Source organism: Pseudoalteromonas sp. NFXS39, from assembly GCF_040148775.1.
GTDB classification, from domain to species: domain Bacteria; phylum Pseudomonadota; class Gammaproteobacteria; order Enterobacterales; family Alteromonadaceae; genus Pseudoalteromonas; species Pseudoalteromonas apostichopi.
The window spans coordinates 403700-461370 of record NZ_JAGDEC010000002.1 but is presented as its reverse complement, the minus strand read 5'-3'; the positions used below and the strand labels follow the sequence as shown (position 1 = coordinate 461370).

The 57671-nt window shown below is 40.1% G+C and carries 53 protein-coding genes (1 of these 53 cut by a window edge); 22 read left to right on the top strand and 31 right to left on the bottom strand.

Translation table 11 applies throughout. The annotated features are described in order from the left end of the window. From ligA to J3455_RS05580, 7 genes are all read right to left on the bottom strand, one after another. On the bottom strand, positions 1 to 135 hold the 5' end (the start) of the coding sequence (ligA, locus tag J3455_RS05610; RefSeq protein ID WP_256854709.1) for an NAD-dependent DNA ligase LigA. Its footprint begins 1887 nt before the window's first position; only the first 135 of its 2022 coding nucleotides appear in the window; the start codon lies at positions 133 to 135; its stop codon lies off the left edge, out of view. A gap of 83 nt (positions 136 to 218) precedes the next feature. Next, positions 219 to 947, bottom strand: coding sequence for a cell division protein ZipA (gene zipA, locus J3455_RS05605; protein ID WP_130051867.1), 729 nt, complete (start codon positions 945 to 947; stop codon positions 219 to 221). 37 nt (positions 948 to 984) lie between these two features. Further along, the gene (locus tag J3455_RS05600; RefSeq protein WP_167658501.1) at positions 985 to 4386 is read right to left on the bottom strand and encodes a chromosome segregation SMC family protein; all 3402 of its coding nucleotides are present in this window, start codon (positions 4384 to 4386) and stop codon (positions 985 to 987) included. 60 nt (positions 4387 to 4446) lie between these two features. Next, complete coding sequence (locus J3455_RS05595) at positions 4447 to 5178, bottom strand: TrmH family RNA methyltransferase (RefSeq protein ID WP_349561312.1); 732 nt, start codon at positions 5176 to 5178, stop codon at positions 4447 to 4449. Positions 5179 to 5289: 111 nt separating this feature from the next. After that, positions 5290 to 5736, bottom strand: coding sequence for a flavodoxin (locus J3455_RS05590; RefSeq protein WP_130051870.1), 447 nt, complete (start codon positions 5734 to 5736; stop codon positions 5290 to 5292). Continuing rightward, positions 5723 to 6496 carry a tRNA pseudouridine(65) synthase TruC gene (gene truC, locus J3455_RS05585; protein WP_130051871.1) on the bottom strand — a complete coding sequence of 258 codons (774 nt, stop codon included), beginning with the start codon at positions 6494 to 6496 and terminating at the stop codon, positions 5723 to 5725. The genes J3455_RS05590 and truC overlap by 14 nt, the downstream gene beginning before the upstream one ends. 1 nt (position 6497) lies before the next feature. After that, positions 6498 to 6812 carry a YqcC family protein gene (locus J3455_RS05580; RefSeq protein WP_130051872.1) on the bottom strand — a complete coding sequence of 105 codons (315 nt, stop codon included), beginning with the start codon at positions 6810 to 6812 and terminating at the stop codon, positions 6498 to 6500. Between the two features lie 126 nt (positions 6813 to 6938). Here J3455_RS05580 and J3455_RS05575 point away from each other — a divergent pair, with 126 nt between their 5' ends. Both J3455_RS05575 and J3455_RS05570 read left to right on the top strand, forming a co-directional pair. Then, the gene (locus J3455_RS05575; RefSeq protein ID WP_256854712.1) at positions 6939 to 7967 is read left to right on the top strand and encodes a DUF3549 family protein; all 1029 of its coding nucleotides are present in this window, start codon (positions 6939 to 6941) and stop codon (positions 7965 to 7967) included. Beyond that, positions 7968 to 8267: a DUF3301 domain-containing protein gene (locus tag J3455_RS05570; protein ID WP_178926790.1), complete on the top strand. Its 300-nt coding sequence runs from the start codon at positions 7968 to 7970 to the stop codon at positions 8265 to 8267. It abuts the gene before it with no gap. A gap of 711 nt (positions 8268 to 8978) precedes the next feature. Here the strand turns inward: J3455_RS05570 and J3455_RS05565 are convergent. Next, positions 8979 to 9626 (bottom strand): GNAT family N-acetyltransferase, encoded by a 648-nt coding sequence (locus tag J3455_RS05565; RefSeq protein ID WP_167658497.1) that lies wholly within the window; start codon positions 9624 to 9626, stop codon positions 8979 to 8981. A gap of 147 nt (positions 9627 to 9773) precedes the next feature. On the opposite strand from J3455_RS05565, the gene J3455_RS05560 reads away from it, so the two are divergent. The 3 genes from J3455_RS05560 (at position 9774) to J3455_RS05550 (ending at position 11198) form a co-directional block, all read left to right on the top strand. Next, positions 9774 to 10004: a DUF2789 domain-containing protein gene (locus J3455_RS05560; RefSeq protein WP_036969581.1), complete on the top strand. Its 231-nt coding sequence runs from the start codon at positions 9774 to 9776 to the stop codon at positions 10002 to 10004. A gap of 154 nt (positions 10005 to 10158) precedes the next feature. Then, on the top strand, positions 10159 to 10425 hold the full coding sequence (locus tag J3455_RS05555) for a hypothetical protein (RefSeq protein ID WP_130051876.1): 267 nt from the start codon (positions 10159 to 10161) through the stop codon (positions 10423 to 10425). Further along, positions 10425 to 11198 (top strand): Zn-ribbon-containing protein, encoded by a 774-nt coding sequence (locus J3455_RS05550; RefSeq protein WP_130051877.1) that lies wholly within the window; start codon positions 10425 to 10427, stop codon positions 11196 to 11198. The genes J3455_RS05555 and J3455_RS05550 overlap by 1 nt, the downstream gene beginning before the upstream one ends. Positions 11199 to 11248: 50 nt before the next feature. On the opposite strand, the gene syd is transcribed toward J3455_RS05550, so the two are convergent. Beyond that, on the bottom strand, positions 11249 to 11788 hold the full coding sequence (gene syd, locus J3455_RS05545) for a SecY-interacting protein (RefSeq protein WP_349561307.1): 540 nt from the start codon (positions 11786 to 11788) through the stop codon (positions 11249 to 11251). Positions 11789 to 11847: 59 nt separating this feature from the next. On the opposite strand from syd, the gene queF reads away from it, so the two are divergent. Next, a complete protein-coding gene (gene queF, locus J3455_RS05540) occupies positions 11848 to 12693 on the top strand; it encodes an NADPH-dependent 7-cyano-7-deazaguanine reductase QueF (protein ID WP_130051879.1) in 846 nt (281 codons plus the stop codon). A gap of 68 nt (positions 12694 to 12761) precedes the next feature. On the opposite strand, the gene J3455_RS05535 is transcribed toward queF, so the two are convergent. Both J3455_RS05535 and J3455_RS05530 read right to left on the bottom strand, forming a co-directional pair. Continuing rightward, positions 12762 to 13796 (bottom strand): isoaspartyl peptidase/L-asparaginase family protein, encoded by a 1035-nt coding sequence (locus J3455_RS05535; protein WP_130051880.1) that lies wholly within the window; start codon positions 13794 to 13796, stop codon positions 12762 to 12764. 125 nt (positions 13797 to 13921) lie between these two features. Continuing rightward, positions 13922 to 14626, bottom strand: a complete 705-nt coding sequence (locus J3455_RS05530; RefSeq protein WP_130051881.1) for a SapC family protein — start codon at positions 14624 to 14626, stop codon at positions 13922 to 13924. Positions 14627 to 14856: 230 nt separating this feature from the next. Here J3455_RS05530 and J3455_RS05525 point away from each other — a divergent pair, with 230 nt between their 5' ends. Next, positions 14857 to 15579, top strand: a complete 723-nt coding sequence (locus J3455_RS05525; protein WP_178926786.1) for a DUF6445 family protein — start codon at positions 14857 to 14859, stop codon at positions 15577 to 15579. 38 nt (positions 15580 to 15617) lie between these two features. On the opposite strand, the gene J3455_RS05520 is transcribed toward J3455_RS05525, so the two are convergent. The 5 genes from J3455_RS05520 to pgi form a co-directional block, all read right to left on the bottom strand. Then, positions 15618 to 17129 (bottom strand): tryptophan halogenase family protein, encoded by a 1512-nt coding sequence (locus J3455_RS05520; protein ID WP_130051883.1) that lies wholly within the window; start codon positions 17127 to 17129, stop codon positions 15618 to 15620. 239 nt (positions 17130 to 17368) lie between these two features. Next, on the bottom strand, positions 17369 to 19909 hold the full coding sequence (locus tag J3455_RS05515) for a TonB-dependent receptor (RefSeq protein WP_130052307.1): 2541 nt from the start codon (positions 19907 to 19909) through the stop codon (positions 17369 to 17371). Positions 19910 to 20616: 707 nt separating this feature from the next. Then, complete coding sequence (pgl, locus tag J3455_RS05510) at positions 20617 to 21327, bottom strand: 6-phosphogluconolactonase (RefSeq protein ID WP_130051884.1); 711 nt, start codon at positions 21325 to 21327, stop codon at positions 20617 to 20619. 5 nt (positions 21328 to 21332) lie between these two features. Next, positions 21333 to 22805: a glucose-6-phosphate dehydrogenase gene (zwf, locus tag J3455_RS05505; RefSeq protein ID WP_130051885.1), complete on the bottom strand. Its 1473-nt coding sequence runs from the start codon at positions 22803 to 22805 to the stop codon at positions 21333 to 21335. Positions 22806 to 23073: 268 nt separating this feature from the next. Then, the gene (pgi, locus tag J3455_RS05500) at positions 23074 to 24720 is read right to left on the bottom strand and encodes a glucose-6-phosphate isomerase (protein ID WP_130051886.1); all 1647 of its coding nucleotides are present in this window, start codon (positions 24718 to 24720) and stop codon (positions 23074 to 23076) included. A 348-nt stretch (positions 24721 to 25068) separates the two neighbouring features. Between pgi and J3455_RS05495 the strand changes: the two genes are divergently transcribed. Continuing rightward, positions 25069 to 26100, top strand: a complete 1032-nt coding sequence (locus J3455_RS05495; RefSeq protein ID WP_130051887.1) for a LacI family DNA-binding transcriptional regulator — start codon at positions 25069 to 25071, stop codon at positions 26098 to 26100. 64 nt (positions 26101 to 26164) lie between these two features. Here J3455_RS05495 and J3455_RS05490 read toward each other — a convergent pair whose 3' ends face one another. Next, positions 26165 to 28420, bottom strand: a complete 2256-nt coding sequence (locus J3455_RS05490; protein WP_130051888.1) for an aminotransferase class V-fold PLP-dependent enzyme — start codon at positions 28418 to 28420, stop codon at positions 26165 to 26167. A gap of 118 nt (positions 28421 to 28538) precedes the next feature. Beyond that, entirely contained in the window at positions 28539 to 29606 is a 1068-nt protein-coding gene (locus J3455_RS05485; RefSeq protein ID WP_130051889.1) for an AI-2E family transporter, read from the bottom strand. Between the two features lie 366 nt (positions 29607 to 29972). Here J3455_RS05485 and J3455_RS05480 point away from each other — a divergent pair, with 366 nt between their 5' ends. The 5 genes from J3455_RS05480 to J3455_RS05460 are packed head-to-tail and all read left to right on the top strand — an operon-like array spanning position 29973 to position 33508. Next, positions 29973 to 30638: a hypothetical protein gene (locus J3455_RS05480; protein ID WP_130052308.1), complete on the top strand. Its 666-nt coding sequence runs from the start codon at positions 29973 to 29975 to the stop codon at positions 30636 to 30638. Position 30639: 1 nt separating this feature from the next. After that, the gene (gene bepA, locus J3455_RS05475) at positions 30640 to 32100 is read left to right on the top strand and encodes a beta-barrel assembly-enhancing protease (RefSeq protein WP_130051891.1); all 1461 of its coding nucleotides are present in this window, start codon (positions 30640 to 30642) and stop codon (positions 32098 to 32100) included. 54 nt (positions 32101 to 32154) lie between these two features. Beyond that, entirely contained in the window at positions 32155 to 32502 is a 348-nt protein-coding gene (gene arsC, locus J3455_RS05470) for an arsenate reductase (glutaredoxin) (protein WP_130051892.1), read from the top strand. Continuing rightward, on the top strand, positions 32502 to 33056 hold the full coding sequence (gene wrbA, locus J3455_RS05465; protein WP_130051893.1) for an NAD(P)H:quinone oxidoreductase: 555 nt from the start codon (positions 32502 to 32504) through the stop codon (positions 33054 to 33056). The genes arsC and wrbA overlap by 1 nt, the downstream gene beginning before the upstream one ends. Next, positions 33053 to 33508 (top strand): DUF2069 domain-containing protein, encoded by a 456-nt coding sequence (locus tag J3455_RS05460; protein ID WP_349561302.1) that lies wholly within the window; start codon positions 33053 to 33055, stop codon positions 33506 to 33508. Before wrbA ends, J3455_RS05460 begins: the two co-directional genes overlap by 4 nt. 82 nt (positions 33509 to 33590) lie before the next feature. Here the strand turns inward: J3455_RS05460 and J3455_RS05455 are convergent, their stop codons facing one another. Beyond that, positions 33591 to 34928 (bottom strand): ankyrin repeat domain-containing protein, encoded by a 1338-nt coding sequence (locus tag J3455_RS05455; RefSeq protein ID WP_130051895.1) that lies wholly within the window; start codon positions 34926 to 34928, stop codon positions 33591 to 33593. A 300-nt stretch (positions 34929 to 35228) separates the two neighbouring features. Next, positions 35229 to 35822: an MlaC/ttg2D family ABC transporter substrate-binding protein gene (locus tag J3455_RS05450; RefSeq protein ID WP_130051896.1), complete on the bottom strand. Its 594-nt coding sequence runs from the start codon at positions 35820 to 35822 to the stop codon at positions 35229 to 35231. A gap of 235 nt (positions 35823 to 36057) precedes the next feature. Here J3455_RS05450 and J3455_RS05445 point away from each other — a divergent pair, with 235 nt between their 5' ends. Both J3455_RS05445 and J3455_RS05440 read left to right on the top strand, forming a co-directional pair. Beyond that, positions 36058 to 36594, top strand: coding sequence for an acyloxyacyl hydrolase (locus J3455_RS05445; protein WP_175580443.1), 537 nt, complete (start codon positions 36058 to 36060; stop codon positions 36592 to 36594). A gap of 39 nt (positions 36595 to 36633) precedes the next feature. Next, positions 36634 to 36780, top strand: a complete 147-nt coding sequence (locus J3455_RS05440) for a DUF2897 family protein (RefSeq protein ID WP_130051897.1) — start codon at positions 36634 to 36636, stop codon at positions 36778 to 36780. Between the two features lie 33 nt (positions 36781 to 36813). Here J3455_RS05440 and J3455_RS05435 read toward each other — a convergent pair whose 3' ends face one another. Beyond that, a complete protein-coding gene (locus J3455_RS05435) occupies positions 36814 to 38181 on the bottom strand; it encodes a YjiH family protein (protein ID WP_130051898.1) in 1368 nt (455 codons plus the stop codon). 71 nt (positions 38182 to 38252) lie between these two features. Further along, on the bottom strand, positions 38253 to 39314 hold the full coding sequence (bamC, locus tag J3455_RS05430) for an NlpB/DapX family lipoprotein (protein ID WP_130051899.1): 1062 nt from the start codon (positions 39312 to 39314) through the stop codon (positions 38253 to 38255). 368 nt (positions 39315 to 39682) lie between these two features. On the opposite strand from bamC, the gene J3455_RS05425 reads away from it, so the two are divergent. Together J3455_RS05425 and bcp are read left to right on the top strand one after the other, a co-directional pair. Further along, a complete protein-coding gene (locus J3455_RS05425; RefSeq protein WP_130051900.1) occupies positions 39683 to 40216 on the top strand; it encodes a glycine cleavage system transcriptional repressor in 534 nt (177 codons plus the stop codon). Positions 40217 to 40226: 10 nt separating this feature from the next. Then, complete coding sequence (gene bcp, locus J3455_RS05420) at positions 40227 to 40706, top strand: thioredoxin-dependent thiol peroxidase (protein ID WP_130051901.1); 480 nt, start codon at positions 40227 to 40229, stop codon at positions 40704 to 40706. A gap of 122 nt (positions 40707 to 40828) precedes the next feature. On the opposite strand, the gene queE is transcribed toward bcp, so the two are convergent. Next, positions 40829 to 41494, bottom strand: a complete 666-nt coding sequence (gene queE, locus J3455_RS05415) for a 7-carboxy-7-deazaguanine synthase QueE (RefSeq protein WP_130051902.1) — start codon at positions 41492 to 41494, stop codon at positions 40829 to 40831. A 121-nt stretch (positions 41495 to 41615) separates the two neighbouring features. Between queE and queC the strand changes: the two genes are divergently transcribed. Further along, the gene (gene queC, locus J3455_RS05410; RefSeq protein ID WP_267894589.1) at positions 41616 to 42296 is read left to right on the top strand and encodes a 7-cyano-7-deazaguanine synthase QueC; all 681 of its coding nucleotides are present in this window, start codon (positions 41616 to 41618) and stop codon (positions 42294 to 42296) included. 87 nt (positions 42297 to 42383) lie between these two features. Here the strand turns inward: queC and J3455_RS05405 are convergent, their stop codons facing one another. Together J3455_RS05405 and gshA are read right to left on the bottom strand one after the other, a co-directional pair. Then, positions 42384 to 42992 (bottom strand): transglycosylase SLT domain-containing protein, encoded by a 609-nt coding sequence (locus tag J3455_RS05405; RefSeq protein WP_130051903.1) that lies wholly within the window; start codon positions 42990 to 42992, stop codon positions 42384 to 42386. Positions 42993 to 43128: 136 nt separating this feature from the next. Continuing rightward, entirely contained in the window at positions 43129 to 44703 is a 1575-nt protein-coding gene (gene gshA, locus J3455_RS05400; RefSeq protein ID WP_349561300.1) for a glutamate--cysteine ligase, read from the bottom strand. A 392-nt stretch (positions 44704 to 45095) separates the two neighbouring features. On the opposite strand from gshA, the gene J3455_RS05395 reads away from it, so the two are divergent. Further along, positions 45096 to 46643, top strand: coding sequence for a methyl-accepting chemotaxis protein (locus J3455_RS05395; RefSeq protein WP_167658485.1), 1548 nt, complete (start codon positions 45096 to 45098; stop codon positions 46641 to 46643). 58 nt (positions 46644 to 46701) lie between these two features. Here J3455_RS05395 and clpB read toward each other — a convergent pair whose 3' ends face one another. The 3 genes from clpB to rluD all read right to left on the bottom strand — a co-directional run bounded on the left by clpB (position 46702) and on the right by rluD (position 51082). After that, a complete protein-coding gene (clpB, locus tag J3455_RS05390; RefSeq protein ID WP_130051906.1) occupies positions 46702 to 49278 on the bottom strand; it encodes an ATP-dependent chaperone ClpB in 2577 nt (858 codons plus the stop codon). A gap of 98 nt (positions 49279 to 49376) precedes the next feature. Beyond that, positions 49377 to 50105: a peptidoglycan editing factor PgeF gene (gene pgeF / locus J3455_RS05385; protein WP_502508253.1), complete on the bottom strand. Its 729-nt coding sequence runs from the start codon at positions 50103 to 50105 to the stop codon at positions 49377 to 49379. Further along, positions 50105 to 51082 (bottom strand): 23S rRNA pseudouridine(1911/1915/1917) synthase RluD, encoded by a 978-nt coding sequence (gene rluD / locus J3455_RS05380; RefSeq protein WP_130051907.1) that lies wholly within the window; start codon positions 51080 to 51082, stop codon positions 50105 to 50107. Before rluD ends, pgeF begins: the two co-directional genes overlap by 1 nt. Positions 51083 to 51211: 129 nt before the next feature. On the opposite strand from rluD, the gene J3455_RS05375 reads away from it, so the two are divergent. Continuing rightward, positions 51212 to 51970: an outer membrane protein assembly factor BamD gene (locus J3455_RS05375; RefSeq protein ID WP_130051908.1), complete on the top strand. Its 759-nt coding sequence runs from the start codon at positions 51212 to 51214 to the stop codon at positions 51968 to 51970. 68 nt (positions 51971 to 52038) lie between these two features. Here the strand turns inward: J3455_RS05375 and J3455_RS05370 are convergent, their stop codons facing one another. After that, a complete protein-coding gene (locus J3455_RS05370; RefSeq protein ID WP_054551748.1) occupies positions 52039 to 52377 on the bottom strand; it encodes a P-II family nitrogen regulator in 339 nt (112 codons plus the stop codon). A 139-nt stretch (positions 52378 to 52516) separates the two neighbouring features. On the opposite strand from J3455_RS05370, the gene J3455_RS05365 reads away from it, so the two are divergent. Next, on the top strand, positions 52517 to 53065 hold the full coding sequence (locus J3455_RS05365; RefSeq protein WP_130051909.1) for a GspH/FimT family pseudopilin: 549 nt from the start codon (positions 52517 to 52519) through the stop codon (positions 53063 to 53065). A 71-nt stretch (positions 53066 to 53136) separates the two neighbouring features. Further along, positions 53137 to 53664 (top strand): GspH/FimT family pseudopilin, encoded by a 528-nt coding sequence (locus J3455_RS05360; protein WP_167658483.1) that lies wholly within the window; start codon positions 53137 to 53139, stop codon positions 53662 to 53664. 3 nt (positions 53665 to 53667) lie between these two features. Here the strand turns inward: J3455_RS05360 and J3455_RS05355 are convergent, their stop codons facing one another. Beyond that, a complete protein-coding gene (locus J3455_RS05355; RefSeq protein ID WP_130051911.1) occupies positions 53668 to 54093 on the bottom strand; it encodes a type IV pilin protein in 426 nt (141 codons plus the stop codon). Between the two features lie 159 nt (positions 54094 to 54252). Continuing rightward, positions 54253 to 57447 carry a pilus assembly protein gene (locus tag J3455_RS05350; RefSeq protein WP_502935088.1) on the bottom strand — a complete coding sequence of 1065 codons (3195 nt, stop codon included), beginning with the start codon at positions 57445 to 57447 and terminating at the stop codon, positions 54253 to 54255. Between the last annotated feature and the right edge of the window lie 224 nt (positions 57448 to 57671).

Here is a 57671-nt window from a genome sequence, read left to right as displayed (position 1 = left end):
CGCACTTAACTCACGCATTAGACGGTCATATTCAGCATCAGGAATGCTTGGTGCATCCAGCACATAGTAATTATGGTTATGCTCTTCTAACTGGGCACGTAGTTGGCTAATTTGCTCAAAGATAGGGCTGGACATGAAAACCTCAAAAATCTACATAAAAAAAGCCACTTAGACGACTTAACGCCAAGTGGCCTAATACTTATCATCTGTGCGTGCGATTAAGCTGAAAAGCTGCGAACTTTCTCAACATACTCACGAACGCTTTCAACCGTCATTTCTTCACGGTTGCTATCTAAAATAGTTGCGCCAAATTCATCGGCTAACTTTTTAGCTGCACTGTGCAACATATTAAATGCACTTAGACCATCACCATCACATGGAAGGGTCATAAATAAGCTAATTCCCGCAGTGCTAAATTGTTCCATATTATCAATATCGAACGTGCCAGGGTTATACATATTCACTAAACGGAATAAAACAGGACCAGTGCCTGCTGGGTCTAAATGACGGTTAAAGAAACCTTCTTCAGAGTACTTAAAACCTAACATATTAACAGCTGGTAATAGTTGGCTGCCAGCCATAGTTAAGCCTTCTGGCATTTGTAAATGCACAATAATGAAATCACTTGGTCCTTGAGCATCTGCTTGCTCTTGATCTGTTTCTTCTTGCTGAATCTCAGTTTCTTCAACCACTTCTTCTGAAACAACCGGTTCATCGTGACTTTCTGCTGAAAAGCTTAAATCACCAAACTCTGGTTCATCACGCTCTTGTGACATTGCTTTCGTTGGTTCTTGAACTTCACTGGTTGTTTCAGTTGGTTCAACCCGTTCCACTGAAGGCGCATCTGGACTGTCCTTTTTTCGCACCGACCATAAGCCGTGAATTAATAAACCACCAATGACAAATACACTGATTACGATTAAAGCCCATCTTAATTCTTCGGCCATCCCCTCACCTTTATTATTTGATATGCCTAATTAAATTTTATGCTTGTGCCATTTGCACAGCTTGTTCTATATCTACAGCCACCATACGAGATACGCCTGGCTCAGCCATAGTTACACCAGTCAACCTGCCTGCCATTTCCATAGCAATTTTGTTATGACTAATATAAATAAATTGTACTGATTGTGACATCTCTTCTACCAAACGGCAAAAACGACCCACGTTCGCATCATCCAATGGTGCATCCACTTCATCTAGCATACAGAATGGAGCTGGATTGAGCCTGAATATTGAAAACACCAATGATAATGCGGTCAGCGCTTTTTCTCCACCACTAAGCAGGTGAATTGTCGAATTTTTCTTTCCAGGTGGTCTAGCCATGATGCTCACCCCACTTTCAAGTAGATCATCACTGGTCAATTCGAGGTAAGCACTGCCACCACCAAATACTTTCGGGAATAATTCCCCAAAGTCTGTATTTACTTGTTCAAACGTCGCCTTAAAACGGTTTTTTGTTTCTCGGTCTATTTTTTGAATCGCCCCTTCCAGGGTATTTAGCGCTTGCGTTAAATCATCAAGTTGCTGATTTAAATAATCGCTGCGTTGTTTAGCCTGCTCAAACTCATCAATTGCCGCTAAATTCACAGCGCCGAGCTCATTTAAAGCTTGTGTGGTTTTTGTCAGCCTAGTTTGCATGCTATTTAAATTGGCATTGTCAGGCAATTCTTCAAGTACTGTTTTTAAATTTTGTTCCAGTTCTGCAAGTGGCTCTAAAGCCGCTTGAGCTTTAACGATTAAACTTTGCTCATCCAGTGCTAATGCTTGCAACTGCTCTTGTAGCGTAACTAGCTCAGATTGCGATGATTTCAACGCTGTTTGCTTATCAGCAAGCTCCTTTTTAGCTTGACTCAAGGCCGCTTGCAAGTTTTTCAGCTCAACATCACTTTGTTGATGCTTTTCAAGCAGTAGCATAATTTGCTCTGTCACCTCTTCAAGCGGGATCACTAATTCTTCTAGCTGCTCGTTGAGCTCTAATACCGCTTCACTCGCAGCATTTTGCGCTGCATTGGCGTGTTGCAATTTAGTTTCGCTAAGTTGACACTCACTGCGAGCTTTTTGCTCAGCCAAGTTTGCTTGATGCGCCTGAGTTTTATATTGCTCAAGCTGAGAAGCAACTTGGCGATAACGGTTATTTGCCTCAGTTTGCTGGTGTTTTGCTTGCTCTAACTCAATTTCAAGTTCTAATTGCTGCTCTAGCAATTGTTCAAGTAAACACTGCTGAGTTTGTTGCTGCTCATCAGCATTTTGCTTTTGCTCAGCCAATAAAGTTTGACGCTGCTGTAACTTTACAAGCTGGTTTTGCCACTGCGTTTGCTGCTCTAGCAACATGTCACGTCGCGTGCTGGCCGATGCTATCTGCTGAGCCGCTTGGTGAATTCGCTCTCTGTATTGCTCTTTGTCAGCGATAAGCGTTTTCTTATGTGCTAGATGCTCATTTAGCAATTGCTGCTTTGTTTCTAATTGCTCGTTGAGTTCTTCATCTAACTGCTGTGCATCACTGAGCTGGGCATGCTTTAAAAGCAATGAATTATCGGCGTCTTTATTGGCATTAGAGTGAAAGTTACGCCCATGAATATGGCCTTCTTCATCAATAACAGCTAACCAAAAAGGATCCGCTAAAATAGCTTCATCAAAATGGGGTTGAAAAGCAAACCGTGCTAATAAATCAGGGTAAACACCCGTTTCGATATAATTAGCTAATGACCCTTTTGGTAACGCAGCACTATCAGTCGCAGGCCAAACACTGTTAGCCTCTTTATGTTGATTCACCTTTAGATGCTCTAGACCTAGCAGAGCTTGCTCAACTAAAGGCTCAAAGCCAGAAGTAACTTTTAACTGCGCTAATAAAGAGACACTCCCGCTGTCAGTTTGCTCTACTAGCAAGGAATTAAGCGCAGCAATGCTGGCTCTATTTTCATTACTGTGCTGTTGAACCCGTCTAAAATCCTGTTCTAAGTGCTGTTGCTCTTTATCAGCTTGTTCTAGATTCTGAGTTAGCTTATTCAGCGCACTTTGCTGCTGCGCAAGTTCTTTTGTCAATGTTTGAATATGCTGTTGCTGCTCAGCAATTTGTGCTGCAACTGGGGTGGCTTCAAGCTCACTAATTTCAGCGGCGAGTTGTGCCTGCTGAGATTCAAGTTGTGCAAGTGTCTGTGCAAAATGCCTTAGCTGACTTTTTGCGACAGTAATATCACTGCTATGAGCTTGATTTTTCTGTAATACGCTTTGATATTGCTCATTAGCACTTTGCGTGCTTTGCTGTTGCAAAGCAACTTGTTCTTCAACCTCTGCTACTTGCTCAGCGCACAACAAACTTTGCTCAATCGCTTCTTGTAGCTGCTCTTGTAAAATGGCGGCTGAGGCGTGTTGCTCTTCTTGCAGCTCTTTATTTTGTAACTGCAGTTGTTGCTGTTTGATAAGGTTTTGGCTAAGTGTTTGCTGTTGCTGCTTTAAGCTGATCTGTTGCTGCTCTTTGCGCGTCAAATCAGTGTGTGTTTGATGCTGAGCCTGCTGTGCGTCTTGCAGTTTTTGCTGCTCAAGCTGCACCTGATTTTCAAGACTTGCTAAAACATCATCATGGCCAGAATGCGCTTCTTTAAAGAACTTGATTTGCTCTTTAAGTTTATTAATTTGCTCAGCTTTCTCGATTTGTTGTTGGTGTAACTTCTGCCACTTTAAAACCGCAATTTGCCCTTTTAAGGTGCGCTCAGTGGCTTTTAGCTCTCGGTATTTTTTAGCATCGACTGATTGCACCGCAAGCTTATCAAGCTGTGTTTGTAATTCCTGTCTTACATCAAGTAAACGTTCAAGGTTTTCGCGGGTACTTTTAATGCGGGTTTGCGTTTCACGACGACGCTCTTTGTACTTTGAAACCCCCGCGGCTTCCTCTAAAAAAACTCGTAAATCAGCCGGTTTGCTCTCAATTAAACGCGAGATCATGCCCTGCTCAATAATCGCATAGCTGCGCGGGCCAAGACCAGTGCCTAAAAAGATATCGGTAATATCACGCTTACGGCATTTACTGCCATTTAGGAAATAAATTGACTGGCCATCTCGCGTCACTAAACGCTTAATCGCTACTTGGTTTCGATCAGCAAAGGTATTTGGAAGGTGACCACTAGTGTTATCAAATACTAATTCAACAGAGGCTTGCGAAATAGGTTTTCGATTAGTTGAGCCATTAAAAATAACATCGGTCATGGCATCGCCACGTAAGTTTTTAGCTGAACTTTCACCTAACACCCAACGCACTGCATCGATGACATTTGATTTGCCACAGCCGTTCGGGCCGACAACACACGTCATCTGATCAGGAAATGGGATCTTAGTGGGTTCAACAAACGATTTGAAACCCGCTAATTTTATGGTGCTTAAGCGCATCTAATTGTTTTACCGATTTTTATTGTTATTCTTCAATTTAACCCATTTTAGGGTAAAAGGTTAAGCGTGGCGCTTAAAATTATCTAAAATAATACCTGTTGCCATAGCTACATTGAGCGATTCTGCTTGGCCATATGCCGGAATAGTTATTTTATCAGTAACTAAGCTTTCGCAATCAGTACGTATACCATGAGATTCACTGCCCATTAGTAATACGGCATCTTGCTTTAGAGCGGTTTTGTGGATGTTCTCACCTTCTAAAAATGCACCATACACAGGAAGGTTTAAACTAGACAAGTAATTGCTTAAGTCAGTTTGCGAGACACACACGCGAGCAAATGAACCCATGGTTGCGCTAATAGTTTTCGGGTTATAAGCATCCGCACTGTCTGCGCTTGTAACAATATGCTTAATACCATACCAATCAGCAACACGAATAATCGTGCCCAAATTACCCGGATCCGACACACCATCAAGGGCTAAAATTAATCCCGATTTTGGTAACGATTGCTGACTTGGCATATCAACAACAGCAATTGCGGCGTTGTTACTAACGAGCGTACTGGCTTTAGTTAGGCTGTCTTCGTCTGCTTCAATGACTTGATGGGCTGCAAGCGCAGATTGGTGCGCAGAAATAAATGCAGGGGTCGCAAAAATATGGGCAACACTTAAACCACTGTTTAGTAATTCAAGTACATTTTTTTCGCCTTGAACAAGGTACTGGTTATATTGCTTTCGGTATTTCTTTTGACCTAATGCACGAATTAGTTTCAGTTGGTTTTTTGAAATCATAACAGCCTCATAAAATGATGGTCTAGTATATCACCAAGGTCACAGATTCTGTACTCGAAAAACCAAGGGGAAAGTGCCAATTGCTTATTCAATCAGCACTTTTAAGAGACACTAGCTAATTTTTGTCAGCCATTCATTTAACCATGGCTCAGTAACAGGCCAAGGCTCAAAATCTTCACAGGCATCAATTTCTAAACGATGACCAACAGGTTTTGCCTGTAAATCACGAAACAGCTCATCAAAACTGCGACCTGCGCCACAAAACGTATCGCCATAGCTACGGTCACCCATAGCAATAATGCCGTATTGCTTGCCTGTTAACATAGGGAATTGATCATTCAGTTGGCTGTATAAAGCGACTAAGTTATCAGGAATATCCCCCTGACCCGTCGTTGAAGTGATCACTAAAATATGTGACGCAGCCAGCATGTCATCGACCGTGCCATTTTCAACTAATTGCGCTTGATGCTCTGACTTTTCAATGACTTCAATAACTTGTTCGCTTAAGCGCTCGGCACCGCCGTAAACACTGCCGACAAAAATACTAATGGTTGCCATAATAATCCTTTTCTTCTGTTGGCCAGCCAAGTTGCTGGCAAATCGTTAACATTGCATCGCCTAATGGCGCTTTAATTGTTATTGGTTGCTTGCTATAAGGGTGCACAAACTTTAATTCAGAGGCAAATAACATTAAACGACGAAGCTGAAAATGTTCTCTAAAAAATTGATTATGCTGATTATCACCATGATTTACATCACCAATAATTGGCAATGATAAATGCTTTAAATGACGACGAATTTGATGCTTGCGACCAGTTTTTGGAAAACACTCCACCAGCGAGTAACGAACTGTTGGGTACTTACCTATTGGAATAGGTAAGCTTGCTTGGTGCAGGCAATGGAATTGCGTTTGTGCTTCTTGCGGTGCTTTATCTTGATCAGCAAACTTATCGGCAATTTTATCAAGCTCTTCTTTTAAAGGTTTATCTAAGAAGATTGATTCGTTTAAAAAGCCTCTGACTAAAGCTAAGTAACGTTTTTCAATTTGCCCATCAATAAATAACTGGTTCATGTCACGGGCTGCTTCTGAACTTAACGCAAACAGCAATACGCCGGACGTTGGTCTATCTAAACGATGTACAGGAAACACGTGTTGACCAATTTGGTCACGCAGCATTTGCATAGCAAATTGGGTTTCGTGTTTATCTAAAAACGAACGGTGAACCAATAAACCTGACGGTTTATCAATCGCAATGTAATTTTCATCGCGGTACAAAATCGTTAACTCGTCAAATTGTGGCTTAACAATCTCTTGCATGTTAGTTATCACTTAAAAGTTGATCGAGTTTTTGTAAAACGGTAATCACATCATTTCCGCCACTGTGTTGTGCCAGCATCATTTCAGCCATAGGTGCAATTGCAAAATTACGGGGTAAAGGCTGAGCATGTGCGATTAAGGTATGCATTTTTTCAAGAAAAACAAATTGCAGCCATTGCTCAAAGGCCATAGTGTCGTGGCAAAACGGTACACTTGAATTGAGCGCACTTGGGTCAATGGCTGTTGTTTGCCAAAATGAATGGCGTTGTAATGTGGATTCTAATTCGCGCAGCAGCGCCAAAGTCTGTTGATGCATTGTAAAACTCTTAATACCTTTTTACTTAGGGAAGGTAAACAGACCCTAGTATACCCTGTTCCAAGGCGCCATGGTATGGCGTATAATTCACGACTGATATAGATTAATAACGGTAATTGAGATTTTATGACTGAGCAGATCGCCACTTTAGGGCAACTTCTGGATGCAGCAGGTACCACTTGGCGTGCCTTCGATATTGGCAGACACATCACTAAATTAGACAAAAAACAATTTCTTGCCATTGAAGAGACAAAAATCCCTTACCCATACCCGCTTGCTGGTCATGCTTGGCTTGCTATTCAATTTTGGGATGTAAAAGCGTCTAAAGAACCTTATGTATGGTTTTTAAAATTCCCACTAGATGAGCAAAGCCGCCTAGTAAGCGCAAGCCGCGACCACTTCGCGAATATGGTAATTGAAGCACTCGGCACTGAAATTACCAGTGAAAATGCCGAAGGCAAACTAGATAACAATCCGTATGTATTTACGCCAAACGCGAACAAGCTAGCAGCATTTAATGCGCAGGTTAAATGTTTACTTAAACAAAGTGCCTCACAGTATTACGAATATGCTCAGCTTTATTTTTCAGGCAAGCTTGGTTTTGATAATTGGCAAAGTGTTGCAGTACAAGGTATTGCTGATTTTGCAATGCGTTTAGATAACGACAACAACTTAGCGAACCTACAAGCAGCTTGGGGGCAATTACCTGTAGAAGTATTACAGCCGCTTAGTGCCATGCTTGAACATGTTGCAATCGAACCCGTGTTTGCAGAGCAATTGTTAGCCTATGGTTTAAATGCCATAGAGCATAAAGACGACATCGCCCTTGTCGCAGCTCTTAGAAGTTTATCAAAAACACCGGCGCAAGGTTTAACTGCACAACTTGTTGATGCTGTATTACGCTCGGATATGAACAGCCACTCTGATGTACTATTAACGATTGCAGGGCGTTGTTTTAGCACGCTAGAAGACCCTGACCGCTTACATGTGTTTATGGATTGCTGTGCGCACCATACTGAGATTGAGCAGCTGTTTGTGAGTATTTTCACCGATTTAGTTGCAATTCCTAGTATTCGCCCTCACCTACTTGGTTTATTAAGACAAGAAAATCGTAGCGAAACACTCGCTCGAGCAATTGGAAGGTTATTTTCGTAAATGGCAGGTTTGTGGACACTCATCATCATTGGCAGCATCATCTATTTTTTTTGGTTAAACAGAAAAGTAGCCGAAGCTGCTAACCTTCATGCGCAGAGACAAATTGAGCAATTGAATGTGCAATTGATGAGTGTTGCTTGTAACAAACGCAGAATTGGCATTTTAAAAAGCGGTAAACCAGGCATTAAAAGCGAGTTTATTTTTGAGTTTTCAAGTGATGGACAAAGCGTGTATCAAGGTGTTTTGATCATGGAAAATGAACTGCTTAAAAGTGTAGTAATACCGCCCCATAAGATTTAAGTTGCGAGTTGCGAGTTGCGAGTTGCGAGTTGCGAGTTGCGAGTTGCGAGTTGCGAGTTGCGAGTTTTACAAATTAACTGTTACTGCGAAAAATGCAAACCCTATAAAGAACTAAGGCGTAGCTATTAGCCACGCCCCAATCTTGCTACTTCCATGATTAAGTATCCTTACTTACGCCGAAGCTGCCTTTTTATCTTTCCCCTGAACGGGTATACATCCGATACACCCACCATGCTACTTCATGTAACATTTAACACATCCTAGTGCCGTCCTCTTGCCGTCAATGGCTATCCACTTCGTTTTCCAAACGCTCCTTTTAGCTTCCTGCTAAATTCATCCTTTGGTCAGTCCTTTTCAATCGCTCCGCGATTGTACTGCATCCTGGCAGTGTCCTCGTTCTTCCTTGCTTCCCTAGCTCTTGTCCCTTTGCTTCCTGCTAAGCATCTTGCTTTGTTGCCATAATCCTAATCCTTGGCATCAGTTCAATCATTGAACCTGTGTCTTACTGACATTGTTAAGTTTAGAGAAACGAGGAATTCTTGATAGGCATAAAAAGTAATTTTTTCCATGTCACAAAAAAGACAAAAACAATAAACCCTTTAAAATCACTAAGATGAACGATTTTAGGTACAAAAATAACAGCATTAAACTGACAATGCGCACAGCAATGTAAGACTTATCTCACATTGCTATTTCCAAAACGTCCTTTCATCAATTTGCAGCTTTAAACATCAAATCTCCTTCGACTTGATTAAAACTAAGACCCTTGAATACGTCAAACCCTTCAGAGCTAAAAAATTCACGTTGCTCAGGGCGGGTAACAAATACTGCTAACCCGCTTGCTTGATTGCTTGATTCAACTAAATCATTAAGACCACGAAGCAAATAGCGCCCTAAGCCTTGTCCCTGAAAGTGTGGGTCAACGGCAATGAAGGCTAAAAACAAATAATGACCTTTGCTCGAAAGAGCTTCACGGATAGTGCGCTCTTTTTCTATAAGCTGATTTGTCTGTAAATAGCCTGCACTGAGCATCAACTTTAAGCGCCAATGCCAATATCGTTCAGCTTGTAGTTCACTTGCAGAATCAAATACACAAGCAATCGCTTTTAATCTACTTTGCGAGTAAAGGCCTATTAATGGCTGTTTTTCTTGCCAAAAACTTGCCAGCTCTTCACGCACCAAAGCACGTAATTTAGTTTCATATTTACTTGGGCTATCTTTTTGAAAACCTAGTACATTCTGAAGAACAGGGTCATCATGATAAGCCTGATAAATAAGGCTTGCAGCAGTGCTAATATCTTCAGCACTTAGGTATTGCACACTTAAGGTTTCGGGTTCAGCAACTGTCAAAATACTCATCCTTTTATTTGTTTTATTATTTTAGTACTAGACTATAAGGTATATACCCTACTGCGATTAAAGACAAATTCAGCGTAAGTTAAACTGCTGTTCATCATCATTAAGTTCAAGCAGTAATAATTATCGCCATACACAAGGAGCAGAACTATGGATACGACAAAACATGACATTTCGACACTATTTGCACAACTTGGTTTGCCAAGTAAAGAAAGTGAAATAGATGCTTTTATAGCATCACATCAACTGTCTGATACGACCCTATTGCAGGAGGCACCTTTTTGGGATGAAGCTCAGCAACACTTTTTAGCAGAATCACTTGCTGAAGATGGTGCTTGGAGTGAAGTGATTGATGAATTAGATGCAAGGTTACGCCAGTAACTCCAGCTAACTTATTTACAAGCTCGAATTACAATTTTTAGCTCGTAAATAAGGAAAGTAATTTCACTCCACATCTATTATTGCTACCATACGCACGCACTGCAGCCCATATACTGCGGTGCTTTTTAGTCTTTATTAAAGAGTTAACACAAAAATGAATGCCGTTGTATTTGATGCAATTAAAACCCTTCTTGATGAAGGTAAAACCCCGACAGTTGCCTTAACCAAAAGTAAGCTAACTCAACCAATGCCGATGCCTGTGATCATCGCAGCTGTTAGCCAATATAAAAACAACCCGGATTCAATTAATAATTTCATAAATAACCCGTCGAATGAACAACTAATTACACCAAAAGAAAGTCAATTGGATCGTATTGAAGCTAAATTGGATAGGTTATTAGCACTGCTTGAGAAGAAATAATGTTTGTTGTCGATCTGACTTTTGATTGCTACCAAGATACTACCTTAGAACTTGCTGAGCAGGCGATAAATCGCCTGGTCAATGCACTTCGTTTTAACGGCCAAATTATTGGTGACGAATTTCCAACCGTTTTAAAGGATGGATTTTTTATTACCCGAGTGATGTGCCCAACCGAAGATGCAATGCATCCACTCAATCATAGCCCGTTTGTAAAGCACAGTATTGAGCAATTAAACACTGCAGGATTACTAGCACCAAAAGTTAAAGTGGTCGGCCAAGACATTCACTCAAATGGCGCAGACATGTGTAATGACCCCTCATGCTATATTTTATATACCACTTATGTTCACACCTGCAGCCCTCTTTATTGCGGTGATGACTTTTTACCTGTACCGTTATTTCGTATTCCGGCGATTGCCAATGGCGATTACAAAACACTGATAAAATGGCAAGAAGACTGGCAAGCATGCGATCAAATTCAGATTAATGGTGCTACCCGTTGTGAATTTCCTGCTCTTGAAGAGCTGACTAGCATCAACAGTGACTTATATCGCCGTGGTCGCGATATCACTAAGCGTATTAGTTACTTAACAAAGAAGCCGGTTTATTATTATTTATATCGTGTTGGCGGAGTGGATAAAGAGTCAGAGCTAAAACGTCGCTGCCCAAGCTGTGATGGCGACTGGAAATTATCTGAACCTTGGTTTGGTTTATTTGATTTTTGTTGTGAGCCTTGCGGTATTGTTTCTAATATCTCGTGGGATTTTCAATAACTTGCTTTCAAACACAAAAAAGGGGCAATAGCCCCTTTTTAACCAAACAGTTAAACCGTTACTTTATCTAAAAATTCACTAATGCTATTTGCTAACACATGATGTGGTTTCTTACCTACGTATTCTAAGCAAACCTCACCGCTTTCTACTAGCACAGTAATAAGTAAATCATCTTGTTCTGTCAGGCCAATAAACACCGTTTCTGGTTGCTTTAACTTACGCTTCATCAGCACGTGACCGGTAATATTTTGCTGTAAGCGGCTAAAATCATCTTCATTCCATGCTTGGAGCAGTTCAATGTGATGATCATCAACACTCAATAACAAATTACCCGCATATAAATGACCAAACAATGGGTTTAAGTCATCAGGAAAAGATAACTCAAGCGCTTTGGCTAAGTCATCTAAACTTCCGGCAGGTTGCTGTGGGACTGCACACCACTGAATAAGACCCTGCTCATCAAGCTCGCCCTGCTCACATGGACTTGGCCATGCTGTATCATGTTCAATAACAGGAAGCTTTCCTGTGCGTTCTAGGCATTTTTCACTAAATGCTTGATGTAACTTATCTAATTTTGTAGAAACAGACATACTGCGAAACTCATTGGCTTTAGGTATAATGCCTCCATTGTAACTACAAAAGTGTAAAGATGACAGATTACAGCAACTCACCCGAACTGAAAAACAGTGTTCTTGGTAAAAGCACAGAGTACGTAGATACCTATACACCAAGCTTATTGTTTCCTATTGCCCGCAAACTAAACCGTGATGCATTAGGGGTTAGCGAAGATAACTTACCATTTAAAGGTCAAGATATTTGGACTGGCTATGAATTATCGTGGCTAAATAGCAAGGGTAAGCCTATGGTCGCTGTGGCAATATTTGTATTTCCTTGCCAAAGCAGTCACATCATTGAGTCAAAATCATTCAAGCTATATCTGAATAGTTTTAATCAGACACGTTTTGCAGCTATTGAAGATGTACACCACGCGCTTAGTAAAGACTTGTCAGAGGCCGTGAATGCGCCTGTTACGGTTAATTTATACCAAGCAGACGATTTCAACTGTTTACCATTTACAGCGTTACCGGGAGAATGTATCGATGACCTTGATATCGAAATTACGAGCTATGATATTGATGCAAGCTCACTTCGCCACCATGGTGATGACATTGTCTCAGAAACACTACACAGCCATTTACTAAAATCGAACTGTTTGATCACCTCACAGCCAGATTGGGCTAGTGTGATTATTCGTTATAAAGGCCAAGCAATTTGCCATGAAGCCTTATTAAAATATTTGATTTCGTTTCGTACTCATAACGAATTTCATGAGCAATGCGTAGAGCGTATTTACTGTGATTTAATGCAACAGCTAAATCTCGAAGAGCTTGAAGTATATGCCCGCTATACACGCCGAGGCGGTTTAGATATCAATCCTTATCGCTCAACGAATCAAGACGAAACACCATTCAAAGTGAAGATTAATCGCCAATAAATCCTTATTAGCAATAAAAAACCGAGTTACAAACTCGGTTTTTTATGTCTGGCACCTACTGAATGCCATTATTCGCCTTTAAAAATACCCACATAAGTTGGTGATGTATTTGATTTACTCGCACGATACATTCCGGCAGTGTTAAACGGCAAACTAATATTACCTTTGGTATCAATGATGATCACTCCACCAGTACCACCCACTGGCATTAAAACATCATGGATCACTTCGTTACCTGCTTCAACAATAGTTTTACCTTGGTATTTTACGCGAGCACAAATGTCTGCTGCCACATTGTAACGAATGAAATACTCACCATGGCCGGTTGCAGATACTGCACATGATTCGTTCTCAGCAAAAGTACCTGCACCAATTACTGGTGCGTCGCCTACTCTGCCAAAGCGTTTTGCCGTCATACCACCGGTTGAAGTACCTGCAGCAATATTGCCGTTTTTATCAAGTGCAACCGCACCTACCGTACCCATTTTATAATTAACTGGTAGCGCTTTGTGTGCTGCTTGGTAATCTTTGCTCGTTACTTTTTGTTTATCGAGTTTTTCTTTCGCTTTTAATAACGCTTTGTAGCGATTTTCTGTATCGAATAGGTTGTTTTCAACCAGCGGCATACCTTGCGTTTTTGCAAACTCTTCTGCACCTTGACCACTGAGCATGACATGCACTGATTTTTCCATCACTAGGCGAGCAAGATTGATGGGGTTTTCAATATGTTTAACCCCAGCAACAGCACCTGCTTGGCGCGTACGGCCATCCATAATTGATGCGTCAAGCTCATGGGCACCATCATAGGTATATACAGCACCGCGACCGGCGTTAAAATACGGAGAGTTCTCAAGTACATTAATTGCCGCGGTGATGGCATCTAGGCTCTCGCCGCCTTTTTCAAGCACGGTATAGCCTGTTTCTACTGCTTCTTTTAATTTTGCGCGATAAGCTTTTTCTTGCTCTGGAGTAAAGCGGCTCTTTTCAATCGTCCCTGCACCACCATGAATGGCAATAGCAAAGGGCTGCTCGGCACTGTGACTTAAGGTACTTAATGATAATGCGCTAAGCGCAATGGCTGAGGTGAGTAATGTTTTTAGCATAGGGGCACTTATATTTCTTTTAGTTGTAAGCCCAATGTGAATAATTCGGCGCTGCTTTTCAAGCATTAACCGATGAAAGAAACAAAAAAAGCGCCTAATGGCGCTTTTTCTTTAGCAGTTTAAAATTAAGCTTTTGCTGCTTTTAAACGTGCTAAACGAGCTACTTGGTGAGTAGACGTTAAGAAAGAGTAGATAGGTGCTAAATAGCCACGTTTACGAAGATCTAAGAACTCTTCATCGCTTAGTGAGTTAAGTTTTTTCTCATCAACAAGGTAAATACCGTTGATGTCTTTTTTCTCACCTTTGATTTCTACAGTTAGCGTTTGTGCAACAAGTAGTTCTTTATCTGCAAGGTATTTAGTGAATGCTTCAGTTACCTGAGAAAACTCAATGAAAGAAACAAGTGCTTCTTTACGACGCTTAAGGTATTCAGTTTCTTCACCGTTTTCGAAAAGTGCGTTACCCGTTTCTTCGCTTACAAGCGGGCTTGCTTCGTCGATTACAATACCAAACTGATCAGCTTCTGGGTGCTTAACAAGACCAAGAGGGTAACGAGTCATAGACATAGGTGCAAATGCAGCTGTCCATTTATCATCTTGAATGAAAAGGTTTTCGCCTGGCTCTAGACCAAATAAAGCAACTGCTTGGAATTGGCCTGATTCGTTGTTTTTAACAAATGCCATTGGGAATTCATTTGCCATGCGTGCAAATTCGTGTGCAACCACAGGTACTAAGTGCTGAGTTTTCATGAACTCAATGTTGATGCCATTTTGAACTTTAATGTTGGCATGTTTTTCGTTATGTAAAGGCTGTACTTGTTGCTCCGCCATGATACTGCTCCATTAATTTTATATATGTTTTTGCTGTTAGTGCCCAAAGCCTATAGGTTTTGGCAACAAAAAGGAAGTGAAAATTTTGTGGCAGTTTGTACATTATAAATTAACAAATTTAGCTACCTTATCAATTAACCTTAAACGGCGAAAAAACAAACTATAACCACGCAAATATTATCACTCATAAGCCACTATTTTTGTTAGTATATTCAATAATTATGGAATGAGTGAGACAAACAATGGAAGGCTATCAATTAAATAAAGACTATAAAGTAAGCAGTGTATTCATTACTGAAATTAATGAAACAGTGATCATTATTGATGACTTTTTAAAATACCTAGAGCCAGTTTATCACTTTGCCGCAAATACTGCGTACTTTCAGCCTCTTGGTAGTGATGGAACACTCTACCCAGGCAAGCGTGATGAAATGCCAGCCCCCTATTATCGTGCTTTTGAGCAGTTAATTAGCGAGCTTTTAGAGCATGGAACTATTACAAGTGGTAAAAACAATTTATATCTCCATCGCTGCAAACTTTCACTAGTTACTCAAAATGCAAATGAATTAAATACGTTGCAGCGTATGCCACATATTGATTCAACCGATGATAAAACATTTGCAGCTGTGCATTATTTGTCTCCAAAAGAATGGGGTGGCACAGGGATATACAAATACTTACCCGATAACATTATTAAAGTGACAGCCGATAATCAAAATAGTGTGCATCAAATGATTGCTGATACAGAAAAACACAGCGCAACTCATCAAGGTTACTTAAATGAAACAACAGAGCTTTTTGAAAAAGTGATTAATATAGAAGCCAAAGTGAATAGACTAGTAATTTATAAGAGTAACTTACTGCATAGCGCAGCTCTTTTTAATACCAAAAAGTATAGTAATGACATAAACAACAGCCGATTATCTGTCTCTTCTTTTTTTAGAATAGAATGAACTGGCTAGCTTTGATAGCCAGATCATCTAAGTGAAATTTAGTACTTCTGTAAGCCAAATTTCTTTATTTTATCTAACAGCTCCCTGTGCTCAGGTAGCTCATTCAATAACTGCTTTATGCGTTGCTGTTTAAATTCAGCAACTTGTTGATTGTCGCTCTGCTTGGTTTGCTGCCTTGCCGGTACATAATGCATACCAAACAGTACATATAAGTAGTTTTCTAAGTCAAATAAATCGAACTTACTGGCAAAGTCTTCTCGTACCGGTGTAAAGCGCTGCCAGCGTGCTAGGTTACTTTTTAGTTTTTCTGATAACTGGTCGGTTTTTTTGTTATCACGCCAAAAGGCCGAGTCAGTTCTATCCGAAATACAGTAATGCATTTTTATAAAATCAAAGGTTTGTTGCCATACATAATTAACATGCTGATTGTAATCATCAGCAACTAAGTTAATATCATCTCGGGTACGAGGAAAGCGTTTGGCTAATAAACCCGCAGAAAAATCTGCAATTAAAATGGCTGTGGCTTCAAGTGGCTCAACAAACCCTTGCGACAATCCTACGGCGACACAGTTTTTGTGCCACATTTTTTCTCTGTGCCCTACTTTCATCGGGATCTTTCTTGGCGTTAAGTGCTCAAATTTGTTACCTAAGTAACGATGTAACTTTTCATGAGCTTGTTCGTCGCTCATATACTTAGATGAATAAACAAAACCCACTCCCCTTCGCTCTGTAAGCGCAATATCCCAAATCCACCCTGCTTGATGTGCCGTTGCAATTGTGTAGGGCGGTATTTCATCATCGCTTTGTGTAGGCACTTGCAATGTGATTGCAGTATCAGTTAATAAGCTATCTGATTTATCAACAAAACCAACTCCCAGCTTTTGTCCTATAAAGGCAGCCGAAAAACCAGAGCAATCGATAATAAAGTCAAATTGCAAGGCAGTACCTTCTGAGTCGATTAGGTGTGTAATGAAGCCATGCTCATCACAGGTGACATCTTTAATTTCTGCAAACAGGTGTTTAACAGCAAAATGTTGCGTGGCATGACTTCCTAAGAATGCAGCAAACTTTTTAGCATCAAAATGATAGGCATAACCGTTGACACCGGCATATTGTGGAGTCGCAATTGTTTTTGGTGCTAAATTATTTTCACAGCACGCATGCTGCTTAGAAACAAACTCAGCGTAATCATTGCCGCTGCCTTCAGCAAGCCACTGCTGTGTTAACTGCTCACCAAAAATATGTGGGTGATCAAATAAATGATGGTAAAAGTTAGCACCATGTTTGTGTTTATCTAGCCAATTTACAAACTTGATTGACTGCTTAAAAGTAACATCACATTCATTGATAAAGTCACTTTCACTGATACCAAACTTTTGTAAAGAGTTACGCATCGAAGGAACTGTACCCTCACCAACCCCGATGCTGGCAATATTAGGTGACTCGATTAATGTAATTTCAATGCCACTTTGTAACAGTGCATGACCTAAATGGTTAGCAGCTAACCAACCTGCGGTCCCGCCACCAACAATTGCGATTTTTTTTATCATTTATACTCGCCCACTTTTTATACCAATTCGCTTAATTAAATGGTCTTTTTTGAGGCAATAAAACCTCGTTGATAACAAGGCAAAAATTTCGTTATTTAGTTGTTCTAAATCAGAAATTTTTAACGCAGGTAGCGACAGGTTTAATCCCTCAAAATAACTAAGTATTATTGCGGATTGGTATTACTCACAAAAAAGCCCAGTACGAGCTGGGCTTTCTTAATTTCGTTATCTAAATCAAATTAGAAACGTAGTGATACACCTAGCTTGTAGCGTGCTTCACCTTCAAAGCTCCATGCTGGGTAGCCGTTTCGAAGCTCTGGAACAACTTCTGCATCTGAAGGAGCAACACCGATTTGTACGCTATCTTCTTCAGTTAAGTTAACAGCTTCAAACGTTACGTCAATATTATCAGTTACGCTGTAGTTAGCACTGAAATCAAGTGTACCGTATGATTGGTGCTCACGGTTACCGTAGAAGCCTGGAAGCTCACGGATCATGTACTCTGAACGCCAGTTATAAGCTAAACGAGCTGAGTAAGTATCTGTTTCATAGTAACCCACAAGGTTCACAGTATGCTTAGACGAATCTGAGAATAATGGGATCATATCTGGGTAGTTTTCAGCTTCTGATGGTGCATCAACAAATGTGTAGTTTGCTGAGTAACCAAAGCCACTATCAAAGCCATCTTGAATTTGTAGCTCGATACCTTCGATTTGACCACCACTTGCATTTAGCTTAGTAGATAGAGTCCAGTTATCACCTTGAGTATCAGGGTCCACGACACCAATTTGTTGATTTAAGATTTGGCTTGAGGTAACAAATGATGTGATGTCTTTGAAGAAGTAAGTTGCACTTACCATACCATCACCATCAAAGTACCACTCAATACCTAAATCAGCTTGAGTTGCTTTGAATGGGTTAAGACCAACGTTACCTTTAGTTAGTACCTCATTATTTGCTGTACCATCAGCGTAACCTGCAAAAGATGATGCAGAGAACATATCAGTGTAGTTAGGACGTGCAATAACTTGTGCTGCAGAGGTACGTAAAATAACATCTTCAGCTAAATCAAATGCGATATTGATGCTAGGTAATACGTCGTTGTAGCTTGCTTTATCAGTACTAAGTGAACTCTCGTACTCACCGTTTGCAAAACCGTAGTAATCTGACTCTGCATCTGTTGAGATATAACGTAAACCGAAGTTACCGCGGATAGATTCTGCAGAGAATTCAGCCATTGCGTAAACTGCAAAGTTTTCTTCTTCGATTGTACCGTAACCTGAACGATATACAGCTGAATCATTATCGAAGCTTGAAATTGCAGCACGTGCATCAGCTACCATCTTGTCAAAATCTGGCTCTGGTAAAGTGAAACCAGCACCTGATGACATAGTACCTGAGTAGTAAGTCTCACCATCGCCACTAGGTAATGTATCAACTAAAGTAGTTGAATAAGTTTCTTGTTTTACTTCGTGGTCTGCCCAACGGAAACCTGTTTTGATTGCAGTAATAGCACCAAAGTCTACAGGGAAAGATAGATCAACCTGTGCATAAGTTTCTTCATCTGTGTTAGGTTGTTTTTTCAGAGCCCAACCAGCTGGAGATAATGGACCTGCAAAGTCTGATGGTTCAAAGTACTTGTTATTAATATCAATTTTTATCACATCGCCAGTTGCATCATAAGTACCAGCATAATCAGATGGAACACCAATGAAGTTACCGTAGTTTGCAGTTAGGTCTGTACCACCTTCTGATTCAGTTGTACCGAAACGACCTTTTAATGTGAAATTTTCACCTTCGTATTTAAGGCTGAAATCAGCTGTGTCAGATGACATGCTTGCAATACGTGCCCAAGTTTGAGTCCAACCCGGGTTTGCACCTTCACCAGTACGACGGTAGAAAGTACATGTACCAGATGCATTTGTTTGCTCACATGCAGCTTCTTTGTCGTCTGGGAACATCACGAAGTTTGAGGTGTTTGCATTGTTTGCATCTAACTCAAGGCTCATAATGTTTAAGCCTAACTCTAGGTTTTCTGTAGGACGATATTGGAAAGTTGCATTTAGTGCAGTACGCTCACGTTCTTGTTGGAACGTAGTAGGCACAATATCACCCCAGCCGATAAGTGACTCAATACCGTTACGTTGATAATTTGTTTCTGCCCAAGATACTGAACCTAGTAAACCGAATGTTTCCTCATCATTTTTCCAGCTAAACAAACCAGAAACTTGAGGATCTGTTTCTTCAGAGATTGTGCCGTAATCGCCTTTTACACTTAAGAAAGTCGTACCAGCGTCAAGATCAAGCGGCTTACGAGTGTTAACGATAACCGTACCACCAACACCACCTTCTACAACGTCAGCTTGAGAAGATTTATAAACTTGGATTTCACCAACTAGTTCAGGTGGTAAAAGTGTGTAGTTGAAACTACGGTCGATTGATTGTTGGTCATACCAACCTGTTGATGCAACAGTTTGACCGTTTAAAAGTGTGCGTGTTAATTGGCTTGAAGCACCACGAATCGACACTTGTTGACCTTGACCGAATTGACGATTAACTGCAACACCTGAAATACGACCAAGTGCTTCACCTACATCGCCATCAGGAAACTTACCAATATCTTCAGCAGAAACAGCATCGACAACGCTGTCAGCAAAGCGCTTAGTATTCATTGAAGCTTCAAGTGAACGGCGAATACCGCGGACTTCAATTACTTCAACATCTTCTTGAACTTTAGTTTCTTCTGCTGCGTATGCAGCACCAGTGAACCCAGCACTCATTACGAGGCCGATATTAACTGCTAATAAGCTTTTCTTAAAATTTTTAGCTAACACAGGATTCCCCTTGAATCATTTTGTTGGTTTTTTATATCACTTCTGCCCAGTGATGATGACAACGCTGTCATCTAGTAACAAACCATACACTCTAAATTACATTTGTGCTACATCTTTTTGGTTAATTTGTGCAAAAAATTTACAACAAAATAATCAAGTTATTGATATAACTAATGTTTAATATTGAGTTTTTAAGAATTGTTACAAATAAACGGCGCAAATATAGCATGACTGTTATCGCTGATGAAAAGACCTGAGGAGTGAGATTTTGACAATAACTAAAAATAACATCTATTTTTGTAAGCTTTAGTTTCCACTGAGCAATTATTAACCATAACTAAAAGTTATATAAAACCTTTTAACTAACAATAAATTAGCTTAATAAACTTGCTTGTTTCCAAAAGCATGCTGTCATAGACAAATTTTTTTAACTTTTTCTGGGCAGAATGAGCTAAAGGAATACTGAGAATAAAAATCAACAACAATGACAGCGCTGTCATTTTTAATTATATAGAGCCCTTTTGTTCTTGTCTAACACTTTATAGCGTTATTTAAAGAAAGCGTATTGATTCAAATGAATCACAAAAAGTGATTATTTAAAAACAAAAAAGCGAGCATAACAGCTCGCTTTTAAAGTTAGGTTTAATCTGCTTTTAAGGGGCCCAATAAACTTCAATATTGATATGTGGGTGATTCAATACTGCACGTAAAGGCATATCAGCAACTGCCCCCCCCTCTTTCGCTTGCTTATAAACAGCCAGTTTTTCTTCACCGCTAATTAAAAGCTTCACTACTTTAGAATCTGCGATAGCAGATAAAGTTAACGTCATACGCTCGGTGATTTTACCAGTCACATCACTTTCAATAGCGTTAATTGCACATACTAAATCATCTGTCGCAAGGCCGTGTTCTAGACCTTCAGCATGAGGGAAAAGAGAAGCCGTATGACCATCAGGACCCATGCCTAAAATTGTCACATCAAAAGGACGCTTTAATGCTTTGTATGCAGCTTCACATTCAGCTACACCGTTTTGTGCCGTTAATGCGTCATTTTTCATTGTTACAAAATTAGCTGCAGCGCCATGGTTTTGTAATAGCGTGCTTTTGATAAAAGCTTCATTACTTTTTTCATGATCAGCATCAACCCAACGCTCATCAACCATAGCAACATCAATGTTTGCCCAGTCAAGGTCAAGGTTTGATAAGTGTTTATAAGCAGGTGCTGGCGATGAGCCACCCGATACCATCAGTACCGCGCGACCATCTTCTTTAATACCTGCAACAAGGCTTTGCTCAAGGCTTGAAGAAAGCTCAGCTGTTAATTCGTCTTTGTTTGCAAAGAATTTTTCAACAATTGTTGCCATCTTAATTACGCCTTATCGCCTGTGTTAAACCATACATGGTTGTTTTCTTCTAACAATTCATCAGCATCTTCTGGGCCCCATGTACCTGCACGGTATAAAGATGGTGCACCTTTTTCTTGCCAACGTTCAATGATTGGGTCGATCCACTTCCATGCCTGACGAACTTCATCACGGTGAATAAACAGTGATGGATTATTTGCAGCTGCATCTAACATTAAGCGCTTATAAGCATCAGAATGGAAACCATTACTGTATGCCTGTGATAACTCAATGTTCATCGTCACTGGTTCTAATTGCATCTCAAGATTATCAAGGCGCTTAGACATCAGTGTTAATTGAATTGTTTCTTCAGGTTGTAGGCGAATAACAAGACGATTTGGCTCAATATTACCTACATTGTCTGTATAAACATTGTGTGAAACTTTTTTGTATTCAACAACGATTTCAGCACAACGCTTTTTCATACGTTTACCAGTACGTAGGTAGAAAGGCACGCCAGCCCAACGCCAGTTGTCGATATGCGCACGAATAGCAACGAAAGTTTCTGTTTTACTTGCGCCTTCGTTTAGCTCTTCTAAATAACCTGGGACGATTTTACCGTCTAAGTTACCTGGCACATACTGACCACGTACAATGTTCGCATCCACATCTTCAGCCACTAACGGACGTAACGACTCAAGTACTTTCAGTTTTTCAGTGCGGATACTGTTAGCATTTAATTTGTTTGGTGATTCCATCGCTACTAGGCAAAGTAATTGTAGCAAGTGGTTTTGTACCATATCACGTAATGCACCCGCTTTATCGTAGAAACCAGCGCGGCTTTCTAAACCAACAGTTTCCGATAGGCTGATTTGGATGTTATCGATTGATTTAGCATCCCACAGGTTTTCAAACAGTGAGTTTGAAAAACGCAATGCCATTAGGTTTTGTACAGTTTCTTTACCTAAATAGTGGTCAATGCGGAAAATTTGTTCTTCACTAAAGTACTCTGCAATTTTCGCATTAATGGCTTCAGCTGATTCACCACAGTAACCAATTGGTTTTTCAACAACAACACGTGATGTTTCTGTGATCAGGCCTTTCTTAGATAAGATTTCACAGCAGCTACCGTATACTGCAGGCGGTAATGAAAGGTAAAAAACACGAGACTTATCAGCGTCGTGTTCATTAAGGATATCTCTTAGTTTATCCCAGTCATCATCTGCTTCAGTCACATTTGATACAACTGGCACAAGGTAAGCAGAAAAAGCTTTCCAATCTTTTGCGTTGTATTCACCTTTACCTAAAAAGTCCTGTAAGGCTTTGTGCGCTGTTTCGATATATTCTTTACGTTTGCTTTCTTCGCGTACCGTAGGCAGGATACGAGAACCTTGAGGAAGGTTGCCCTCTTGATAAGCGCGATACATTGCAGGAAGTAACTTGCGTAGCGCAAGATCACCGCCGCCCCCAAAAATTACGATATCAAATGGATTTAACATATATCACTCTCTACATTGGCAATGCCATGTTAATCGACTCATTCAGTATGGCAGTGCGTGTTGTTATCTGGTTGATTGGCTGTGTTAGATGATCCCTTTAACAAAGCCTGTTGAATTTGTTTGTAAGTAGCTTACTCATTATTCTTATGTTGGCTGAAGTAAATGAGTCTTAGGGGCTCTGTAAATCCTCTCACAAAAATACAGGCCCTAAGAACTCCAGCGCTACCCGTTCAAAGGTATTCTGTTTGCAGCAGCTGCTGCGAATCTGTTACTGCTTACGATGTGTCTTATAGTAAGCGATCAGTCCGTTGGTTGAGCTATCGTGTGGATGACTAATTGAGTCATCAAATAGTTCAGCTTCAATTTTCGAGGCAAGTCCTTTACCTAGCTCTACACCCCATTGGTCAAATGAACAGATTTCTAAAATAATGCCTTGGCAGAAAATTTTGTGCTCATAAAGCGCAATTAAACGTCCTACCGTTTTCGCATCAACTTTATCTAATAACATTGACGTTGTTGGGCGATTGCCTTGGTGAATCTTGTGATTCAATAATTCTGCAATTTCTGCTTCAGATTTACCTTTTGCGGTCAAATCAGCAGTGACTTGCTCTGCATCAACACCGGCCATCATCGCTTCGGTTTGTGCAAAGAAGTTTGATAATAAAATATCATGGTGCTTACCAACATTTACTTGCGGCTCAATTGAAGCAATAAAGTCAGCAGGCACTATTACATTACCTTGGTGCAGACATTGGTAAAATGCGTGTTGGCCATTGATACCTGTCATACCCCAAATAATAGGAACCGTCGTATAAGGAACAGTTTCACCAGCAAAAGTAACATGCTTACCGTTACTTTCCATTTCACCTTGCTGTAAATACGCAGGTAACATGTGTAATGCTTGGTCATACGGTAAAATTGCTTGTGCGGTATAACCTAAAAAGCTAGTGTTCCATACACTTAAAAGCGCCATTAACAATGGTACGTTATTTTCAAATTCAGCATTTTTAAAATGCTCATCAATTTCAAACGCACCTTCTAGGATCTCTTCGAACGCGTCGAAGCCTAGGTACAAGGCGATTGGTAATCCTATCGCACTCCATAAAGAAAAGCGACCGCCTACCCAATCCCACATTGTGAATACGTTTTCATCAGCGATACCAAAGGCCGCTGTTTTTTCTAAATTGGTGCTTACAGCAACAAAGTGCTTAGCAATATGCTCTTGAGCTTGGGCTGTTTGTAGAAACCACTCAACAGCCGATTTAGCGTTAGTCATAGTTTCTGAGGTCGTAAACGTTTTAGATGAGATAACAAATAATGTTGTTTCAACGTCTAAACCTTGTAAAACAGATGCAATCTGAACACCATCAACATTAGATACATAGTGAACATTTAATGTGTCATCAGCATAAGCAGCAAGCGCTTCTGTTGCCATTTGCGGACCTAGGTTTGAACCACCCACACCAATTGCAACAACATCTTTCACAGCTTTACCTGTGTAGCCTAACCACTCACCACTGCGCACTTTGCTAACAAACGCTTTCATTTTAGCAAGCTCTGCGTTAACAGCGTCCGTTACATTTTCGCCATCAACCATTACAGCAGTGTTAGCGCGGTTACGTAAAGCAGTATGAAGTACAGCACGGTCTTCAGTAATGTTAATTTTCTCACCACTGAACATTTTGTCTCGCCATGCGCTAATGTCACACTCTTTCGCTAAAGCAATTAATTGTTCAAAAACAGTTTTATTAATTTGTTGTTTCGAGTAATCGAATAATACACCTGGGATCTGAGCAGAGAATTGCTCGAAACGCGTGCTATCTTTGGCAAATAAATCTTTAAGATGAATTTGTTTCATCTTTTTGGCACTTTCAGATAGTGCTTGCCAACTAGCTAATTGCGAACGGCTGCTCATATATATAATCCCCTAAAAACTTGCAACAAACTGATTTTTAAATATCTTTTTATTAATGTTGAATAAAGACAGCAATAAAAAATAAGATGAAAATTAACACTAAGTCAAAATGACAACGCTGTCAATGCTCTACTTTTACATTTTATAGTCGAGATAATAGCGCAATTTTTCTCTTTTGACACCGGTATCATAAAAATTATCTCAATTATTTTACTGCTAATTTAGTAGAACATTAGATACACTAACTAACTTATATTAAATATTAATGTACCTATTAAGAAAAAGCGCTCTAGCGAACACTTTTCAATATTATTATAATACAAATATAACTAACTATAAAGTAACAGTATGAAAGTAACCATAAATGATGTAGCCAAGCTCGCTGGTGTTTCAATGAAAACAGTCTCGCGAGTGATCAATAAAGAGCCATCGGTCAGAAAAAAAACTTACGACATAGTGATGGACGCTGTTAACACGTTGAACTATCAACCAAACCTTGCAGCTCGTAACCTAGCAGGCACATCGTCTTTTACTGTTGGTTTAGTTTATGACAACCCGAATGCTTATTATGTCATCGACATGCAAAATGGCGTATTGTCGCGTTGTAAAGAAGAAGGCTATGAACTAGTCATTCACCCTTGTAACTACCTCGATGGCAACATGGAAGAAGACTTCAAAACCATGATAAAGCGCTCTCGTTTGGCTGGTTTAGTGTTAACACCACCCCTATCAGAACAAAGCAGTATCATCGATATGCTTGATGAAATGGGCATTCATTATGTGCGTGTACTCTCCGGTCGCCCTACTGAGGAAGACCAAGACACCTGTATTTATGTAAATGACTACGCGGCTGCGTACGAAATTACTTCTCACTTACTCTCGCTTGGTCATAAAAACATTGGTTTTTTATGCGGCGATAAAGAACATAAATCTACGACTGAACGTTTAGCGGGTTATCAGGCTGCATTAAAAGATCACAGCATCTCATTGAAGGATGAGCTAATCTACGAAGGCCAGTACTCTTTTGAATCAGGTGTTGAAGGTGCAAAAGCATTGCTTGGTGAGAGTAACCCGAAAAGCATCACTGCCCTACTTGGCGGAAACGATGAAATGGCAGCTGGCGCGTTATTCGCCTCACGCTTAATGGGTATTGAAATTCCACAGCAGTTATCAATTACTGGGTTCGAAGATTCTCCATTCTCGCGTCAAACTTGGCCAAAGCTTACCACAGCCCATCAAGCAAATGATGTAATTTCACAGCATGCAGCACGCCTGTTGTTCAGAAAAACCCGTGGTGCACGGAATCAAGATAAAGACATTATCACGACCTTTACCCCATCATTAGTGGTACGTGAAAGTTCAGGCCCCATAACAGCCTAACTTAAACAGCTTACAAAAAAGCCGCTCAATAGCGGCTTTTTTAATGAACGACTTAAATTACCTTTTACAACAACGCTAAACCACCATCTAAGTTATATACCTTTTCAAAACCAAGCTGTGACAGGTTATTTGCTGCTTGCTTTGAGCGGTTACCGCTTCGACAAACCAAGATATAAGTATGCGTTTTATCTAATTGCTCTTCGACGATAGCATTTGCCATACGGCTCAATGGAATGTTGATCACTTTACTATTAGCAACGGAAAATAACTCTGAAAGGTTATTCGCGCCATGTTCATAAGGCTCACGAGTATCAATTATATAAGTAGCTTGAGAGTCAAGCATCGCTTTAGCATCCGCTGCAGTGAGCTGTTTCATAGGTGCGCTTTCAAGGGTTTCAACATAACCACATAAAGAATGACTTGCAGTATGCTTTTGTTCATCAGCTTGATGTTTTAACTCAATAAACTGCGTATCCGATATTTGGTCATTCAATAACTGTGCTAATAGCGGCGTGGTCTCTTTTTGCGCATGCCAATCCATAGCAAAACATTGTTGATAATCATGACCCGAACAAATCACCGTTGAATCTTGTATTGCTATAGCAAGCTGCTTTAATGACTGTGCCATTTGCGCAGCATCGCCGCCACTAATAGCCGTGTTACCTAAACCACCCGGTAAGATTAAATCGCCACAGAAGCAATAGCTCACATTACCACTTTGAGTATCTGTTAATAAGTAGCTGGCACTATCTTTACTATGTCCCGGTGTCGCTAATTTAGTTAAGCGTACACCAGTTAATTCGATAGCCTGTGACTCTTTAGGCCAACCAAGTTCATCTATCTCGCTAGCAACATAACGCTCTGCTAGCTCTTTGGTTAACAAACAACGAGCCGATAAACGCTCTTGGTGGTTATGGGTATCTAAAATCGCTTTTACTGTTAGACCTTGTGTCGCAACAATTTTCGCCATACGTGGAATAAGCTCGATGATAGGATCAATCACCACTGCGTTTTTATCGCTATCAACATAAAGCCAGCAGCACGCAGCTTGATGGCGAAGTTGTGTTAAGCCAATCGCACAGACTTCGTGTTGAGGTGATGTACTATCAGACACAACAAGGCAGTTTGCTTCTAGAATCGGTTTTAAAGAACGAATTTTATCGCAAGCAAAGTCAATTTCTTGTTGATTTACAGCAGGGCCAAACGACATACGTATCGCGTTTTCACTTTGCCAATCACTGGCCCCCATCGCATCAAGTACAAAACTACGATTTGCGCCTGAGCTACATGCAGAACCGCCACTCACACGGATACCCGCAGCATCAAATAAATCCATCACTTCTTTACTCGTTAATTCATTAACTGCAAAGTTCAACGTTGTTGGCACTGAATGCTCAAAACTGTGGTTAAACGTGATGCTGCCAAAGGTGTCTGTTAGTGCTCCTAATAATTGCTCACGATAAGCATGTAGCTGCTCAATTGGTTTGAATGTTTGGTTTTGTTTATCAAGTAATAACGAGAACAGCTTATTTAAACCGGCAATACCTGGTAAGTTTTCGGTGCCTGATCGCATACCGCTTTCTTGGCCGCCACCAGCAATAAACGGTGTATATGCACTGCCTTCACGAATATAAAGTACGCCAATTCCTTTAGGGGCATACAATTTATGGCCTGAGAATGGGGCGTAATCAATGGTTGTTTGGCTTAGCGCTAAGTTGGTTTTGCCTAAGGCTTGTACGCAGTCTACCATCCAAGCAACATGGGTGTTTTCACTACGAATAACTTGCTCAATAGCGATTAAGTCTTGGAATACACCGGTTTCGTTATTGACCGCCATAGTACAAATCATCAGCGCATTAGCTGCATGTTTGCGAATAAATTCGTGATCTAAAATACCGTTTTTATCAACGGGAATAGCTAACACCTGTGCATTAATATCAAGCACGCTGTTCCAATGTTTTAGGGTATTTGGCACTGCTTTATGTTCTGTTGCCCCATAAAGTAATACCGGGTTCTCAATTGGGTGATTTTTCGCAGCAATAAGCGTTGAAACAACCGCCGTTTGAATACCTTCGGTTGCACCAGAGGTAAATAAAATATCGCCGTCGGTTGCGCCAATTACTTCACGCGCTTTGTTACGCGTTTGCTCTAATAAGTGCTTTGCTTGAATACCAGTAATATGAGAGCTTGATGGGTTACCAAAACATACTCGCATCGTATGCGAAACCACATCGGCAATTTCAGGAAGTACAGGAGTCGTTGCATTCGCATCTAAATAAATTTGCTGATTAGCATCGTCAGGAAGGTAAAAATTTGCCATGTAAAACGCACCATATTACTAAAAGATATATCTTATAACCTATTTTACATTTTTCACGGCTAAATTATAATAATCAATTAGTCAGTAAAGTGCGTTTTCTATACTTTTTAAGACTAAGCTAATTTTCGATTAGTTCAACCTGTTTTGAAGACCATGCATTAATAAGTGCTTTAACCAATGACGCAAGTGGTATCGCGAAAAATACGCCCCAAAACCCCCATAAGCCACCAAAAAACAGCACAGCCACTATGATAAACACAGGGTTTAAATCGACAGCTTCAGAGAACAGCAATGGCACTAAAACGTTGCCATCAAGTGCTTGGATCACGCCATAGATAATTAGAATGGTCCAAAATTGTGTTTCTAAGCCAAATTGGAATAACGCCACCGCTGCCACAGGAATAGTCACCAATGCTGCCCCTACAAATGGAATAAGAACTGATAAGCCAACCAACACACTTAATAAGGCTGCATAACGAAGATCAAGAACTGCAAAGGAGATGAAGGATGCAGTACCAACAATTAAAATCTCAAATACCTTCCCGCGGATATAATTCATGATTTGCTGATTCATTTCTTGCCACACTTGAATGATCAAACGGCGCTGCTTTGGCAATAAACGCTCAGCACTTTGCGTCAGCTCTAATTTATCTTTAAGCATAAAGAACACCAGTAGTGGTACTAAAATCAGATAAATCAGCCAAGCTGCTACATCTTTAATGGAGGTTAGCGACACGGATAACACCAACTGACCAAACTCAATGGCTTTAGTTTCAACACTGGTAACAATTGATTTAACCTGATCTTCAGTAATCAAACTTGGGTAATCTTCAGGAAGGTGTAAAAGCAGTGCTTTTCCTTTCTCAATCATATATGGGGTTTCTTGAACTAGATTACTGGTTTGCTGCCAAAGCACAGGCCCCATGCCAACAATAATCATGATCATCAAGCCACTAAATACCAACATAACAAGAATCGTTGCAGTAAAGCGCTTTAAACCCAGCTTTTCTAAATGAGCAACGGGCCAATCTAGTAAATAGGCAATCACCAAGGCAACTAAAACAGGCACGATTAGCGAGCCAAAAAAGTAGAAAAATGCAAAGGTTGCAATAAGCAGTAACAACAAGGTTACTGAATGGGGATCTGAAAATTTATTTTCGTACCAGGCTTTTACATACTCAAACACGAATGGGCTCCACAGTTAGCACACCTAATTCTAGGTCAATTTTAAAATGGTAATGATGTTTTTCTAAAAATCGCTGCATATCGTCCGTTGCCTCTGCAGCATTAAATGTAAAAGTCACGGGTTGTTTAACTGATATTGCCTTATTCAACCCTAATTTAAACTGAATAAATTGTTGGGGGCACTTATAGTCCCTTAAATCAACCGTTAACATAGCGAATCAACTGCGTTATTAATATGAATAATAAGTATAAGATGTCAGCATCTTGCGGAAATAAGTCTTTATAATGAGAAACAACTCATTTTTTGCTTAAAACACGCAAAACAATAGTTTATCCTTAATCAATAACTGGTAGTAAAGGAAACATGATGCCTGGCTCGCATAATAAAGCGCAATTACCTGCGAATCCAACTCTTAAAGAGATAAATTGGTATAAAAAACAAATTAACTGGGGCGAGCTGCCGCCTTTTTATCATATGGTGGCATCATCAGTCAGCGAATCAGAAGGGATTTTAGACCACGGTTTTGATAATGCTGTTAAGCGATTAATTGACCCACGTAACTGGAACCTTGATTTATTAGGAGGCCATGTAACCGAAATGGGCGAAATTGTTTGCGAGCAAAAACCACGAATCGCATTACATCAAAGCTTTACAGATCGAGGCTTTGAATTATGGGCTTACCCTTATGCAAAAGATGTTACTGTAGATCAATTTATTAAAGACAACCGCTTTATGGAGTTTAAGGTGTGGGATCCGCACAGCATGAAAAACCTTATTCGCTTTAATCAGCTCCATAAGTTCATTGGTTTTTACTTTGAAAGAGGCGATAAAGCAGACAAAGCATTAATTCTTCATGCCCATAAAGTAGCTCATAAAATCATAACTTTTTTACAACGAGAATTGAACGTTGTTAAGCTAGATGGAGTCACAATAAAAGATTTCTATCAATTGTGCGAAAAAGACAGCCGAGCATGCAGCGACGAAATAGACATAGCAAAAGTCATGTTAGGTGAGCAAATCAACAAGGAATAAGATGCGACTAAAATTAGCCTTTATTACACTATGCAGTGCATTACTGACATTCTCGATACTGCATAGTGAGCCGTTGAAGGCACAAACTAACTTTAAGCTGCCCGATTTAGGGACCTCGGCTTTGCAAGCGTTGCCGATTGAAAAAGAGCAAGCAATCGGTGAAGTGATGATGATGCAAATTCGTGGTTCATCGCCTGTTGTGAATGACCCCGTTCTCGATGAATACCTCACTACTCTGGGCAGACGTTTGGTCGCAAACGCTAACGATGTACGTTTTCCATTTTCATTTTTCTGGCTAAACAATTCAGAAATCAATGCATTTGCATTCTATGGCGGCCATGTAGGTGTGCATACAGGCCTCATCGCACAAGCCGATAACGAAAGCCAATTTGCCTCAGTACTTGGACACGAGATAGCTCACGTCACACAACGCCACTTAGCGCGCCGTATTCAACAGCAGCAAGACAACAGCGCATTAACCATCGCAGGCATGATTGCTGGTATTTTGGCTACAGTTGTTGCACCTGATGCCGGTATTGCGATTATTTCAGCGAACCAAACACAAGCGGCATTTAGTCAATTAACGCATAGCCGTGCTGCTGAGCAAGAAGCTGACCGTATTGGTATGCAAACCCTTAATAACGCAGGGTTTGACCCCCGCCAATCAAGTGAGTTTTTAACTAAGCTTGCTGCACAAATTCGTTATAAGTATAAGCCGCCAGCATTTTTACTGACTCACCCATTACCAGAAAGTCGTGTATCTGATGTACGCTTACGTGCCGAGCAATACCCAAAAAGACACTATGCTGACAGCCTAGAATTCAATTTGGCTAAAAGCCGAGTGATTGCTCGTTATCAGCAAAAGTCAAAAGCAGCGGAAGATTTGTTTCGTAAATTAATGCGTGCAAATACTGTTCACAACGACACAGCTCTCAAATACGGTTTAGGTATTAGCCTGTTGGATCAGAAAAAGCTTGATGAAGCGGCCAACGTATTGAATCCATTGCTTGAGCAAGATCCAAAAAACTTATTTTATATCGATACCCATACAGATTTACTAATTGCTCAAGGTAAAGCTAACGAGGCTGTAGAATTTTTAGCTAAGTTAGATATCGATAGACCTAACAATCAGGTGATTGCCTTAAACTATGCAAATGCCGCTATTGAAGCAAAACAATTTGACCTTGCTGAGCGTATTCTAAAATCTTACTTGTTAGCAAAACCTGAGAACAATCTAGCCAAAGAGCTCATTGCTGATGTCTATAAAAAGCAAGAAAATATGGCTTCCTACCATGAAGCTCATGCCGATGTGCTCGCTCAATATGGCGCTTATTTAAAAGCAGCCGATGAAATTCAAAAAGCACTAAACTTTGTTGAGCCTGAAGAATTAGTAAAACAACAACGTTTAAAAGCCCTACTTACACAATACCGTCAATTACAAAAAGAGCTTGCGAGACTTTAAGTCTCGCGGCGCTTGCCCTAAAATAAGCCAAAATATTAAATGTGAGAACACACCATGTCTGTGACTATTTATCATAATCCACGTTGTTCAAAATCGCGTGAAACTCTTGCCCTATTAGAAAGCAATAATATTCAACCAAGTGTTGTTGAATACCTAAAAACACCGCTTAATGAACAACAAATTGCGACTTTAATTAGTCAGCTAGGTTTTACTTCAGCGCGTGAATTAATGCGAACTAAAGAAGACATCTACAAAGAGCTTGAGCTTAAAAACGAACAAAATGAAGATAAGTTAATTGCTGCGATGGCTGCCAATCCAAAACTAATCGAGCGCCCAATTGTTGAAAATAAAGGCAAAGCTGCTCTAGGTCGTCCACCAGAAAACGTATTAAGCGTGCTTTAATGGCTATAAACATTGTTGTGCTATACCACTCAAGCCATGGCTCTGTAGAAGCTATGGCTCATGAGATAGCCGAGTCGATTGAGCAACAAGGTGCAACAGCCTTGTTGCGCACTTTTGTTAAGCGTCAGTCACACGATATTGTGATCAGCAAAGATGATCTTATTAATTGTGATGGCTTAGCCTTTGGCACTCCTACTCGATTTGGCATGATGGCCTCGCAAGCAAAGAGCTTTTGGGAAACCACCAGTGATCTATGGCTTAAAGGTCAGCTGATAGATAAACCCGCTTGCGTTTTTTCGTCATCAAGCAGCATGCACGGTGGTAATGAAGCAACCTTGTTAAATCTATCACTGCCACTATTACATCACGGTATGATGTTGCTAGGTGTGCCTTATGAAGTACCTGAATTACTAGCGACTGAAACTGGCGGTACGCCATATGGTGCGACTCATGTAGCCGGTAGCAATAACAGTAATGTGTTAAGTAAAGACGAAATTAAAATATGTCAAAGCGTTGGTAAGCGCCTGACACTAATTGCGAGTAAATTACAATGAGCTTGGAACCTGTGTTAAATCAGCCTGTTGCCAAAAAACCAATTACAAAACGATTCCAACGTTTCGCACTGATTGGTTATATCGGCTTATTAGTTTTAATGCCAGTTTGGTTGTTTTTAATTGCCCCAAGAGAAGGCCATAGTAATGCCTTTATCTTTGTTGTATATATCCTGCCTCTGCTGCTACCGCTAAAAGGTATCATTCAAGATAAGCCTTATACCTATGCATGGGCGAACTTTATTGTCATGTTCTATTTCATCCATGGTTTTACATTACTTTGGGTCGCGCAAGAACAGCTGATTTGGGTATTACTTGAATTAACCTTTGCGAGCCTAATGTTCATTGGCTGCACCTATTATGCACGCCATCGCGGACAAGAACTTGGCCTTAAGATACGTAAATTAAAAGAAGAGCTGGCTGAAGAAAAAGCGGCACATGAGCACGACAAATAAACACTTTTATTTAGAAAAATGAAACAAAAAACGGCAACCTAGGTTGCCGTTTTTTATGTCACTTTATATAGTTTTTATGTCTTCACACCAACTCAGCTAAGGTGGCTAGCGCGACAATACTTGCTAGACCCACTTGGCCAATTAAGCTAAACAACGAAAACAATCTTAAAATAAAAAGTCCCCAAGGATGGCGTATATGTGGGTAAAGCGCACATCGTTTCAAGCTTGTCGCAAAGAAAAAACATAAAATTGAAATTAGCGTAAAGCTAAGTGTTAGCTCACTTTTAATCGAAATACTGTCATCAAAAAAGAAGAACAGCTGCACAGGAAGTAACAAAGTTACAATCGCATGTAATAAATGTACCTTTTTAATGCGATCAAACTGCCCTTCAGGTGAAAGCTCTTTGATGCCAAAGTCATGCTCAAGGCACTTCACTAAGCTATCCGCTTTGATGCTTACTGCTAATCGGTAGCAACTTAAACCATCATTGTTACGAACTCTAAAGTCATAACCTGCTTTTAGAAGCAGCACAAGTAACGGTCCATTCTCGGCTAAAACTGCATAATGTAATGCCGTATTGCCTTTGTTGTCTTGGGATTTTTTATCTTGATACTCAAGCAAAGTCTCAACAACATTCACATAGCCTTTTTCGGTAGCCCACATAAAGGCTGTTTTACCGTTTGCGTCAGCTAATGCACCGGTTGCACCTTGCTCAATAAACCGCTTTGCCATTGTTTGTTTAGCATTTTCATGGCTTAAGTGAGCAAGTAAAGCTTGTTCAAGTAACGATGCAGAATCAACGTCTGGTGACACAAGCTTAAGCAACGTGAAATAATCTTCGCCATGGGCTACCTTTTCTGCTGCTAGCACAGTTAAAGGTTCAAGATCTGCAACAGACTCTGGAATAAAACCACTAAAGCGTTCTCTAAAGTCAACTTCAGTCCAGAGCTCCAGCACATCGTCCGCAGACATTTTCGCACCTTGATTAAGTACATGCTCTATCACAGTGAAATAGCGACGATTAAATAACTGGTGAATGAGTGTAATAGGTGTTTTAACTGCCGACTGTGCAAATGCGCTGGCGTATTTCTCTAAGCGCTGGCACAGCATTAACACAAGACTCTCAGGGGTGTAATCGTTTTCTAAAAAGTGCGATTTCATAGCATTAACATAATGCAACGCAGCTTCATCAAACTCAGAAATGTGTTGGAAATAACACTCTTCAAACGGTTCAAGAGGAGTCAACCAAGTGAGGTAGTAAATAGGCGGAAGAACCGTCGTACACACACCGTCATCTTCATTAGTAGAACGACATGCCGGCCAAGCTTCTAAAGCATCTAAAATATAGGCCCCGTTTTGCTCAGCTAATCCTTTGATCAGTAACGGGTATTCCTTTGGCCAAATCAGTACATTTTCCATTAAAAAAACACAACTCCGCTGCACATTATTCGATGTCTTATTAAGCACTCAGTTATAGCAAAATTTAACTGACAGTTTGCTTAATATTGCAACCAATAACACAGTATCTGAACAGATACTTTGGTAAACAAGAAAAGTAGCATGATTCTACCACAGAGGGTTACAGGTGCTAGCGCAAAGTAGGTGATTTTTAAAGAAAATAGAAAAGCAGCGGCACATGGACGGTGCTCACTGCTTGGTTGGAGACTGAAAGTAGCTAAAATGCTCGATGAGGTGAAGGTAATCGAGCTTTAAGCTAACTTACTTACTTGCTAATTCGCTTGTGACTTCGTCGATACCCACTTGACTGATGCGTTGCAATACTTCTTTTTGCTTCGCGCTTAACAGTGAAATGCCTTCAGCAACGATATCGTATACTTTCCACTGCTTATCTTTGCCTTGGCGTAATTTAAAGTGCAAATCGATGGCTGGCGCATTGTCATCAACAATTTGCGTTTTAACTGTTGCATAACCACCGTCGATGAGTTGTGATTGATCAAAAATAACTTTTTGGCCTGTGTATTTCATTAGTGCGCCGGCATAAGTTACTGTTAAGTAATGCTCAACCGCAGCAATAAAATCAACGGCTTGGTCACGGCGTAGGCCTTTAATGTGCTTACCTAAAAGCTTATACGATACAAACTTAATATCCATGTGCGGCAATAAGCGTTTTTCTACAATGCTTGCCATTGCTTCTGAACTTGCATCACCCTTCGCATTTACATTTGCGATATCAACAAATAAATCTGCTGTGACTGATTCTAATAGTTGCTTAGGCGAGCGGTCTTCACTGGCAAAAGCAGTTGCAGTAAAAAGCGCAGCTATAAGCAAAAATGAGTTAACTAGTTTGGTCATCGTATTCACCTCTCAACGAAAATTTTCGCTAATATACCGATATTAAATCCATAAAAAAAGAAACAATCCGACACCGTTTTAATGCCAATTAAGCACCAATCGATTTTTCCCATAGTTTTCAGTCAATTGCTAAAAAATATGAGAATGTGCACAGCTTCTGTGTTTTTACGCACATTGAAAAGCCCCTACCCTCACCCTTATCTACTTGCTCACAGTCATAATGAGAAGTACCGAGATGAAACTAAAGCACCCACTAAAAGCACTTATGTTAAGTGTAGCCGCACTACTAGCAACACCGACTTATGCCGCTTCAAACCATGGCTATGCGGTTGATTACATCCAAGGTGAAGGTGATGTGAAAGGCTTAAAGCTGGCCTACCAGTACCATATACCCAATGAAAAGCTGCCTTTTCAACACGCCCGTTTGTACTTCGAGTCTAGTTTTAATATTTGGCAGTATGGCAAAGACAACAAACATCAAACTAATATCGTGTTAGCTATGTCTCCGGTGATCCAATACCCTGTATTTAATCTGAAAAACATGCCTGTTTATGTGGAGTTTGGGATTGGTGTTTCATTGTTAGATGACACCCATTTTGCAGGCAAAAACGTTAGTACTCACTATCAGTTCGAAGATAGATTGGGTTTAGTTGCAGACCTAGGTGACGACTCAACCTTAGCAGTTAGATATTTACATTACTCAAATGCAGGCTTCAAAAGCCCTAACCCTGGCCTTGATTTTATTTCACTGTCTTATGCAAAACGATTTTAAGTGCTACTATATCGCTGTGCATATCGGCAGGATTTAAAGATGGAAACTTGGCAAATTATAGCCATTGTTGTTGCCGTATTTGGTGTGGTAGTTGGTAACCTTATGTTGCTAAAACATGCAGCAAAAATGGACTTCAAAGTGCCTAAAAGCGATGATAATGAAGATAAAAAAAGCCCTGATGAATAATCAGGGCTTTTCTATTTAAGGTTTTAGCTAAGCTTATACTAACCAATGTGCCATTAAGACAATCACCGGTAATGTTACTAAGGTTCTTAAAATAAATATGAAGAACAATTCGATAATATTAACCGGGATTTTGCTACCTAAAAGCAGTGCACCTACTTCCGACATATAAATCAATTGCGTCACACTCATTGCAGCAATGATAAAGCGTGTTACATCACTTTCGATACTACCAGCCGCAAGAATCGACGGAATAAACATATCAGCAAAGCCAACCATAATTGTTTGTGCAGCAGCTTCAGCTTCTGGTACTTGTAATAGCTCTAAGAATGGAACAAAAGGTTTGCCCATATATTCAAAAATTGGCGTGTATTCAGCAATAATCAAAGCAAATGTGCCCACAGCCATAACCACAGGTAATACAGCAAATACCATATCAAATGCGTTATGTAAGCCTTCTTTCACTGTACCAGCAAAACCCGGTGCAGTGCGTGCTTTAGCAAGTGCCACATCAAGTGAGTGAGAAACCAATGTTTTACCTTCAGGTACTGATTCTGCGTCTTTATCAGGCTCAGTTCCATCTACATAGAGGTCTTTTTTAAAGCGTAGCGGTGGTAAGCGAGGCACAATTAGCGCAGCTGCTAAACCCGCTAAACACACCGTTAAATAAAACGGTGCAAATAGGTGTTCAAGCTTTACTTGACCAATAACTACTAAACAAAAGGTAATTGATACAGCTGAGAAAGTGGTACCAATAATGGCAGCTTCACGTTGTGTATAATGTTTATCTTCATACTGACGAGCGGTCATCAAAATACCTACACTACCATCACCTAACCAAGATGCCACACAGTTAACTGCACTTCGACCAGGAACACCAAAAAGTGGGCGCATAACCTTAGTTAATAACGTACCCACTAGCTCTAGGAGACCGAAATTTAATAATAACGGTAATAATAACCCCGCTAGAACAAACACAGAAAACAATACGGGCAGCAAGTCGTTTAATACTAACGCACCAGTATTCCCTGAAATAATCATTTCAGGACCTTGCTTCGTGTAAGTCAGAATAATAAATATCATGCCCAGTAACCGAACACTCAGCCACAGCCAACTAACATCAAATAAGTGTTTAATGATAAAAAACTTAAGTAATGGCTGTGGTTTAAACAGCTTTATTATCAAAGATAAAACACCGGTGATACAAACGATACTGGTGATTAAACCCAATGCAAATGGGGCAATCCACTCTTGCACTGCTTTTGCCATAACAGCAATCGGAATAGTCATTGCTTCACCTATGGGTACCGGCGTCATAAACAAAAAGACACCTATAAGTGAAGGAACGAAAAAGGTAAACAAGGTTCGCAAGTCACTGCGATTTGCTGTGTTTAAGTTAGACATATTTTCAACCTGTAAAAACCACAAAAAGAGCGGCGAAGCTCTTTTTGTGGTGGTTTTAACTTTTTTAATTATTAAATATTGATACCGCGTTGACGCAGTGCATTTTCTAATGCTTGCTGGAGGTCATTCATTGTACCAGGCTCTAATGTCGAACCTTCAGAGTCCATCCAAGTTAAACTTGTACCGCCATCATTGGTACGGCTAACAAGAATTTGATATTGGCCTTCTTCAATTGGTAGCTCAGCTAATTCTTCACCCCAAATTGAATCCCATACGCTTGACTCAGGCTTTTTGTAATCAGCCGTAATCAAACCACGTTCTTGGTCAATCTCTACGATAGTGAAAGATAATCGCTCTAAGAAACCAGAGAAACGATCAAACACCATGTTGTAATCTTGCTCAGTAACCAGTGCCGCATTACCTTTGTTATCAAAGCCCATTTCTAATGAAATAATGCCTTGTTGTTTACGCATTTCAACTTCAAGTTGACGGTAACGGTAATCAAACTCAGCAATCACTTGGTTTAAAGCACGTACTTCAAGTTGTTGCTGTAGTAATGGTGTTAACGGTACTGAGTCGCTTTTATAATCAGCAAGTTTAGCTGTTAAAGAAGCTGTACGCTGATGCGACTTTTCTTCAATAGTAAATATAAAACGTTGTTGTGATACTTCGGTTTCGCTTTCCCAAAACCAACCTTCTTCAGGTTTAATAATCGCATACCAACCTGTTTCAATTGAATTTGATGCTTTATCTTCTTTCAAAGCTGCGGTATTTTTTTCAGCTAGAACGGCTTTTATAGAGTTCCAGATAAATACATCTAAATCTTCTATACCATCGTTTTTATCAAAATAGACCCGCGCTTCAGTGTCACCTTCTTCAACCCAAGTACCTTGAGCAATGGTAATAACTTGCGCTGGCGGACGATAGTTTTTAGCTTCAGGATTATTGTCATATTGCGCAACATCCATTTTATATGTTGGATCTAGAGCTGGTTGCGCTAAACCTGCTGGTGCTTTGACCGGTTCATTTGCTCGATAATTACGTTTTTGATGTGCTTCGTCGGTAAATACACCACACCCTGTTAAACTTACCATTACGCTTACAGCAAGCGCCTTTGAGATCCAATACTGCACAGATATTTCTCCTTAGCAAACCCTTAATTTTTTTAACAAATATATGAGTGGGTAATGCCGATTTGGTTCACTGTAAAATCACTTTTAACTTTACATTTATAGTTTTTATGCAAAAAACCCGAATAGATTCGGCTAGCGTAACGTATTTGTTTGCTTGTCGCCTTGCAAAATTTTAACTATGGTACTTTCAGATGCCCCTAAAAACAAGAAAGAGCGCACTTTATTCACGGCTTAATTAATCGTCGCTATCGTTAACGATGCAAATTATGTTAAACTTCGCCGCCGTGCGGTATTAAACTCACGTGAAATCAAAGCTTACTCAAGCTTATATCCATTGGTATTGTTAATTACTAGGTATTTAAAATTCCATGACTGCTTTTACAAATCATCAGATAGTGCTCACTGCGATTGGCGAAGATAGACCCGGTATCGTTAGCGAATTAACTCAGTTAGTGAGTGATTGCCATTGCAATATAATTGACAGTCGCATTGCTATTTTGGGCAACGAGTTTACCTTTATCATGCTGTTAGCAGGTGATATGTCGGCCATTAGCCGCATTGAGCATACATTGCCAACTAAAGGCATGGAACTTGGCCTTTTAACCATGATGAAACGCACAGCAAGTCATGTTGCATGTGAATTTTGCGCCGGTTACACCCTCGAATACACAGGTATTGATACACCTGGAACATTAAGTAAAGTTACGCGCTTTTTTGCTGACAATAACATCAGCATTTGTTCACTTAAATCTGATACGTACGACGAAGGTGATGAGCTAAAAATGCGTTGTGAGCTAGAGTTTAATATTCCCGTTGAAGTCGATATTGATAACTTTAAAGTGAGCTTTGAAGATCTTTCTCGCAGTTTGAACGTAGATTATATTTTCAGACGCATTCGCTAAGGAGCAAAGCATGAAAACAATTAATCCATTACAGGCCGGTGATACAGCCCCTGCTTTTAGTTTACAAAATCAAAATGATGAAACAATCACACTCGCTGAGCTATTAAAAGAGCAGCAAGTGCTTGTTTACTTCTATCCAAAGGCATCCACTCCAGGGTGCACCGTACAAGCTGAAAACTTACGTGATGAAAAAGCTGAGCTTGCTAAATTAAACACACGTGTCGTGGGTATCAGCCCAGACCCAATAAAGCGTTTAAAGAATTTTGAAACCAAAAAAGAGCTTAATTTTGACTTATTAGCTGACGAAGATCACGCGATTGCAGATGCGTTTGGTATTTGGGGTTATAAGAAGTTTATGGGTAAGGAGTACGAAGGAATTCATCGTATTAGCTTCCTTGTAGGCCAAGACGGTAAAATCAAGCATGTGTTCGATAAATTCAAAACCAAAGACCATCATCAGGTTGTGTTGGATTATTTAGCGCAGAATTAGTAGCGATAAGCTAAAAAGTAAAAAGCGTTGCCATGGTGCAACGCTTTTTTTGTTTTTAACTGGAAATATTAAACCCAGTGTCTACTTTATCGGGGTCAGATCAGACGGCTGACGGCTAAACCCTAACTAATTCCCAAATACTTATGTACTTGAACTGATAAACGCCAGTTCTTTGCAATACAGGTTTCAATGGCAAGTTTAGTTGCTGAGGTCTTTTGGCTAATTGGTTGAAGGTACACTAGACGCGGATTAACACCTGTTTTTAAGAATAAATCTTCGAGCTCTTCAACATGCTTTTGCATTGCCACTGGGTGTTTAATTTCATCAGCGCGCTGCATAGCGCTGCGTAATACTTTGTAACCGCCACGCATATTAATCTTCGGTGATACGGTCACCCATGTTTGTTCAGGGACTAAAATCTCAAATGTGCCGCTGGTTTCAATTTGAGTCGAATAACCATTTGCGTGTAATAACTCACACACTGGATTTAGGTCGTACATGCAAGGCTCACCACCTGTGATCACCACATGTTTTGCGTTGTAGCCACGTTCTTTAAATAGCGCTAACACTTGCTCCGCAGTTGCTTCTGCCCAATGATCTGAGTCTGCTTTTTTCTCAACCGTGTCATCAAGTGACACTTTATATACATTATCAACGTCCCATGTTTGTTTTGTATCACACCAAGCACAGCCTACAGGGCAGCCTTGTAAACGTAAAAAGATTGAAGGTGTACCAGTAAAACTTGCTTCACCTTGAATTGTTTCAAACACTTCGTTAATTTTGTACAAAAGAGATCTCACTTACGACGCAACGATATATAATGCATACCATCAAAAAACCAAAAACACGCGCAAAAATTGTTATTTAGGCCCGAGCCGTGTAGTATATCGCGCCCTGAAGTAAACCTCTATCAAAAGTAAGAGCAAAACAGATATGACGCAAAAAGTAGTTGTGATTTATTCCGGCGGTATGGACTCTTTTACCGTATTAAATAAAGCCCTGCAACAAGGCCACGAAGTATATGCCCTGTCGTTCGACTACGGCCAGCGTCATGTTAAAGAGCTTAAAGTAGCTGCTCAAGTGTGTGAAAAATTAGGTGTTTCTCACAAGATTGTTGATATTTCAGCAATCAATCAATTGATTGGGGGCTCATCACTGACCGATGATATCGATGTGCCAGAGGGTCACTACGAAGAAGAAAGCATGAAGAGCACAATAGTGCCAAACCGCAACATGATCTTACTATCACTTGCAGTGGGTTATGCGGTGTCTTTAAAAGCCAGCAAAGTTTACTATGGCGCACATTCTGGTGATCATGCAATTTATCCTGACTGTCGCCCTGAATTCGTTCAAAAAATGGATGATGTTTGCCGTATTGCCAACTACGACGCTGTTGAGATTTTCAGTCCATATTTAAACAATACTAAAATCGATATTTTAACAGACGGCTTAAAAATGGGTCTTGATTACAGCCAAACTTGGACATGCTACAACGGCCGTGACAAAGCCTGTGGCAAATGTGGTGCTTGTCAAGAGCGCTTGGAAGCCTTTGCACTTAATAACGTTACCGATCCTATCGAATACGAATAAACAAAAAAGGCTATCAAATCTTTGATAGCCTTTTTAAAGACACATTTGGTAAAAATTTAAAGTCCAAACGGTTGCGTCAATGCTCTATTAACTAAATAGACGCTCAAACCAGTTTTTATCTAGATCTGCTTCACACTTTTTAAGTTGCGCGCCATAACGGCTAGCTCGATGTTTAACTTTATTTGCAACACTCATTAACCACTTTTTACTTTTATAAGTACCACGCTTATAGCCGCCCCATCCTTCATGGTAATTTAGGTATTGTGCGTACGCGTCCCATTTCGATACACCATTTACTTTATGAGTTTTGTAAACAAACCACGCCATAAAGTCGATAGCATCATCAAAATCATCCCTGTCTGCACCGCTGTTGCCTGTTTCTCGGATGTAATCTGACCAAGTAGGTGTTTTCGCTTGTGAATAGCCATAGGCAGAACTGGCACGACCTATTGGAATAACCCATAAGAAGTATTCCATTGGCGGAGCAGCATCATGACGAAATGAGCTTTCTTGATACATCATGCTCATTAGCACATGTTTAGGCGATCCCCATTTTTCTTGAGCATCGCGGGCATCGTAGTACCAATCAGGCTTTTCTTCAAAAATCTTACAGATATCATGGGGTTGCTCTGGAGGAGCGGTTGCACATCCAGCCAATGATGCGGCCAGCGATAAAATAATTATACTTTTTTTCATTTTTTTTTGGATCTCGCTGAACTTTTTCTTATCAGGTCAGTCTGAACTTATGAATGCAGCAGTATAGCATTGTTTCATCCCTGAAGAATCTTTGACGCAGCCACCATAGGCTGCGTTTTTTTATGTCTTCACCTTACTAAGCTTTAGCAAAATAGTCATCTAAAAAAGCAGTAAACGTTTCGCTATCGGCAGCTTTAACTTCACGCTCTTTAAGCACAGAGTCAGCAGCTTGTTTCGCTAAAAATGCATGATCATAAAATTGATACTCTGACGCAAGATGGCTTTGCTTGTACTGCTGTGCAAGTGCTAATGCAAAATTACCATTATCTAGGTTCTCTTTTGCAAGTGTTGCTACGTATTTGCCAGAGTATGTTTTTCTAGGATCTTGTACCCAGGTTGCAAGCTCAGCAATAGTTTCACTGTAATAACTTACCCCGTATGCATTATCCATATAACGTGCAACGGCAGTTAAATTACTAAAAATTGTTTTAGCCCAATCTGTCAGGCGAACTATTTCGCCTTGCTTGTTAAGTGTTAATTCTGGATCTCGGCCTTCATTAACAACCGCATCGAGGTTGGTAGTGCTCAACTTTTGTTCTTGCCAATCCATCTCTGGAGAGTCATTTAATAAGCAGTAAGTTAGGAATACGTCTAAAAAGCGTATTTGCTGTAAGTCGATACCCGTTTCACTAAATGGGTTAACATCTAATGCCCTTACCTCAATGTATTCTATACCACCACGAAGTAATGCATCTGTAGGAGTTTCACCTGATGCTGCGTTGCGCTTAGGACGAATTGGTGAATAAAACTCATTTTCGATTTGCAGAATATTTTTGTTTAACTGCTTTGGTTCAGCACTTGTGTAATCATCAATATGGTCATAAATATCAGATGGCGTATGAATCGCTTCTTTTAAACCTGCTACATATTCTTCTAATGAGTTGTACATAACACGCAAAGACGATTGCGCACTGTTGGTATAACCAAGGTTCCCCAAACGCAGCGCTGTGCCAACTTCTAAGTAAAGAGTACCTTTACCTAGTTTTTTAAATGGTAAGTCTGTTTCGCGCCCTTGCAAAAATGAACTACACAATGCTGGCGATGCACCAAATAAAAAGCTGATCAACCAAAGCTCACGTTTAAAGTTACGAATAAGTCCCAAATACCCATTCGAAATAGAATCAGCGAGTGTGCCTTGGCTGCCGTTTAAACTATACAAGCTTTGCCATAAGCTCTCAGGAAAAGAAATATTAAAATGCACACCAGCAATTGCTTGCATCATACTGCCATAGCGATTCTTTAAACCTTCACGATAAAGTGTTTTCATGCGGCCAATATTTGAGTCACCAAACTGTGCCAGTACGATGTCGTCTTGATGATCAATAAAACACGGCATGCTGATAGGCCATAAGAGCTCATCATCCATCTGAGACAAGGTGAACTTTTGCAGATCTTTTAGCTGAGCTAAGGTTTGCTCTGCAGACGTACTTACCGGTGTAATAAATTCTAATAGCGATTCCGAAAAATCAGTGGTGACATGATCATTAGTTAAAGCGCTACCAACGCCTTTTGGATGACCTTGCTGTGAGATAACACCATTTGGTTTGATCCTTAATGCTTCTCGCTCGATACCACGTTTAATCCCATTAATTGCGTTAGGAAATTGTACTGTTAACGCCTCTAGCGTTTTATTTAAATCATGTTTTATCAAAAATGCTTCCTCGAGCCACGTGGCTGTAATCCTAAGTGTATGGGGGCAAAAAGTAATTACTCAAGTCAGAAAAATCAGTTTCATTTAGTACCCGTTCACTTGATGCTCAATCTTGCCATTGTGAGGGACAATATACAATTGCTTTGGCGGCACTTCATTGTTGCTAAAAACATTTAAAATACTATTTAGACTTATTTCTTGAGGATACTGAGGCTTTTAACTAATATAAAAGACTGAGGCTAAACATAATAATTCAAGCAAGATATTGTTTTAGATCAAAGGGAAGATGAAATTTTTAAAACTTTCATAGTTATCTATATGCACCCCCTTCCCTTACATTTTTCTGAGACTATAATCCGCACACCATAAAAAAGTATATTTCGAGGACTCATATGCGTCGTGGGCAAGAAATCATTAATCAAGAAGTGACATACTCTGATAATCAAGAGCTTGTCTCTACTACAGATTTACGCGGTGTCATCACATACGTAAATAAGGAATTTTGTACGATTGCAGGTTACACCGAGGAAGAGCTACTCGGAAAAAATCATAATATTGTTCGCCACCCTGACATGCCAAAAGCGGCATTTAAAGAAATGTGGGAAAAACTAAAGCAAGGCCACTCTTGGCGTGGCATGGTTAAAAATCTCTGTAAAGATGGTCGTTACTATTGGGTTGATGCATTTGTTACACCCATTTATGAACATGGTCAGTTGGTTGGCTATCAGTCAGTTCGAACTAAGCCATCTGAACAATTAAAAGACCGTGCAACGGCACTGTACACTAAGATTAATAATGGAAAATCAGTCGCGTCATTTCGTGAAAATATTTCGCTGAGACAAATTTTGTCTGCGGTTATTTTATTTGCAGGCATTGTCGGCTTAGCGTTTACTACTTCATGGATGGTTGCCTTAGCGAGCTGTGCCGTTGTAGCACTCCTTTTTGCATTAAATTATGACGAGCTCGTTGTAACCCCAAGCCATTTAAAGCAGCAACGTGCAGAGTTTGATTCAGTATCACGCTATGTGTATTCAGGTTCACACCCTTTTAGTATTGCTGCCTATAATCAGCAAATGCTGTTCGCTAAGCTTAGAACTGTATTAGGTCGTGTTAAAGACTCTACTTACTCATTCAAAGACATTGCTACCAACTTAGATAAACAATCGTCACTAACCGAGCAAGGTATTGCTGCACAAGGTCAACGTTTAAGTGATATTGCTACGGCAATGACACAAATGAGTGCAACTATTGGCGAGATTTCAGCAAATACTCATCACACTGCTGACAAGGTTAAAACAACTTACCAAAGCTGTAATGATATCAAACTGCATATTGAAGATAATAGCAGCATGGTGTCTGATCTAGCTAACCAAGTAGAGCAAGCAGCCACTACCGCTAACTCTCTTGCTAGTGAAGCTGACAAAATAGGCCAAGTAATGAGTGAGATTGAAGGCATTGCTGAACAAACAAACTTATTAGCGCTGAATGCTGCAATTGAAGCAGCACGTGCAGGTGAGCATGGCCGTGGTTTTGCGGTTGTAGCAGATGAAGTACGCGCACTTTCTTCACGTACTCAAAATGCGACAGCACAAATTCACAGCTCAATTAAAGAGATCCAAGATACGTTATTTAGCTGGTCTAAAGTGATGCAATCAACTAAAGCGCAAGCAGATAATTGTGTTGATACTACAGCTCACACTCAAACTGAGCTAGCGAGCATCTTCGCACAAATTGATGAAATATCAGGCCTTGCGACTGAGATTTCGACGGCTGCAGAGGAACAACAAGTTGTCAGCACCGATATACGCGAAAATGTAGAAAGCATAAAAGGACACAGCGAAGAGAACTTAAAGCTTAGCTACAACGTCGCTAAAGATGCAGCGGGGCTTGTTGAAGGCTCGCGCAAAGTTAACGATATGCTGTTAACCTTTAAAGTTTAAACTTAACTGATACAAAAAAGCCGCGTCAAAATGATGCGGCTTTTGTTTTTAGGGCTAATTAACGACTCGAGAAAACAAGTCCATTCTCATCAGCATCAATATGGATGATGGCACCCGGCTGGTAATCCCCACCTAATAATCGCTGTGCTAATGGATTTTCAATGGTATGTTGTATAGCACGTTTTAAAGGCCTTGCCCCATACACTGGATCAAAACCACTTTCAGCGATGCGGTCTAGGGCTGCATCCGTTACTTCAAGAATGTAGCCTTTTTCAGTTAATCGCTCACGTAGCTTACTTAACTGAATGTCAGCAATTTCTTTAATGTGTTCATTAGCAAGTGGATGGAATACCACGGTTTCGTCGATTCGGTTAATAAACTCAGGACGGAACTGACTAACCAATACGCCCATCACTTTTTCTTTTAAGCCTGCATAATCATTTGAACCAGCTTGCTCTTGGATAATGTCAGAGCCTAAGTTAGAAGTCATAATGATAACCGTATTTTTGAAATCAACGGTACGGCCCTGACCATCCGTTAAGCGGCCATCATCAAGTACTTGCAGTAAGATGTTAAATACATCAGGGTGCGCTTTTTCGACCTCATCCAATAAAATGACTGAATACGGACGACGGCGAACTGCTTCAGTTAAATAGCCCCCCTCTTCATAGCCAACATAACCCGGAGGTGCACCCACTAAACGTGCCACCGAGTGTTTCTCCATAAACTCCGACATATCAATGCGCACCATGGCATCTTCAGTGTCAAACATGAAGCTGGCTAGTGCTTTGGTCAGCTCAGTTTTACCTACCCCTGTCGGGCCTAAGAATAAGAATGAACCGATTGGGCGATTTGGATCAGCAAGCCCTGCTCGAGAGCGACGAATTGCATTCGCAACCGCTACAACGGCTTCATCTTGACCAATCACTTTATGATGCAGTTCATCTTCCATCTTAAGTAGCTTTTCGCGCTCCCCTTGCAACATTTTGGATACAGGAATACCTGTCCAACGCGATAAAATCTCTGCGATTTCGTCTTCACCAACTTGGTTTTTAAGCAAGCTCATTTCTTGCATTTCGGCCTGTGAAGCAAGGTCAAGTTTACGCTCAAGTTCAGGAATACGACCATACTGGAGTTCAGACATGCGCTGTAAATCACTTGCACGACGCGCAACATCTAAATCAAGACGCGCTTGCTCAAGCTCAGCTTTAATGACTTGTGTGCCCTGTAATGAAGCCTTCTCAGCATTCCAAACTTCGTCTAGTTCGCGGTATTGGGCTTCAAGTTCAGTGATCAACTCTTGCATCTCAGTACGACGTTTTTGGCTCGCTTCGTCTTTCTCTTTTGCAAGGGCGTTATCTTCCAGTTTTAACTGAATAATACGACGCTCTAGCTTATCTAAAGATTCCGGTTTTGAGTCAATTTGCAAACGAATTGAAGAGCCCGCTTCGTCAATTAAATCAATCGCTTTATCTGGCAATTGGCGATCACTAATGTAACGGTGCGACAGCTGCGCCGCAGCAACAATGGCCGGATCGGTAATATCAACTGAGTGATGAAGCTCATAACGCTCTTTTAAACCACGTAGAATCGCAATGGTGTCTTCAACCGATGGTTCATCAACAAATACTTTTTGGAAACGACGCTCTAAAGCGGCATCTTTTTCAATATATTGACGATACTCATCAAGAGTTGTGGCACCTACACAATGTAACTCACCACGGGCAAGTGCTGGTTTTAGCATATTACCTGCATCCATTGCGCCGTCTGTTTTACCTGCGCCTACCATAGTATGGATTTCATCAATAAAGAGGATGACTTGCCCTTCTTCTTTGGCTAGTTCATTCAACACTGACTTTAAACGCTCTTCGAATTCACCACGGTATTTAGCACCAGCAACTAAAGCACCTAAATCAAGCGATAATACTCGCTTATTCTTTAAGCCTTCAGGTACCTCTCCATTGATGATCCGCTGTGCTAAACCTTCGGCAATCGCCGTTTTACCCACGCCCGGCTCACCAATTAACACTGGATTATTTTTAGTACGGCGTTGTAATACTTGAATAGTACGACGAATTTCGTCATCCCGGCCAATTACAGGGTCTAGCTTGCCTTGCTCTGCTCGCTCAGTTAAATCGATTGTGAATTTTTTTAATGCCTGACGGGTTTCTTCAGCATTCGGATCATCAACCTTTTGACCACCACGAATAGCTTCGATTGCTGCTTCAATTTTGCTAGAAGTAATATTTAGCGCTTTAAAAATGTCGCCTAATGGGCCTTTATCGTCACACGCGGCAAGAACAAATAACTCACTCGAAATGAATTTATCTTTTCGCTTTTGAGCATATTTATCACACAAGTTAATTAACGAAATCAGGTTGTTCGACAGCTGAACATCGCCACCAATGCCTTCAACTTTAAACAGTTTTTCGATTTCTTGAGATAACTTGGTGTTTAACTCATCAGCACTCACACCGGCTTGTGCAAGTAGCGCACGCACACTCGAGCCATTTTGTTGAAGCAATGAATACATTAAATGCACAGGCTCAATAAATTGATGATCTCGCCCAAGTGCTAATGACTGCGCATCTGAAAGCGCAGATTGAAATTTACTTGTAAATCTATCTAAACGCATAAGGGTTTACCTATTAAAAAATCTAATTGCTTAATTAATGGGTATGGTTAGTGATTTGTTCAAGTAAGAGAAGAAAATTTAATCACAAAAAAGGCGTATTAATTGCGCCAGATCAAGCTCGCCATGCGACCAGTTTGTCCGTCGCGGCGATAAGAGAAAAATTGTGACTTATCACTGACTGTACAGTATTCACCACCTGAAATATTGGCCACGCCTAATTGCGCTAATTGCTGACGTGCTAATAAGTAGATATCAGCCATGTATTTTTCATGTTTGGCTGTAAATGCTAGTTGGTGAAGCGGGTTTTGCGAACAAAAGCAATCTTTAACCTCTTGCCCAACTTCAAATTGTAAGGGACCAATAGCAGGGCCTAACCAAGCAATAATATCGCTTGTAGGCACTTTGAAATGCGAAATGGTTTTTGCCAATATACCTTGTGATAAGCCACGCCAGCCACCATGCACTGCTGCAATTTCATTGCCAGAATTCGAGCAAAGTAACACAGGCAAACAATCAGCTGTCATTATCGCAAGCGGCTGTTTTACTATATTGGTATACAGCGCATCAGCAGAATGAACTAGGCTTAAATCACACCTTTCATCAACCACAACCACATCACTGCTATGAACTTGGTTTAACCAAACCGCGGGATTTGGTAAGTGACTTGCTAGTAGCGCACGATTTGCAAGTACAGCTTGTTCATCATCACCAACATGTAAACCCAAATTGAAACTATCAAACGGTGCGAATGAAACCCCCCCCTTTCGAGTGGTACTGATTGCGCTAACAGTTTTGGGTGCAGTCCATGCTGGTGTGATCATCACAATTAAAGCTCGATATTTGGGTTTGCTTTGGTATCTGCGCGTAATGCTTCTGTCATGGCAGCCATATCATCTGGAATTGGAGCTTGCCATGTCATCAACTCACCCGTAATTGGATGCGCAATAGAGAGCTTAACGGCATGTAAGGCTTGACGTTTAAAATCACGTAGCATTTGAAACAGCTCAGGTGTAGCCCCTTTTGGCGGACGCGGGCGACCTCCATATAGTTGATCACCAACCAATGGATGGTTCAAGTAAGCCATGTGTACACGAATTTGGTGAGTACGACCAGTTTCTAATCGTAAACGTAAGCGTGTATGAGCACGGAATTTTTCTGCTACACGGTAATGTGTTATCGCTGGTTTGCCCATTTCATGCACGGCCATGTGAGTACGTTTTGTTGCATGTCGACCAATTGGTTTTTCAACCATACCACCAGCAGTCATTGTGCCATTACAAATTGCTTCATATTCACGGGTGAAGTTTTCACGCTTTTGCAGTGCAGATACTAAATGTGTTTGTGCCGGAATAGTTTTAGCCACCACCATTAATCCTGTGGTGTCTTTATCTAGACGATGGACAATACCTGCACGGGGTACATTGATGATCTCTGGGTAATGGTGTAATAAAGCATTTAATACTGTGCCATCTGGGTTACCTGCACCAGGATGTACCACTAACCCCATAGGTTTATTAATTACCAAAATATCATCGTCTTCATAAACGATGTTTAATTTGATATTTTGTGCTTCATATTCACGAGGGGCTTCGATGGTTGTTTCAACACTCACCGTTTCGCCACCGAGTAGTTTTTCACGTGGTGTGTTTAAAATTTCGCCGTTCACAGTGATTTTATCATCCAAAATCCACGTTTTTATACGTGAACGAGAATAATCAGGGAACAATTGCGCTAATACTTGGTCTAGACGTTTACCGCCAAGGTCAATTGGAACCTCGGCTTGGAGAGAAATTTGCTCTGACATTAGTAACTTTACCCAATTTACCAGTGCAAGCTGTGCTCGACTGGGTTAGAATCGCTTTAATATAATACGTATAGTTTACTCGGTTTTCCTCACTTGGCCTAGCCGAAGACATCGAAGGTAAGAAATAAAATGATAAATAAAATAGGGAAACGTGCGTTCGCCATAGTTTTTTCAGTATCTGTACTTGGCTTAGGTGCCTGTTCATCAGCACCCGACCAAGAAGATATCCAACGCGTTCCTAATAAATCTGCGCAAGCTTTATATGAAGATGCCAAACAAACATTAGATTCTGGCTTATATGCTCGTGCAATTGAGCTATTAAGCGCTATTGATTCTCGCTACCCTTTTGGTCCTCTATCAAAACAAGTACAAATGGACTTAGTGTATGCACATTATCAAGCAGGTAATACTGAGCAAGCACTGGCAACTATCGACCGTTTTATTCGCTTAAATCCAAACCACAAAGATTTAGACTATATGTACTACATGCGTGGCTTAGTGAATATCAAAGCGGATGAAAACGCCTTCCAAGAATATTTTGGTGTAGACCGTGCAGACAGAGATGCAAACCGTACTCGTGTTGCATTTACTGATTTATCAACACTATTAAAACGTTTTCCTAATAGTGTTTATGCACCAGAGGCAAAAAGACGTGTTGTGTGGTTACTCAATAAAATGGCACGCTACGAGTTAAAAGTTGCTGAGTACTACTATGAGCGTGAAGCATACCTTGCTGCTGCTAACCGTGGCAAATATGTAGTTGAGCACTACTCACAAAGTAGTTACCTTGATCAAGCGCTTGAGATCATGGAAAAAAGCTACAATAAACTTGGCTTATCTGAGCTAAGTGAACACGCTAAAGCAACGCGAGAAGCAAACAAGCGTTAAAATAATTTAAAAAGCAAAAAAGGCGCCTAGGGCGCCTTTTTAATGTTTGCGATTAATCTAATATTTTATCAAATCGCGTCTTCATCTTCTTCCGCGGTACGAATACGCACTACTCGCTCAACATCAGTGACAAAGATTTTACCGTCACCAATTTTTCCTGTCTGCGATGTTTTAACGATAACATCAATTGCACGGTCAACATCTTCATCGCTTAAAACGATGTCTAATTTTACTTTAGGTAAAAAGTCCACCATGTACTCAGCGCCACGATAAAGCTCGGTGTGTCCTTTTTGACGGCCAAAGCCTTTAACTTCACTTACCGTCATCCCTGTGATGCCAACATCTGATAATGCTTCACGCACGTCATCAAGCTTGAATGGTTTAATAATTGCTTCGATTTTTTTCATTTTAAGGGTTACTTATTATTTCTCGATTGACTCGATTTTAGACAATCCAATTGCTGATGGCAAACAAAGCTATGAATTACGGTGATTAAATCAGCAATCATGATATTATTAAACAAAGTGATTCAGAATAGAGATAACAATGAAATCATTACAACGGGGTTTTACATTATTGGAACTAATGGTCACGATTGCCATTGTTGGCATCGTTGCTGTCATTGCGCTATGGGATAGCTCAGATATGTTAGAAAGCGACCGCGCCGAAAGCTACTTGCTTGAATTAAAACGCACGCTCAGCTTTGCACGAGCAAAAGCGACGAGTAGTGATGAATTAGTCATTGTTTGCGCAGGCGATACAGAATCAATTGAACAAAATAAATCTATATTTTGTTCAAGAGACTGGAGCCTGGGAAGTATTTTTGTATTTGTAGATAAAAGCCCTAACGGTACTTTTAATCCTGGCCAAGGGGATATCATTTTGCGCGTAATGGAAGAGATACCCAATAATAGCTCGCTCAGTTTTTCTGGTGCAAGAGTTATAAGATTTGAAACTAGCGGTATGATTAGAACTGATCCAGGCACATTCGTATATTGCCCTTCAAGTAGCAATAATGATAACAATAAAGCCTTATCTATTTCACAGTCTGGCACCGCAATGTATGAAGGAACAACAACAAAAACATGTAATTAACTCTATTTAATTGACAAATACAAAGCTCCTATTACATTTTAATAAATAGTCGCGATTTGGAGTCTTCAAGGATGAAGACAAATAATTACTTGCGTAGCCTTAAAGGTGCTATGTTAATTGAAATCCTAATAGTCTTATCAATTTTTTCGTTTTTACTGCATTTCGCTTTATTTGAATATAAGCCACTCCTCGCCAATAACCGCTTAGAAAGTAATATGCATACAGTTAAAAGAGCACTACAATTTACTCGCCTCAAGGCACAAACTAATAATGCCTATGTGACATTTTGTGCTTTAGAGCTTAACCGTTGTAACAAGGCGATGTGGCATAAATCTTTAACTGTCTTTGTCGATAAAGGCGAGCTTGGTGTGTTTGAAAGTGGCGATACCAAATTATTGGAAGTTGAAGCAATAAATAAATTAGATATGCTGACTTATCCACGTCACTCAGTAACATTTAGCCCAACAGGTATGCCTGTGGGTTTAAACAATGGCACTTTTATATACTGCCCAGAATACATAAAAGCAAGCCTCAAAGGGCTTGCTATTAGGGTCAGTACAATAGGTCGAGTCAGAATGATTGATACTGATAAGTGCTAAAGCCTATTTCCCCCAACAAGTGCTCGAATCAGCAGAACCTTGAGATTTTTTAAGGCCTGTGTCTGTAATTATTAATTTAGTGCATTCTGAATCTTGTAGTGGCGGACCTGATACTGGTGTTGCCTCTAATTCAAAGGTACCGGCATTATTATTGACAGTCGCCTTTAACTTATAAAAATTGTTTTCTGTTGTTTCTGCAACACCTAGAGCAGAAAGTGAAGTTGTATACTCACGATTATCAACAAAGTATTGTTCTTGTTTATTAGCCGCGTCTAATAATGAGGTTATTGCCTCTGTTCTTGCTGTACGTTTTACATGTTCAAAATAACTTGGGATAGCAATGCTCGCAATAATTCCTAAGATTGCTACAGCAATCATCAGCTCGATTAATGTAAAACCTTTTAGGTTTTTTTTCTTTATTATATTCATACAATTAATACCTATGCTTTTGTTAATTCAGAGCATTCTTCGCTTTAAACTTATCATAGGTTTAGAGTCGCGATTATGCAATTAGATAAATACTCAATTCCATCATACAACGCTGCCTAAGTTAGTTTTAAACTGTTAAGCAGAGTCTTTGAACGGGAATTAATTACTGTTATCGTTTATTTCTTGCTTATAAATAAATGTCTGTTGCGTTTTAAATCCAAAGCCAATTGGCACTGCATCACTCACTAATTTGATTTTACCATCTTCAATTGTAAGCCCTGGACCTAAAATTTCTTGAACCTTAAACGGGTTTTGCTCACCTTTAATACCTGGTCCTATAGACAAGAATTGGCTTTGCTCTTTTACCTTTTCACTTGTATTATCATCGCAGAAACCATCACTATTACCATCGACACAGCTATCGCCTATACCAAAGTAGAGCTGAGGTGTGTCAGGCACATCATTAGAAGTAGTGAATTTTAAGTTATCATATACCTTAGTGCCGTAATGTAAGTGGAAAGCATACAAGCTACCAGAGCCCCCAGTAAGTGAACATTGATTTACTAAATCAGTAGTGGATGCTGGTGAAAAACTTGTAAAGTAAGCAACGCCACCTATTACGGTACTTGCCGCTAGTGACTTTTCACCGGTAGTTGGTAGGTTGTAATACCAACCGCTAAATTCACCCAGCTCTACTTCAAGCTCAGTAAATTTATCCACGTCATCTAGTGCATTACCGAATGGATCTGACCCCACATCCATTAAATCAGCTTGAGTGATAGGCGCTGGTACATCCGTTCCCATAAATGACTGAGTTACCGTATTGATATCGCGTATCATAAAAAGCTGATCATTTGTTGCTGTTGATAACGGTTTTGAGCGATTCCCGCTACCTATTAATACGGCATCAAATGGAGTATCAATACGTGTTGTAATTGATTCACCTTGATAAGTTGTTTTAGATACTTTGCTAAACATGGTCCTGGCAATCATAGGCTTATAGAAAAAACGACGATCTTGGGTAGCTAATGTACTGCCTAAACTAGCTAACTTAAAATGTGTCCATGGCTCTGTTGAATCATTATAATTCTCAGATGGCATATCAATTCGCCAAATATCTCCACCTGTATCTGTTGCGTATAAACGATCAACATAACCATCGTAGTCAGAATCTAAAACCGTTATATCTGAGGCAATACTGTGATTACCTGTAAATCCATTTTCATTTGGCGTTAAGGCCCATATTTTCTTTCCTGTTTCGGCATCAACAATAAAAACGCCTCGTCCTTTACTATCGTTTGTACGAATAACATTATCTTTGTTGGTATCATAACCTGCACCAAATATAAGCACAGGTTTATCTTTGTATCCACTTAAGTTAACGTACGTCACCGTTGGCTTAGACCATGTTTGTGCCAGCTCTGAAAAGTCGCCTGTTCCACCTGTAATAGGCTCATCCCATAATAATTTGGGAGAATCAGGATTAGTAATATCAAGGCCATAATACTTGTTACCACCTCGTCTTAGGCCAAAAAATGCCCAAACACGATCTGAGTCATTAACTATCCCATCATTATTTTTATCATCAAAAAATATTGAAATTGGCCCGTCAACACCATAGACCTTTGTATCTGCTTGATTCTCACGAAGTGGCTTTATAATTTTATATAAGCTTCTAGGGATAAATGCCCAGCTTTCACTTAGTACATCATTTTTATCTTGAAACATATGCAAATAACCTGCATTAGTTCCGATTAAAATACGGATATCATCATTTCCATAATCAATCGTTACAGGTTTTGAATGTAGTGGATCACCAAAGATATCTTTGCGCGAATCAGTTGTTGAACCATCTTTATCTTCATCATCAATATCAAGACCTCTTGACCAATTTATAAGATCCTCAACTTCATTGGCGTCCGCTTCAAAATCGACTGCTGCTTTTGCTATTGTTCCATAATGAAAAACAACTCGGTAACGAGTGAAATTAAGTAATCGGCCATTAACATTGGTGATAACCTTTCTGCCTTGATTAGGAACGCTTGAAGAATTAGAAAGATATAAGTTCACGCCACCTAGCTCTACTGAATTGCCATCAGCATTTTCACCACTTGGTAACCAAAATGTTTTTGCATTTTTATCTATAAGACCATCTTCATTTAGAGCCTGTTTACCATCTTTATCAATAATTTGGTCACCAGACACTTTTAACTTTTTCAAGTTACCACGCCAACGAGCTCCTGTTTTAGGATAAAACATCGCATAATAAATTGATTCTCGGCTGCGTGTTTGATCTACGTTGTTACTCGCTACAGAGGGAGCTGTAAAACTGTCATTGACCTCTCGAATTTGAGTTATGGTATTTTTTAAAGCCTCTGATAATTGATCAGAGGTATTGGCATGAAGGTACTTACCACCTCCAAGGCGAGCGGTTTCAGACAACAAACGTTTACCATTGTCGCTCATTCCAGAGCCAAAACCTATGGTGTAAACCCGACCTGTTTCATGAATTTCGGAAGTATCTGGACGTAGATCAACTTCAACATTGTCAGTTCCATGGATAATTTTTGCAAGCTTGTGCAAATACACACCAGCAATTTTATCGCTATCTGATAGAGAGCTACCGAAATACGACTTGTGTAAACTGCTTATGTTTGAGTCTTGCTCATTATCAGAGCCCGCAGATGGGTCACCATCAGTCATGTAAATTACATTAACTGAGTTATCACAGCGCTTTACTTCATCAGGGTTATCAAAAGGAGAGATATAAGTGTAATTAGTAACTGTTTCATTTTCCCACCAGCACCCCCACCAGTTACACTTCCTGACTCTATTTGTTGTTGATGTTTTACTTTCTACAGAAGTATCGCGAAATAGCTCATTAACTTTCTCGCCATAATATAAACTTTGCCCAGTAATATATAGATACGCTTCCCAGAGAGTTTCAGTTAGCGGTGTCCCTCCATCAGCAGGTAAATTGGCGATCGTCGTTTTCAGCGTTGACATTGGCGAACCAATACCCGCTAGTACATAACCACCGCTAGTACTATTAAAACGCATAAGACCAAAATCAATATCATCATTACCATCTACAAGTTTAGTTATCGCATCTTGTGCAACGCCTAATCGGCTATCGCTGCACAAAATATAGCCACCAGAATAACCGCAACTATTACCTGAGCTGGTTGAAAACGCCATACTACCTGAGGTGTCAAAAACAATGAGTACGCGTGGTTTTTCATCTAAATCAACATTGTGATTAACATACAATTCGATGTCTTCCGCATGGGTCATCATACTGAAAATCACAGCACAATTTAGCAAGAGTTTGCTAATTAATTTTCCTATTTTCATCACAAAACCCAACTCGATGCCAATGTTAAAAAAGAGTGCAGTTCAAGTAGCCCAATGCTTAACTTACTTGCCTGCAATTGTTCATAGTACTAAGCTATTTTTCAAACTTAAAATCTAGTTACTCTTTGATAAAGATATAACTTAATATGTATAATTAAAACTAAAATCTAGATTACATTAATTATAACCAATTATATTGAATTAAAACATAAGTACTGAAATTT

Coding starts and splice junctions, on each gene's coding strand:
- pgi (WP_130051886.1), bottom strand. CDS start 24,720: ATGAGCAGCCGTTCGCAATTAGCTAGTTGGCAAGCACTATCTGAAAGT.
- J3455_RS05355 (WP_130051911.1), bottom strand. CDS start 54,093: ATGAATATAATAAAGAAAAAAAACCTAAAAGGTTTTACATTAATCGAG.
- J3455_RS05480 (WP_130052308.1), top strand. CDS start 29,973: ATGCCTGGCTCGCATAATAAAGCGCAATTACCTGCGAATCCAACTCTT.
- J3455_RS05350 (WP_502935088.1), bottom strand. CDS start 57,447: ATGAAAATAGGAAAATTAATTAGCAAACTCTTGCTAAATTGTGCTGTG.
- pgl (WP_130051884.1), bottom strand. CDS start 21,327: ATGGCAACAATTGTTGAAAAATTCTTTGCAAACAAAGACGAATTAACA.
- J3455_RS05595 (WP_349561312.1), bottom strand. CDS start 5,178: ATGATTTCAAAAAACCAACTGAAACTAATTCGTGCATTAGGTCAAAAG.
- clpB (WP_130051906.1), bottom strand. CDS start 49,278: ATGCGTTTAGATAGATTTACAAGTAAATTTCAATCTGCGCTTTCAGAT.
- bcp (WP_130051901.1), top strand. CDS start 40,227: ATGAAAACAATTAATCCATTACAGGCCGGTGATACAGCCCCTGCTTTT.
- J3455_RS05560 (WP_036969581.1), top strand. CDS start 9,774: ATGGATACGACAAAACATGACATTTCGACACTATTTGCACAACTTGGT.
- J3455_RS05395 (WP_167658485.1), top strand. CDS start 45,096: ATGCGTCGTGGGCAAGAAATCATTAATCAAGAAGTGACATACTCTGAT.
- J3455_RS05445 (WP_175580443.1), top strand. CDS start 36,058: ATGAAACTAAAGCACCCACTAAAAGCACTTATGTTAAGTGTAGCCGCA.
- J3455_RS05375 (WP_130051908.1), top strand. CDS start 51,212: ATGATAAATAAAATAGGGAAACGTGCGTTCGCCATAGTTTTTTCAGTA.
- zwf (WP_130051885.1), bottom strand. CDS start 22,805: ATGTTAAATCCATTTGATATCGTAATTTTTGGGGGCGGCGGTGATCTT.
- J3455_RS05550 (WP_130051877.1), top strand. CDS start 10,425: ATGTTTGTTGTCGATCTGACTTTTGATTGCTACCAAGATACTACCTTA.
- J3455_RS05365 (WP_130051909.1), top strand. CDS start 52,517: ATGAAATCATTACAACGGGGTTTTACATTATTGGAACTAATGGTCACG.
- J3455_RS05370 (WP_054551748.1), bottom strand. CDS start 52,377: ATGAAAAAAATCGAAGCAATTATTAAACCATTCAAGCTTGATGACGTG.
- J3455_RS05570 (WP_178926790.1), top strand. CDS start 7,968: ATGGCAGGTTTGTGGACACTCATCATCATTGGCAGCATCATCTATTTT.
- J3455_RS05575 (WP_256854712.1), top strand. CDS start 6,939: ATGACTGAGCAGATCGCCACTTTAGGGCAACTTCTGGATGCAGCAGGT.
- J3455_RS05440 (WP_130051897.1), top strand. CDS start 36,634: ATGGAAACTTGGCAAATTATAGCCATTGTTGTTGCCGTATTTGGTGTG.
- J3455_RS05455 (WP_130051895.1), bottom strand. CDS start 34,928: ATGGAAAATGTACTGATTTGGCCAAAGGAATACCCGTTACTGATCAAA.
- truC (WP_130051871.1), bottom strand. CDS start 6,496: ATGCAAGAGATTGTTAAGCCACAATTTGACGAGTTAACGATTTTGTAC.
- J3455_RS05565 (WP_167658497.1), bottom strand. CDS start 9,626: ATGAGTATTTTGACAGTTGCTGAACCCGAAACCTTAAGTGTGCAATAC.
- zipA (WP_130051867.1), bottom strand. CDS start 947: ATGGCCGAAGAATTAAGATGGGCTTTAATCGTAATCAGTGTATTTGTC.
- J3455_RS05600 (WP_167658501.1), bottom strand. CDS start 4,386: ATGCGCTTAAGCACCATAAAATTAGCGGGTTTCAAATCGTTTGTTGAA.
- J3455_RS05530 (WP_130051881.1), bottom strand. CDS start 14,626: ATGGCGGAGCAACAAGTACAGCCTTTACATAACGAAAAACATGCCAAC.
- J3455_RS05425 (WP_130051900.1), top strand. CDS start 39,683: ATGACTGCTTTTACAAATCATCAGATAGTGCTCACTGCGATTGGCGAA.
- bepA (WP_130051891.1), top strand. CDS start 30,640: ATGCGACTAAAATTAGCCTTTATTACACTATGCAGTGCATTACTGACA.
- J3455_RS05520 (WP_130051883.1), bottom strand. CDS start 17,129: ATGATAAAAAAAATCGCAATTGTTGGTGGCGGGACCGCAGGTTGGTTA.
- arsC (WP_130051892.1), top strand. CDS start 32,155: ATGTCTGTGACTATTTATCATAATCCACGTTGTTCAAAATCGCGTGAA.
- J3455_RS05515 (WP_130052307.1), bottom strand. CDS start 19,909: ATGAGTGCTGGGTTCACTGGTGCTGCATACGCAGCAGAAGAAACTAAA.
- J3455_RS05405 (WP_130051903.1), bottom strand. CDS start 42,992: ATGAAAAAAAGTATAATTATTTTATCGCTGGCCGCATCATTGGCTGGA.
- J3455_RS05360 (WP_167658483.1), top strand. CDS start 53,137: ATGAAGACAAATAATTACTTGCGTAGCCTTAAAGGTGCTATGTTAATT.
- rluD (WP_130051907.1), bottom strand. CDS start 51,082: ATGTCAGAGCAAATTTCTCTCCAAGCCGAGGTTCCAATTGACCTTGGC.
- J3455_RS05490 (WP_130051888.1), bottom strand. CDS start 28,420: ATGGCAAATTTTTACCTTCCTGACGATGCTAATCAGCAAATTTATTTA.
- J3455_RS05495 (WP_130051887.1), top strand. CDS start 25,069: ATGAAAGTAACCATAAATGATGTAGCCAAGCTCGCTGGTGTTTCAATG.
- queF (WP_130051879.1), top strand. CDS start 11,848: ATGACAGATTACAGCAACTCACCCGAACTGAAAAACAGTGTTCTTGGT.
- wrbA (WP_130051893.1), top strand. CDS start 32,502: ATGGCTATAAACATTGTTGTGCTATACCACTCAAGCCATGGCTCTGTA.
- J3455_RS05590 (WP_130051870.1), bottom strand. CDS start 5,736: ATGGCAACCATTAGTATTTTTGTCGGCAGTGTTTACGGCGGTGCCGAG.
- J3455_RS05450 (WP_130051896.1), bottom strand. CDS start 35,822: ATGACCAAACTAGTTAACTCATTTTTGCTTATAGCTGCGCTTTTTACT.
- J3455_RS05580 (WP_130051872.1), bottom strand. CDS start 6,812: ATGCATCAACAGACTTTGGCGCTGCTGCGCGAATTAGAATCCACATTA.
- J3455_RS05535 (WP_130051880.1), bottom strand. CDS start 13,796: ATGCTAAAAACATTACTCACCTCAGCCATTGCGCTTAGCGCATTATCA.
- J3455_RS05555 (WP_130051876.1), top strand. CDS start 10,159: ATGAATGCCGTTGTATTTGATGCAATTAAAACCCTTCTTGATGAAGGT.
- J3455_RS05435 (WP_130051898.1), bottom strand. CDS start 38,181: ATGTCTAACTTAAACACAGCAAATCGCAGTGACTTGCGAACCTTGTTT.
- syd (WP_349561307.1), bottom strand. CDS start 11,788: ATGTCTGTTTCTACAAAATTAGATAAGTTACATCAAGCATTTAGTGAA.
- J3455_RS05460 (WP_349561302.1), top strand. CDS start 33,053: ATGAGCTTGGAACCTGTGTTAAATCAGCCTGTTGCCAAAAAACCAATT.